Annotated in this window: 71 protein-coding genes (1 of these 71 cut by a window edge); 24 read left to right on the forward strand and 47 right to left on the reverse strand. The window is 62.5% G+C overall.

All coding sequences use genetic code 11. From position 1 onward, the window contains the following. The 8 genes from ASH04_RS05435 to ASH04_RS05470 form a co-directional block, all read right to left on the reverse strand. Positions 1–831, reverse strand: an 831-nt coding sequence (locus ASH04_RS05435; protein ID WP_057472956.1) for an HNH endonuclease family protein, incomplete at its 3' end; no start/stop codon positions are given. A gap of 363 nt (positions 832–1194) precedes the next feature. Beyond that, a complete protein-coding gene (locus ASH04_RS05440) occupies positions 1195–1515 on the reverse strand; it encodes a hypothetical protein (protein ID WP_057472957.1) in 321 nt (106 codons plus the stop codon). Beyond that, positions 1508–1954, reverse strand: a complete 447-nt coding sequence (locus ASH04_RS05445) for a hypothetical protein (protein ID WP_156394462.1) — start codon at positions 1952–1954, stop codon at positions 1508–1510. The genes ASH04_RS05440 and ASH04_RS05445 overlap by 8 nt, the downstream gene beginning before the upstream one ends. After that, entirely contained in the window at positions 1951–2241 is a 291-nt protein-coding gene (locus ASH04_RS05450) for a hypothetical protein (protein WP_057472959.1), read from the reverse strand. Before ASH04_RS05450 ends, ASH04_RS05445 begins: the two co-directional genes overlap by 4 nt. A gap of 144 nt (positions 2242–2385) precedes the next feature. Then, positions 2386–3021 (reverse strand): RES family NAD+ phosphorylase, encoded by a 636-nt coding sequence (locus ASH04_RS05455; RefSeq protein WP_156394463.1) that lies wholly within the window; start codon positions 3019–3021, stop codon positions 2386–2388. After that, positions 3018–3542 carry a hypothetical protein gene (locus ASH04_RS26415; protein WP_057472961.1) on the reverse strand — a complete coding sequence of 175 codons (525 nt, stop codon included), beginning with the start codon at positions 3540–3542 and terminating at the stop codon, positions 3018–3020. The genes ASH04_RS05455 and ASH04_RS26415 overlap by 4 nt, the downstream gene beginning before the upstream one ends. A 93-nt stretch (positions 3543–3635) precedes the next feature. Next, the gene (locus tag ASH04_RS05465; RefSeq protein ID WP_057472962.1) at positions 3636–4226 is read right to left on the reverse strand and encodes a TetR family transcriptional regulator; all 591 of its coding nucleotides are present in this window, start codon (positions 4224–4226) and stop codon (positions 3636–3638) included. Between the two features lie 492 nt (positions 4227–4718). Continuing rightward, a complete protein-coding gene (locus ASH04_RS05470) occupies positions 4719–5534 on the reverse strand; it encodes a CPBP family intramembrane glutamic endopeptidase (protein WP_057472963.1) in 816 nt (271 codons plus the stop codon). Between the two features lie 96 nt (positions 5535–5630). Here ASH04_RS05470 and ASH04_RS05475 point away from each other — a divergent pair, with 96 nt between their 5' ends. Both ASH04_RS05475 and ASH04_RS05480 read left to right on the forward strand, forming a co-directional pair. Beyond that, positions 5631–6065 carry a hypothetical protein gene (locus ASH04_RS05475; protein WP_057472964.1) on the forward strand — a complete coding sequence of 145 codons (435 nt, stop codon included), beginning with the start codon at positions 5631–5633 and terminating at the stop codon, positions 6063–6065. A 55-nt stretch (positions 6066–6120) separates the two neighbouring features. Then, positions 6121–6396: a hypothetical protein gene (locus tag ASH04_RS05480; RefSeq protein WP_162247514.1), complete on the forward strand. Its 276-nt coding sequence runs from the start codon at positions 6121–6123 to the stop codon at positions 6394–6396. A gap of 33 nt (positions 6397–6429) precedes the next feature. Here ASH04_RS05480 and ASH04_RS27490 read toward each other — a convergent pair whose 3' ends face one another. Beyond that, positions 6430–7002, reverse strand: a complete 573-nt coding sequence (locus ASH04_RS27490; RefSeq protein WP_057473067.1) for a MerR family transcriptional regulator — start codon at positions 7000–7002, stop codon at positions 6430–6432. Between the two features lie 569 nt (positions 7003–7571). Beyond that, entirely contained in the window at positions 7572–8219 is a 648-nt protein-coding gene (locus ASH04_RS05490; RefSeq protein WP_057472966.1) for a hypothetical protein, read from the reverse strand. A 117-nt stretch (positions 8220–8336) separates the two neighbouring features. Here ASH04_RS05490 and ASH04_RS05495 point away from each other — a divergent pair, with 117 nt between their 5' ends. Continuing rightward, a complete protein-coding gene (locus tag ASH04_RS05495; RefSeq protein ID WP_057472967.1) occupies positions 8337–8726 on the forward strand; it encodes a hypothetical protein in 390 nt (129 codons plus the stop codon). Positions 8727–8819: 93 nt separating this feature from the next. Here the strand turns inward: ASH04_RS05495 and ASH04_RS05500 are convergent, their stop codons facing one another. From ASH04_RS05500 to ASH04_RS05545, 10 genes are all read right to left on the reverse strand, one after another. Then, complete coding sequence (locus ASH04_RS05500; RefSeq protein ID WP_057472968.1) at positions 8820–9164, reverse strand: hypothetical protein; 345 nt, start codon at positions 9162–9164, stop codon at positions 8820–8822. Further along, positions 9161–9325, reverse strand: coding sequence for a hypothetical protein (locus ASH04_RS05505; protein WP_156394464.1), 165 nt, complete (start codon positions 9323–9325; stop codon positions 9161–9163). The genes ASH04_RS05500 and ASH04_RS05505 overlap by 4 nt, the downstream gene beginning before the upstream one ends. 59 nt (positions 9326–9384) lie before the next feature. After that, positions 9385–9969 carry a DnaB-like helicase N-terminal domain-containing protein gene (locus ASH04_RS05510; RefSeq protein WP_082519173.1) on the reverse strand — a complete coding sequence of 195 codons (585 nt, stop codon included), beginning with the start codon at positions 9967–9969 and terminating at the stop codon, positions 9385–9387. Positions 9970–10161: 192 nt separating this feature from the next. After that, positions 10162–10581 carry a hypothetical protein gene (locus tag ASH04_RS05515; RefSeq protein ID WP_156394465.1) on the reverse strand — a complete coding sequence of 140 codons (420 nt, stop codon included), beginning with the start codon at positions 10579–10581 and terminating at the stop codon, positions 10162–10164. 266 nt (positions 10582–10847) lie between these two features. Beyond that, positions 10848–11036, reverse strand: a complete 189-nt coding sequence (locus tag ASH04_RS05520) for a hypothetical protein (protein ID WP_057472971.1) — start codon at positions 11034–11036, stop codon at positions 10848–10850. Between the two features lie 78 nt (positions 11037–11114). After that, the gene (locus tag ASH04_RS26420; protein WP_156394466.1) at positions 11115–11348 is read right to left on the reverse strand and encodes a hypothetical protein; all 234 of its coding nucleotides are present in this window, start codon (positions 11346–11348) and stop codon (positions 11115–11117) included. Beyond that, on the reverse strand, positions 11345–11566 hold the full coding sequence (locus tag ASH04_RS05530) for a hypothetical protein (protein ID WP_057472972.1): 222 nt from the start codon (positions 11564–11566) through the stop codon (positions 11345–11347). The genes ASH04_RS26420 and ASH04_RS05530 overlap by 4 nt, the downstream gene beginning before the upstream one ends. Next, positions 11563–11946 carry a hypothetical protein gene (locus ASH04_RS05535; RefSeq protein WP_057472973.1) on the reverse strand — a complete coding sequence of 128 codons (384 nt, stop codon included), beginning with the start codon at positions 11944–11946 and terminating at the stop codon, positions 11563–11565. The genes ASH04_RS05530 and ASH04_RS05535 overlap by 4 nt, the downstream gene beginning before the upstream one ends. Positions 11947–12041: 95 nt before the next feature. After that, positions 12042–12767, reverse strand: a complete 726-nt coding sequence (locus ASH04_RS05540) for a hypothetical protein (protein WP_057472974.1) — start codon at positions 12765–12767, stop codon at positions 12042–12044. Next, positions 12757–14034 carry a hypothetical protein gene (locus tag ASH04_RS05545; RefSeq protein WP_200937287.1) on the reverse strand — a complete coding sequence of 426 codons (1278 nt, stop codon included), beginning with the start codon at positions 14032–14034 and terminating at the stop codon, positions 12757–12759. The genes ASH04_RS05540 and ASH04_RS05545 overlap by 11 nt, the downstream gene beginning before the upstream one ends. A 683-nt stretch (positions 14035–14717) precedes the next feature. Between ASH04_RS05545 and ASH04_RS05550 the strand changes: the two genes are divergently transcribed. From ASH04_RS05550 to ASH04_RS05565, 4 genes are all read left to right on the forward strand, one after another. Beyond that, complete coding sequence (locus ASH04_RS05550; RefSeq protein ID WP_307848892.1) at positions 14718–15635, forward strand: ParA family protein; 918 nt, start codon at positions 14718–14720, stop codon at positions 15633–15635. Positions 15636–15937: 302 nt separating this feature from the next. Then, the gene (locus ASH04_RS26425; protein WP_156394468.1) at positions 15938–16177 is read left to right on the forward strand and encodes a hypothetical protein; all 240 of its coding nucleotides are present in this window, start codon (positions 15938–15940) and stop codon (positions 16175–16177) included. Between the two features lie 336 nt (positions 16178–16513). Continuing rightward, positions 16514–16933, forward strand: coding sequence for a hypothetical protein (locus ASH04_RS05560; protein WP_156394469.1), 420 nt, complete (start codon positions 16514–16516; stop codon positions 16931–16933). A gap of 68 nt (positions 16934–17001) precedes the next feature. Then, the gene (locus tag ASH04_RS05565) at positions 17002–18381 is read left to right on the forward strand and encodes a hypothetical protein (protein ID WP_057472977.1); all 1380 of its coding nucleotides are present in this window, start codon (positions 17002–17004) and stop codon (positions 18379–18381) included. Positions 18382–18501: 120 nt separating this feature from the next. Here the strand turns inward: ASH04_RS05565 and ASH04_RS05570 are convergent, their stop codons facing one another. Both ASH04_RS05570 and ASH04_RS26050 read right to left on the reverse strand, forming a co-directional pair. Continuing rightward, positions 18502–20355, reverse strand: a complete 1854-nt coding sequence (locus ASH04_RS05570) for a hypothetical protein (RefSeq protein WP_235579940.1) — start codon at positions 20353–20355, stop codon at positions 18502–18504. 289 nt (positions 20356–20644) lie between these two features. Continuing rightward, complete coding sequence (locus ASH04_RS26050; protein ID WP_032373290.1) at positions 20645–20851, reverse strand: hypothetical protein; 207 nt, start codon at positions 20849–20851, stop codon at positions 20645–20647. Positions 20852–21146: 295 nt separating this feature from the next. On the opposite strand from ASH04_RS26050, the gene ASH04_RS05580 reads away from it, so the two are divergent. Then, on the forward strand, positions 21147–21623 hold the full coding sequence (locus ASH04_RS05580; protein WP_162247515.1) for an ImmA/IrrE family metallo-endopeptidase: 477 nt from the start codon (positions 21147–21149) through the stop codon (positions 21621–21623). Further along, entirely contained in the window at positions 21620–24148 is a 2529-nt protein-coding gene (locus tag ASH04_RS27120) for a cytochrome P450 (RefSeq protein ID WP_235579941.1), read from the forward strand. The genes ASH04_RS05580 and ASH04_RS27120 overlap by 4 nt, the downstream gene beginning before the upstream one ends. On the opposite strand, the gene ASH04_RS05590 is transcribed toward ASH04_RS27120, so the two are convergent. Both ASH04_RS05590 and ASH04_RS05595 read right to left on the reverse strand, forming a co-directional pair. Next, a complete protein-coding gene (locus tag ASH04_RS05590) occupies positions 24127–24558 on the reverse strand; it encodes a hypothetical protein (protein WP_155289493.1) in 432 nt (143 codons plus the stop codon). The two genes, ASH04_RS27120 and ASH04_RS05590, sit on opposite strands and share 22 nt — an antisense overlap. Further along, on the reverse strand, positions 24531–25205 hold the full coding sequence (locus ASH04_RS05595) for a helix-turn-helix domain-containing protein (protein ID WP_156394470.1): 675 nt from the start codon (positions 25203–25205) through the stop codon (positions 24531–24533). The genes ASH04_RS05590 and ASH04_RS05595 overlap by 28 nt, the downstream gene beginning before the upstream one ends. Positions 25206–25552: 347 nt before the next feature. Between ASH04_RS05595 and ASH04_RS05600 the strand changes: the two genes are divergently transcribed. Then, entirely contained in the window at positions 25553–25864 is a 312-nt protein-coding gene (locus tag ASH04_RS05600) for a hypothetical protein (protein ID WP_156394471.1), read from the forward strand. Positions 25865–26241: 377 nt separating this feature from the next. On the opposite strand, the gene ASH04_RS05605 is transcribed toward ASH04_RS05600, so the two are convergent. The 21 genes from ASH04_RS05605 to ASH04_RS05710 form a co-directional block, all read right to left on the reverse strand. Next, positions 26242–26979: a hypothetical protein gene (locus ASH04_RS05605; protein WP_057472983.1), complete on the reverse strand. Its 738-nt coding sequence runs from the start codon at positions 26977–26979 to the stop codon at positions 26242–26244. A gap of 221 nt (positions 26980–27200) precedes the next feature. Next, positions 27201–27533 carry a hypothetical protein gene (locus ASH04_RS05610; RefSeq protein WP_156394472.1) on the reverse strand — a complete coding sequence of 111 codons (333 nt, stop codon included), beginning with the start codon at positions 27531–27533 and terminating at the stop codon, positions 27201–27203. An 837-nt stretch (positions 27534–28370) separates the two neighbouring features. Continuing rightward, a complete protein-coding gene (locus ASH04_RS05625; RefSeq protein WP_032373240.1) occupies positions 28371–28613 on the reverse strand; it encodes a hypothetical protein in 243 nt (80 codons plus the stop codon). 71 nt (positions 28614–28684) lie between these two features. Continuing rightward, positions 28685–29170: a hypothetical protein gene (locus tag ASH04_RS05630; protein WP_052062910.1), complete on the reverse strand. Its 486-nt coding sequence runs from the start codon at positions 29168–29170 to the stop codon at positions 28685–28687. A gap of 142 nt (positions 29171–29312) precedes the next feature. Then, complete coding sequence (locus ASH04_RS05635) at positions 29313–29711, reverse strand: hypothetical protein (protein ID WP_057472986.1); 399 nt, start codon at positions 29709–29711, stop codon at positions 29313–29315. 92 nt (positions 29712–29803) lie between these two features. After that, positions 29804–30148, reverse strand: coding sequence for a hypothetical protein (locus ASH04_RS05640; protein WP_057472987.1), 345 nt, complete (start codon positions 30146–30148; stop codon positions 29804–29806). Further along, a complete protein-coding gene (locus ASH04_RS05645; protein ID WP_057472988.1) occupies positions 30148–30369 on the reverse strand; it encodes a hypothetical protein in 222 nt (73 codons plus the stop codon). Before ASH04_RS05645 ends, ASH04_RS05640 begins: the two co-directional genes overlap by 1 nt. Before the next feature lie 95 nt (positions 30370–30464). Further along, positions 30465–30920 carry a hypothetical protein gene (locus ASH04_RS05650; RefSeq protein WP_057472989.1) on the reverse strand — a complete coding sequence of 152 codons (456 nt, stop codon included), beginning with the start codon at positions 30918–30920 and terminating at the stop codon, positions 30465–30467. 64 nt (positions 30921–30984) lie between these two features. Next, positions 30985–31230 carry a hypothetical protein gene (locus ASH04_RS26430; RefSeq protein WP_156394473.1) on the reverse strand — a complete coding sequence of 82 codons (246 nt, stop codon included), beginning with the start codon at positions 31228–31230 and terminating at the stop codon, positions 30985–30987. Positions 31231–31288: 58 nt separating this feature from the next. Then, the gene (locus tag ASH04_RS05655) at positions 31289–31732 is read right to left on the reverse strand and encodes a hypothetical protein (RefSeq protein WP_057472990.1); all 444 of its coding nucleotides are present in this window, start codon (positions 31730–31732) and stop codon (positions 31289–31291) included. A gap of 98 nt (positions 31733–31830) precedes the next feature. Then, positions 31831–32886 carry an ATP-grasp domain-containing protein gene (locus ASH04_RS05660; protein ID WP_057472991.1) on the reverse strand — a complete coding sequence of 352 codons (1056 nt, stop codon included), beginning with the start codon at positions 32884–32886 and terminating at the stop codon, positions 31831–31833. Between the two features lie 15 nt (positions 32887–32901). Then, on the reverse strand, positions 32902–33399 hold the full coding sequence (locus ASH04_RS05665) for a hypothetical protein (RefSeq protein WP_057472992.1): 498 nt from the start codon (positions 33397–33399) through the stop codon (positions 32902–32904). A gap of 98 nt (positions 33400–33497) precedes the next feature. Next, positions 33498–34487: a DNA cytosine methyltransferase gene (locus ASH04_RS05670; RefSeq protein WP_057472993.1), complete on the reverse strand. Its 990-nt coding sequence runs from the start codon at positions 34485–34487 to the stop codon at positions 33498–33500. A gap of 525 nt (positions 34488–35012) precedes the next feature. Then, positions 35013–35417, reverse strand: coding sequence for a hypothetical protein (locus ASH04_RS05675; RefSeq protein ID WP_057472994.1), 405 nt, complete (start codon positions 35415–35417; stop codon positions 35013–35015). Positions 35418–35450: 33 nt separating this feature from the next. Continuing rightward, positions 35451–35735 (reverse strand): hypothetical protein, encoded by a 285-nt coding sequence (locus ASH04_RS05680; protein WP_057472995.1) that lies wholly within the window; start codon positions 35733–35735, stop codon positions 35451–35453. 256 nt (positions 35736–35991) lie between these two features. Continuing rightward, on the reverse strand, positions 35992–36411 hold the full coding sequence (locus tag ASH04_RS05685) for a hypothetical protein (protein ID WP_057472996.1): 420 nt from the start codon (positions 36409–36411) through the stop codon (positions 35992–35994). After that, positions 36408–37001 carry a DUF262 domain-containing protein gene (locus ASH04_RS05690; RefSeq protein ID WP_057472997.1) on the reverse strand — a complete coding sequence of 198 codons (594 nt, stop codon included), beginning with the start codon at positions 36999–37001 and terminating at the stop codon, positions 36408–36410. Before ASH04_RS05690 ends, ASH04_RS05685 begins: the two co-directional genes overlap by 4 nt. Before the next feature lie 48 nt (positions 37002–37049). After that, on the reverse strand, positions 37050–37601 hold the full coding sequence (locus tag ASH04_RS05695; protein ID WP_057472998.1) for a hypothetical protein: 552 nt from the start codon (positions 37599–37601) through the stop codon (positions 37050–37052). Positions 37602–37703: 102 nt separating this feature from the next. Beyond that, a complete protein-coding gene (locus ASH04_RS05700) occupies positions 37704–38435 on the reverse strand; it encodes a hypothetical protein (protein WP_057472999.1) in 732 nt (243 codons plus the stop codon). 206 nt (positions 38436–38641) lie between these two features. Then, entirely contained in the window at positions 38642–38947 is a 306-nt protein-coding gene (locus ASH04_RS05705) for a hypothetical protein (protein WP_057473000.1), read from the reverse strand. Between the two features lie 248 nt (positions 38948–39195). Then, positions 39196–39657, reverse strand: a complete 462-nt coding sequence (locus ASH04_RS05710) for a single-stranded DNA-binding protein (RefSeq protein ID WP_032373222.1) — start codon at positions 39655–39657, stop codon at positions 39196–39198. A 351-nt stretch (positions 39658–40008) separates the two neighbouring features. Between ASH04_RS05710 and ASH04_RS05715 the strand changes: the two genes are divergently transcribed. Both ASH04_RS05715 and ASH04_RS05720 read left to right on the forward strand, forming a co-directional pair. Beyond that, positions 40009–41223, forward strand: coding sequence for a hypothetical protein (locus ASH04_RS05715; protein WP_032373221.1), 1215 nt, complete (start codon positions 40009–40011; stop codon positions 41221–41223). A gap of 119 nt (positions 41224–41342) precedes the next feature. Next, positions 41343–42191 carry a hypothetical protein gene (locus ASH04_RS05720; protein ID WP_156394474.1) on the forward strand — a complete coding sequence of 283 codons (849 nt, stop codon included), beginning with the start codon at positions 41343–41345 and terminating at the stop codon, positions 42189–42191. A gap of 95 nt (positions 42192–42286) precedes the next feature. On the opposite strand, the gene ASH04_RS26435 is transcribed toward ASH04_RS05720, so the two are convergent. Continuing rightward, positions 42287–42460: a hypothetical protein gene (locus tag ASH04_RS26435; RefSeq protein WP_155288619.1), complete on the reverse strand. Its 174-nt coding sequence runs from the start codon at positions 42458–42460 to the stop codon at positions 42287–42289. A gap of 248 nt (positions 42461–42708) precedes the next feature. Between ASH04_RS26435 and ASH04_RS05725 the strand changes: the two genes are divergently transcribed. The 5 genes from ASH04_RS05725 to ASH04_RS05745 all read left to right on the forward strand — a co-directional run bounded on the left by ASH04_RS05725 (position 42709) and on the right by ASH04_RS05745 (position 46473). Further along, a complete protein-coding gene (locus ASH04_RS05725) occupies positions 42709–43092 on the forward strand; it encodes a hypothetical protein (protein WP_032373219.1) in 384 nt (127 codons plus the stop codon). Further along, positions 43089–44231: a hypothetical protein gene (locus ASH04_RS05730; protein WP_057473002.1), complete on the forward strand. Its 1143-nt coding sequence runs from the start codon at positions 43089–43091 to the stop codon at positions 44229–44231. Before ASH04_RS05725 ends, ASH04_RS05730 begins: the two co-directional genes overlap by 4 nt. A 14-nt stretch (positions 44232–44245) precedes the next feature. After that, the gene (locus ASH04_RS05735) at positions 44246–45349 is read left to right on the forward strand and encodes a hypothetical protein (protein WP_057473003.1); all 1104 of its coding nucleotides are present in this window, start codon (positions 44246–44248) and stop codon (positions 45347–45349) included. Positions 45350–45538: 189 nt separating this feature from the next. Continuing rightward, the gene (locus ASH04_RS05740; RefSeq protein WP_032373216.1) at positions 45539–45958 is read left to right on the forward strand and encodes a hypothetical protein; all 420 of its coding nucleotides are present in this window, start codon (positions 45539–45541) and stop codon (positions 45956–45958) included. 137 nt (positions 45959–46095) lie between these two features. Next, complete coding sequence (locus tag ASH04_RS05745) at positions 46096–46473, forward strand: hypothetical protein (protein WP_155289486.1); 378 nt, start codon at positions 46096–46098, stop codon at positions 46471–46473. On the opposite strand, the gene ASH04_RS27125 is transcribed toward ASH04_RS05745, so the two are convergent. Then, the gene (locus ASH04_RS27125; protein ID WP_052061389.1) at positions 46452–46772 is read right to left on the reverse strand and encodes a hypothetical protein; all 321 of its coding nucleotides are present in this window, start codon (positions 46770–46772) and stop codon (positions 46452–46454) included. The genes ASH04_RS05745 and ASH04_RS27125 overlap by 22 nt on opposite strands. A 33-nt stretch (positions 46773–46805) precedes the next feature. On the opposite strand from ASH04_RS27125, the gene ASH04_RS27415 reads away from it, so the two are divergent. The 7 genes from ASH04_RS27415 to ASH04_RS05780 all read left to right on the forward strand — a co-directional run. Then, on the forward strand, positions 46806–46934 hold the full coding sequence (locus tag ASH04_RS27415; RefSeq protein WP_268793667.1) for a hypothetical protein: 129 nt from the start codon (positions 46806–46808) through the stop codon (positions 46932–46934). A 53-nt stretch (positions 46935–46987) separates the two neighbouring features. After that, positions 46988–47536: a 6-carboxytetrahydropterin synthase gene (locus tag ASH04_RS05755; RefSeq protein WP_162247517.1), complete on the forward strand. Its 549-nt coding sequence runs from the start codon at positions 46988–46990 to the stop codon at positions 47534–47536. Between the two features lie 16 nt (positions 47537–47552). Then, a complete protein-coding gene (locus ASH04_RS05760) occupies positions 47553–49538 on the forward strand; it encodes an RNB domain-containing ribonuclease (protein WP_057473004.1) in 1986 nt (661 codons plus the stop codon). A gap of 651 nt (positions 49539–50189) precedes the next feature. Next, positions 50190–50681, forward strand: coding sequence for a hypothetical protein (locus tag ASH04_RS05765; protein WP_156394475.1), 492 nt, complete (start codon positions 50190–50192; stop codon positions 50679–50681). 19 nt (positions 50682–50700) lie between these two features. Continuing rightward, positions 50701–53070, forward strand: a complete 2370-nt coding sequence (locus ASH04_RS05770) for a DNA topoisomerase (protein WP_235579942.1) — start codon at positions 50701–50703, stop codon at positions 53068–53070. A gap of 106 nt (positions 53071–53176) precedes the next feature. Further along, on the forward strand, positions 53177–53722 hold the full coding sequence (locus ASH04_RS05775) for a hypothetical protein (protein ID WP_057473007.1): 546 nt from the start codon (positions 53177–53179) through the stop codon (positions 53720–53722). A 51-nt stretch (positions 53723–53773) separates the two neighbouring features. Next, positions 53774–53947 carry the start of a hypothetical protein gene (locus tag ASH04_RS05780; RefSeq protein WP_057473008.1) on the forward strand. The gene runs 717 nt beyond the window's last position, so only the first 174 of its 891 coding nucleotides appear in the window; it begins with the start codon at positions 53774–53776; its stop codon lies off the right edge, out of view.

Consider the following 53947-nt stretch of genomic DNA (forward strand, 5'->3'; position numbering starts at 1 on the left):
AGCCGGCGCAGGAGCCACCGGTGTCGGCTCAGTGGACGGGGCCGCTTCCGCGACTGCGGCGGCATTGCCGCCGCAGTCGCCGAGAACCCGAACGATGGCATCGTGTTCGGGCGGGGTGACCCACAGCCCGTAGGCGGCTTTGACCTCGACCCGCCGCGACACGTAGGTGCACCGGTACGACTTGTTGCTCGGCAGCCAGGTAGCGGCGTCGCCGTCACCCTTCTGTTGATTCGCGGGGCCGTCGACGGCCTGCAGATTACGGGGATCGTTGGCGAAGTTCTGCCGTGTGACAGAATCGAGTTGCTGCGCACCGGTTTGCCACGAATTGCTAAGCGCGACAACATGATCGACCTGCACGTCCATCGAAGTATCGGCACCGCGAACGAAGTCGATGGTTGTGCCGGTGTACGCGTCGGCCAAGGTGCCGGTCAGCACCACACACCCATTGGATCCTGGCTTGAGGGTGACGTCGGCGAGATCACGACGAAGCAGATCGTTTCGCTGGTCACAGCCATTTCTCCCAAATTCGACGTCGACATCGTCGGTCCAGGCCTGGCCGAACAAGTCACGGTCGTAGCCAGTCTTTGGGGCTCGACCTTTGATCGGCAGGGTCGCAAGCATGTCGAGAGCGGCTTGAGCATCGGGCGAGCTGTCAGCTGCCGATGCGGGTGTGGGCTCAGGGGCCACAGTTACCGAATCGGTGGTGGACGCAGGAGGTGGGGAGCTGATCGCCGTGTCGGTTGCCGAGGAAGCACTCTGGGCGGCCGACGTGGCATCGCTGGCCATTGTGGGGTCTGCACAGCCGGCGATGAGCAGACCGGACAGGGCCATCCCGGTGATCCATGGCCACCGGTGACGACTCCTCGATACGGGTGGTGCAAGCGGCAGGTAGCCGGAATCAGACACAGTGAATCTCCAAGATCGTGAATCGACGAGTCGGTCGACATGGTAGTTGGGCAGTTGTTCAGCAACCGGCACGGTGGAATGGCCTGCGATGCCTACTTTTTCGGAGTTTCGAGTTGGCAGCGAAAAAACCCGCACCTGCCGTGGCAGGTGCGGGTTCCGTGATGGACCGAGGTCGAAAGCTCAGCAGGCTGGTGCGCGCTGTTCTGGAGCTATTCGACATTGCAGAGCCGAAGGCTGTTGTATCGGTACATCTTTGCCCCCTTGGCAGGCCTCAGTTTGCCGTGTCGGTCACAATGACCTCCCCTCGACGGCTGCGGTGGCGGCGAGGAGACGGGCCGCGAGAGAGCGTGCCCCTTCGGCGTTCGTGACGACTTCGCCGCTGTGCCGGATCGGGTAGCGCTCCACGTCAATCAGCTCGACGGGGTTACGGAAACCGGGCGGCGCGGGCCACACGCCGGGTTCGGCCGGTGTCGGCAGTTCGACGATGCGGTAGCCGAGATGCGCCAGTCGGCCCACGACGATATTTGCTACGACGTCGTGGCTCCGAACTGCCGATGTGTCGCGTAGTGCCTGGGCTACGACCGATTCGATTCGTGCCCGCTCAGACATCGGCGTTCTGCTCCGTCGACGCAGCGGAATGCGGAATCGGGTGGGAGTCCAGGTGGATCGTGTAGCCGTCATTCCGAAGTGATTGGACGGGATCGTCCCGATCGACGGGATCGAAGTTCAAGACCAGGCAGTCGATGGCCGATTGCTCGCTCGTATGGAGACTGGATGTGGTCGGGGAGGTTCGGTCGTCGACAACCAAGACCCAGATGTCTCCGGCGCGGTCACGATCCTGCGAAGCTCCGAGCGGGAGCGTTTCGACGTGTCGAGCCAGCTGCTCGGCAGCATCGAGCGCGCGACTGGCGTACATCCCGTAGTCGTTGATCTCTGTTGCGCTGCCGGCGAGTTCGGCGTTGGTTCGTACGGTGACGATCAGGGCCGCCGTGCCCAGCACAGATTCCTCACCCCGAGTTACCGGTGGAAGGGAGTTCGACGAGTTCACGATTGCCGGACCTCTCGGTTGTCATCGGTCTCGCGCTCGGGATGCTCTTTGCGGAGAAGCGATGCAAGGGCGTTTCCGTACTCACCGAGGGCGTTTTCGACAGCGGCCTGTTCCATGAACGTGTGCCGTTCGTCGGACAGGTGCGCATCGTCGAGAGCGATGATCGCGCTCGCCAGTCTCAACCGAGCCTGAGCTTCGGCTCGCTTGAGTTCGGGGCATGACTTGCTGTGCATGGCCAGGCGAAAGGTGGCCTGGATCAGGCCTTCGCCCTCGGGTTGTGAGCTCACGGGTTACTCCTTGTTGTGTAGGTCCTCACGGCCGGCGTGCGAGGTAGCCGATCCCCGAACCTTCGACGTTGGCTTCGCCAACGAAAAGATCCCCGCCAGCAGAGCTGGCGGGGATCGAGGGCGATCAGGTCGGGGATCGCAATGTCACGACGGTTTCGTGGCACCGCCGGGTGTCGGCACGATGCGAACCGATCGCGGCGGGGTCGCCACGGTGAAGCCGTGTCGACGCGCCGCAGTGGTGAATGGCTCCGGATCCGGATCGACCGGCCAGGGCTGCTCCCCCGCGTCGGCGAACAGGGCTACGGCGTTCGGGTTCGGTCCGGTGGTGAACCGTGTCTGGTACTGGATTCCATCGAAGGCGGCATCGAAGGTCGAGGCCCACTCGTGCGGAACCGAGTACGGGGTCATGGACACCAGTTCCCTGGTCAGGCCGTAGTTCGCGGCGTCGTCCGAGCACGTGTCGGCCAGGTGATGATCGTGGGGCACAGTCAGGGCGGACAGGTGCCGCTTCGAGGCGAACTCGGCGCTGATCACTCCGGTTGCGGCCAGTGGAGCACCGACGGTCTCCCGGATCGCAGTGAGCTCGTCGTAGGCGAGATAGCAGGTGCCGCGCGGTGGGGTGAGGTCGAAGCGTCCACCTCCCGAGGACGCGAACCACCATGGCCCGTTGTCGACGCTGTGCCCGCGGTGCAGTGATTGCGCTGCGGTGAGCTCACGGATGGGGAATCCGTCGAGTGGCCTCGACGGCGGACCGAGTGCGACGTGGTCGCGGCCGCTCACGCCGCCCACCGTCGGGCGTCGGCGCGTGCGAGCTCGAGCACTGGCTCGATGGGGCGCCCTTCGGCGACCCACTGTGCTGCGCTGCGGTCGTCGAGGTCGGCGAGGGGACTGCGCAGCCAGGTTGCGCAGGTCCAGGCATCGGCTGCAGCACGCAACGTCGACCATAAGGTGAGCAGGTCCGGGTACACCGTGCCCGAGTCGGTGAACTGCCAGGTCGGATAGACCCATCCGCCGCCGTCGAGCCGGCAGGCGATCAGCGTGCCGGTGGACGATGCCTTCGCGACGGCCTGCCGGCTCACCCCCCACCACTGGGTCAGGCCCGAGGTGTCGTAGAACGGGCCGACGAGCTGGTCGTAGATATGGCTTGTCGGTAGTGCCGAGGTCATTGATCGGACGATGGACTCGACATCGGCGAAGACATCAGCGGGGACACCGGAGGCGCGGGCATCGGCAAATGTCCGGTGGACCGAGTGGGTGAGCAGGTCGAGCAGCTTGCGTTCCTGTTCGGCGAGAGTGCTCATGAGAAGTCCTTTCACGGTCAACCAAGTCAACCCAATTGTTATCATATGCGTCAATGCTGTCAACCCGCATAGGGTTGGCCAGGGCAGACGCTGTCAGATTTGCGACACGTCCTTCATTGTCGCTGCGGCGAGAATGGCTTCCAGCGCCTCGGCGTATCCGCTTCGGATGTCGACATCGACCGCCAAGTGCGCAGTAAGGCGGTGACCGGCGAGAGATGCGGTGAGGAGGCGAAGGAATTTGTCCGTGGCGAACCCCTCATGAAAGTCGCCTGCGGCAACTGCCTCTTTCGCCAGGTGGAGTGCAGTTGCGTTCCAGACCGCGAGGGTACGACCAGTGTTGAGTTCCGGTTCGACAGCCAAACGGGCCTCGGCACGTAGTGACACGTCGTCGATGAAGGCTCGTGCGGTGTCGTCGACCAACCCCCTGAGGGCATCGAGCGGGCGAGTGCCGTCTGAGGTCATCCAGCGTTCTGCGACTCCCCCGTAGCCAGCGGCGGCCGTATCGAGGACTGCATCCGCCATTTCTCGTTTGGAAGAGAAGTGGAAATACATCGCACCTTTGGTGGACGCGGTGTTCTCCAGGATCCGGATGACCGACGACGCCGCGTAGCCGTGGCGAGCGAATTCTGTCGCGGCCCCCGTCAGCAGAGCTGCCCGGGTCCGAAGCGCGCGCTGCTGGGTCATCGGACCGCACCGTCGATCAGAAGTGTGTGATCGACGTCGGTGCTGGTGCGCATATCGGCTTTGTTCATTGGTGTGGATTCCTTTTCGCTCGGCGGCTGATCCCGGTGTAGGTCAACCGCGCGGTAGCGCGGCCCGGGTTGCTTCGAGTTGTCCCGATGTTGGCTCCGCCAACTGGTCGGGCAACCTCCACTCGAATTGCGCGTGGCCCGTTACAGGTCTTCGGTCGCTGCAACCTTGGCTGCGCCGACAACACCGCAGATCGCGCAGGGAACGGGGTTCGGTGCTGTTCCACCGTCCACCAGCAGGCTTTGTAGATGAGCTGAGCAGGTTGGTGTCGCGGTCGGATGCACTGCGTGCCCGCACGGCCATGCAGTGGTTACGCCGACGGTGACTGGGCCGTGACATTCGCCGCGCCAGCCACATTCGACGATCCGCGACCGCCGGGTGAACAACTTGAACCGCATTTGTCTCGTTCCCTTCATTCTCGACGCTTCACCAGCCGCCCGCGAGGACGTTGTTGACGCTGTGCCCCACGACGCCAGGTAGCAAGGATCTGGTCCAGATGGCGAGCGCACCCCATACGATCCCGTCGAGGAACGTCGTGGCGAAGTTCAGTGCCGAGAACTGCTCGTGACCGGATGCGAAGCCGTACACGGAGATTCCGGCCCACACGCAGATGACGGCTGCGATGAGGAGCACTTGCTCCCATCGAGGGACCACGACTCCCGGTCGACGTAGTCGTCGCAGCGCGATGGTCGACGCCACGATGACCGGTGTTCTGAAGATCAGCTCTTCGACGATGACGTTGGCTGTCATCGTCACTCCGGTGATGTGCCCGGGGAAGGGCAGATCGTGCATCGCTTCGCGGGCATCCCAGGCTTGTTGCTGCGCACCGGCTTCGGAGGTCGGAAAGTACTCCACCAGCATGCGGAGGACGGGGCCGCTTGCGCGGACGAAGGTGTAGACGAGAACAACGACGATCGCGGCAGCCAGACACCACCAGCGGCGACGGGAAGTGCCGGCGCACCATCGGACTCCGATAAGAGCCAGTGGTTCTCGGAGCATCGACAAGTGTGGTCGGGGACGATCGGGGCCAGAATGACTGAACCACATCAGAAATGCGGCGTACGCGGCTGCGAACAGGGCCACTACCGACAGGCCGCAGACTGTCGCTATCTGGATGATGGCCGACTTGCCGTTCGCCACAGTGGAGGTCAGAAGGCTGGGGATCGCGAACAAGATGAACAGCGCCACCCAGAGAGAGAGGCCTGCGAAGAAGGTTTCCGAGGTGAACGTGCGCTCTGGCATGACTACCTTTCTGTATCAGGGAGATTCGGAATGTGAGGGGGTCGACTCTCGATGGCAGTGGGCGGGCCGAGGGAGCGAGGAATACGATCCCGGGATATGGGCTATTTCAGAGATGCCACTGCAGACGAGATCGAACGCGGAGAAGCGACGAACTGGAGCCTGAAGACTCCAGAGGACGCCATCGATCTCCCCATCGATGAGCGCTTCCGTAGAACAACCGAGGCGGATCTGCGATACAACCACCAAGTGTGGGTCGGCGAACCTGCGGACGATTGGGTCACCGCCGAGGAACTGGTCGCTCAGGGGTTCAGGCCCGAGGCGCTCACGACGCTGTTCGGGCCCGTCTCCGACGGGCCTGACGGCATCAGAGGCTGGTTGGTCGAACACGTCGACACCGTCGAGGAAACGGTCATCGAGACGGCAGCCAAGCTGCTCAAAGACAATGTGGACATGGAATACATCGAAGCCTTGTTTCAACGGATCCCGGATCGCGACCTAACCCCTGACGAGAAGCCGCCGGCCCGAAACTAGCCACGTGATCAGCCGTGACGTCGCCGATCACGGCTTACGATGAGTGATGCAATTCATGGACAAGATCATCAGAGCAATAGAGTTCCTCGAGCAACGTCGCGACCAGCCGGACGAGGGTATGGCCATGGCCGGCGGTCCAGGTTCCGCGCAGGAGACTCCGCCGTCCCGCAGTGAGCGCGATCGGATCGAGAGCGATCTGGACGAGTTGTTCGCGATCAAGGTTGCTGTCGAGCCGCCCAATTCGGTCATGCCAGAGAAGGCGTTACGTCAGAGACTGTGGGACGTTCAGGATCATTGGGGCCTACATGATCCGGCCGAGCTCAGACCGTGAAATAGAGGCCGTGATCAGTGGAGCGGAGGGTAGTCATGCGCTGCGACGCGCACGGCGCACGCTCAGATCATCAAGGAAGTCCTCGGCGGCATCGTTGCTGTGACGGCGGGTTACGTCGTCAGCGACGGTGTCAGCGGCCTTTACGGAGGGTAGGTGGCGAACGACGGCCGCCACATCGGTCGCGGTGTGCCCGATAGCGATCCCGAACACGCCCTGTCCCCCACGCAACAGGTCGACGATCTCTTCATCGGTCGTGCATTCGTAGACGGACACTCCGTCGCAGACCAGCGTGAGTGTCGCGAGGTCGTCCTGACCGCGAGCGCGTAAGTGGTCGACCGCGATCCGGACGTTCTGCAGGCTCACCCCGGTGTCGAGTAGCCGTTTGATCACTCGAACCGTCACGACGTCGGTGAACGAGTACAGGCGCTGAGATCCGCTACCGGCTGCGCTGCGGATGGACGGCTCTATCAGTCCCGTTCGCGCCCAATAGTCGAGCTGGCGGTAGGTCACACCGGCTGCCTGCTGCACCGCCGGGGCACGGTAACCGAGGCCGGCGTCGACGCCGGCGTAGCTGGTGGTTATTGGAACGGTGAACGCCTCGGGCATCCACTCGTCGAACGAGGTCTGTCCATCTGCCGAGTCTGCCGTCACGATCTCTCCCCCGTTGTCACCTGGCTGCACAGTCGATGATCGTAACGCCCGGAATCGTGGGAGCGGAGGTGCTCAGTGTCGAGGTGCGCTGGGCTGGTGCCCTGAGCTGCTGCTCAGGTCGAAGTTGCCGGTCTGCGGGCGCGGAGCTGGCCTAGAAGCAAGAGCGTCTGCGACGAGCTTTTCCAGGCGCGGATTCGGGCGGCCCGGGCTGTACGCTGCGGTGTCGCACGAGCTGGCCACGCTCATGACGTTTTGGTCCGGACGATGCGGTTTACCGGTCTCCTCGGTACGGGCGAGCGCGTCGGCGGTTGCGTGCTCACGCAGGCGCCGTGCATGGGCGGCCCAGTCGATACCAGCCACGCAGGACCCCTCTTTTTGATCTGACACGATTCCGTCGCAGCCGGCAAACGTCCCGGCCGAAGCCCATCGGAGCCTCCGGCGTCCAGAATAGCAATAATCGAACATGCGTTCTATTGCCGTTGCCTCAACTCACGCTCGATCGGCTGATTGCCGGGCTGACGAGATCACCGGCCGGGTCGGTGGTCTTTGTCCCAGGCGTAGTGGAGGAAGGGGCGCACTTGAGCGAAGGTGTCGATGACTTGGTGGACTATTCGCTCGATCGCGGCTGCGCCGTGCAGCGGGGATCCATCCGAATTACCAAGCTCTCCTGCTTCGATCGTGCCGGCGGCAGCGCGGATCTCCAGCACTGAACTGTCCGCGACTGCCAGTCCGTAGCCCGCGGCAGTTTCGTCCTCGGAAATGGGGTCTCGAAGCACATACGATCTGGCCAGTCTCCCCGGCACGGGAAGAGTCACGATGCCGTCTTCGACTGCTGTGGCTATCACAACCTCCTCCAGCCCAACGCCGGGCGTGAACGGCATCCTCGGGATCTCACCGCGTACGTACGCAGCTTCAAACTCCCTCGGCGACGCGTCGCCGAGGTCGCCTGGGAGCCAAGTACGCGCCCACTGCGACACATCTCCCACGATCCGGAAAGGCCCTTCGCAGGACTCGAACTCGGCCCTCGCCTTCTCCCACGCTATGCGTTGACGCTCGTAGAACTGTGTGCGCGCGGTCGGGGCTTCGGGCGTCTCGACTTGTTCCTGCTCGGACAGCGGCGGTTCCGCCGGCCGCTGTCGCCGTTGAAACCATCCCCGCACCGACCAGCTCATGCGTCGAGTAAAGCACCGACTGTCCGTGCGCGCAGACCCTGAAATTCTGGGGACGCGATGCCACACTGGTCGACATCGAGAGCCTGCAACAGTCTCTATCGACCGAAGGGGCAGCCGATGAACGTCCTCAACCTCGCGAACACAGCAAACGCCAAGACTGACATGCGTCGGCTACGAAGCCAACTCATCTCCAACTACACCCGAGAAGACGCGGAACGGTTTCTACACGCAGTCCGCAACTTCCGAATCCAACGGGCCATCACTCTCAAATACGTCCTAGCGTTCAGCTGCGGCATTTTTGCTGCCGCAGCCGTCGCCAACGCCAACAAGCTACTGACGGGGCGACACCCGTCGATCCTTCTGGTGCTCGCCCTGGGTGTAGCCGCACTCGCAGTCGCTGTCAGCGCCCACACTATGTGGCGGAACCGCAGGGACGGGAGATTCGAGAACACTCTCATCGCAGGAGACAGGGAACTCCGAACAACAGATGACGAGGGCAACCCATAGCCCCTTCTCTGCTGGGACATGCTTGGCCGGGCGGGCGCGCTGCGATGTTGGTCGAGGACGCGGCGCTGGTATGGAGATACCTCGACTGTGAAGTTAAAAAATGGACAGTTGCGCCGGATCGGACTGCGCTCGCCGACGCGTCCGCACAGTGCTGGTGGCGCGGTGACGCTCCGGGGCAGCGGGATCCGCAACCCCCGCGCGTTTGGCGATGAGCGCCCGAAGTTCGGCGCGGCGAGCGCTGCGGAGAACGCGGGTGAGCTCGTCGGGATTGTGAAAGCGACTGCGCCACTGGGGTGTGCCTGGGGCAGGTATCCCCAGCACAGTGTCGGTGACGCGATCGAGGAGCAGATCGAGTTTTTCGCGCACCATCTCCGCAGCCTGTGCGATCGCGGCTTCTTCACCGGTCGCTGCGAGGTCGCGGGTGGTGTGGCCGGTCATGGCAGCAGACCGTCGTCCGCTGCAGGAGCAAAGGTGGAGTGTTCGCGTTGCTCCGCCTCGGCGGCGCCGGTACACGTCATGTGCGCGAGCAGGATCGCACGCACCGTGTCGCGCGCGATCTCGTGCGGGAGCGGTGGGCCGTCGACTGTGCGTATTCGCATATCACGCATCGTGCACGGACCTACCGACAGAGAGTTCCGGTGGACCTGTTCGACGACGCTCACACCTGCGACCCTCCTGCTCGAAAAGTGTTGAGCCGCTTCCATGCTGCCCGCTGAGCAGTACCGAGCTGAACCATGTAGTCGAACAATTCGTCCTCGGGCCCCTGCTCGGCCGCCTGCATGAGTCGCTGCCCAGCGATGTGGAAACTCCGGCGGTAGGCCTGGGACAGGACGATGTCGGCGTAGTGCACTGCGGACACGGCTGGTGCGTCGGCGGTGACTACGTTCGCAAGCGCGCGGCGCAGTGGAGCGTCCTTCTGCCCACCTCCGCCGGATCGGTGCATGACTGCAGCGACCGAAGCCGGGTCGTGCGGTTGACCATCGGTGACCAGCGCGGCGATGAGTGTGAACAGTTCGGCGTAGGCCGGCTCCGTGAAGTCTCCAGGCACCAGCGCCTCGGTGACGCGCGCATCGGCGGCGGGATCGGTGCTCCACATGAGTGCGCAGAGTGTCAGAGACTCGGGATCTGTTCTCGGATGCAAACTGATGACATCGGCGACGGGATCGTCGCCGACTGGATCGGGTACCAAGTCGACGCCGTAGGGCGTTTGATCATCACCGGGGACGGCTCTCAACACGGTCATACCTCCCCACCTTGCCCGCTGATGATCTGGCTGGTGTTCGCCACACGTGCCATAACAGTGCCCCTTCGTGGTGCAAGCAGTCCGCTGCCTGCGGACTCGATGCTCTCTCGCGATGTTCCGACCAGTATTGCGCTGAAGATGGAAAGACCGCACCCCGCCGATGAAGGCAGGGTGCGGTCTTGATCGTCGGTCTCAGCAGTTGGTGGCGATCAGAACCTCGCCCCGGTGGTCGAGAACCACCAGTTCTGCGGCGATCGCCGCTTCGATCAAAGCTTCACTGAGACCGACAGCGAACGCGATCGCACATGCCACTGCGGCCTCCTCGACCGTACCGAGCACTTTCACAAAATGGGACTGCTCGATCATGCCAACACCGGGCACGGTGGCGATCAGGTGGATTGCTCCGGCGAACTCGTCGTCCGGGCCCACCCCGATCAGTGCACGCACGTGGGCGCGCCTCTCGCCCGCGACATCGACGGCGATGGCCGCTTCGTCGGCGACGAACAACGCCGTGGGCAAACTGGTGAGGTTTGCCAGGTCAGAACAGAGTGTGTCCGGGCGGGGGCTGTTGCGGCGGCGGCCGGGCAGAGTCGGTTGCACGGTGATCTTCACGGTCTTCTCCATCGATGGGTGTCGGGTCGAGTCGACGCCGCTCCGCCGTTGGCTCCGCCAATCGCTGCATGCTCACCGCAGTCGGCGGGAGCCATGCCTAAAAGAAGAACCCGGACCCTGCCCTATCGAGGCCGAGTGCGGGTTCTGGCGCATTACTGCGTGCATTACGACATGCATCACAGTGTGCAGTACGAGCAGTGTTAATTTGAGGAGGTCGCAAACAAGAGTGGTCGGGAATCGGTGGTGGCTGACGCGTTGTCATGCGCCTAGCCTCGGTCGATCGATGCACGGCGGCCGCCGGATCGGCCACCCTTCCCCACACCCTTGCGAGCGTCACGATGCCGATTGCGGTGCGGCCGAGCCGCATTGGACTGCCGAAGTTCGAGTCGACGCCGCAGAACCTCGGGAGCTGCCGGCGACGATGTGGTCCCGGTGGTGAGTCGAGAGTTCTGCATGGTGTGTCTCCTCAAGAAAGGCCGGTCATTGTCCTGTCTCTGCCGCAGTCGGCTCCGTCGATCGCAGGGCTGGCTCGCTCAACGACCGTCAGGTGCGTCGTGATCCTCCGCGGAGTTCACCACGTCGTCAGTGCGGCGGATCCCCGAGAACGTTGCCGTACCAGTGTTCAGGTCCACGGTCAGGTGATCCGTAACGTCGGAGTCATCGTGGTGGTGGATGTGGTGACTGTGTCCGGCCTCGGTCACCTGGTCGAGGTTGTGGGTTGCGCCGAGGCCGGTCCCCAGGCTTCCGTCTCCGCCTGATTCGGTCATGATGTGTCGCCTTTCTGGGGAGTTGTGTAGGGCTGCGTTCCACGCAGTGCAGGTGCAACCTTGATCGCTCGAACGGTAAACGACGACCGACTGCGATCGTGCCAGACGCCGCCGGGCGCAGTCCGGTGATCTAGTTCGTACTCGGCGGCGAACCGGGATCCGTAGGCATCCGACACCAGGTTGTCGCCCTCGTGGATGCCGTACTCGGTGTTGGTCACCGCGCCTTCACCAGCTCGGCTCTGGCGACGACGAGCAGCTTTCTCGCGGCGGCGACTGTGAAGTCCTCCATGCTCGGATGGATTTGATGGAGAACCAAGAGTTCGTCGAACAACGCAAGGAACGCGTCCCGCTTCAGATCGGTCAAGCGATGCTCGTTCAGAACCATGCTCTGGCCGCGGTACTCCGAACCGCCGACTGCGTTTTCGTCGGAAGTGTCCAGAGTGTAGGACGCGAGCAATTCCTGATCTGCGGCCAGATCGAGCGCAATGATCGGCCGGCCGACAACACAGATCAGTCTCACTTCGATCGAGGCTCTGTCGTCGACGTAGGTCGAGATCTTTCGGGTGAGGTACTTGGTCGAGCTTGGAGTAGCCGACATCGGAGGCTCCGTTCATGGGAGATGTTGGGTGGGGCGTGTCTGTTGCTTCGGCCGCCGGAGCTCCGCTCTCGGATCACTGTCGTGCACTCACCACGTCACAACACCCACTCCCCGGCGGCGTTGTCGAAGTAGGCGACCGGGGCATGCCACGGAGGCGTCTGCCCTACCGCGGCAACGATGTGCATGGGGTCAGTTTTCTCAGCACCCCGCAGACCGTAGTTCCAAGGCGAGCCCCGATCGCTGGTCCCCAGTGCGAAGCTCAACGACAGGTCATCACTGGTGTCACAGTGACGTTTCTCGGCCATGTCGGCGTATGCGTAGTTGTGGGCGGTGAATCGGTAGCTGACCGCTGCAGGGATGTCTGGAAGCGCCTGTCCTGAAGCACTATGGAAGCCGTACCTGTTGATCTGTTGCGTCACGCTCCACCCGATCTTCGCTGCTCCGATCGCCATCTCGACGTGGTCGCTCGGGATACTGACTTGAGAACCGGCGGATTGAACGTCGCGTGGTGCTTCGATCCACGCTGCGATCTCTTCGGCGTTCCAGTACCGCGGTTCACCGCCGAGTGGATCGGTCCCGAGATAGGCGGTCGGTTCAGGACTGTTCACCTGGGCGCAGACGAGAAGGATCGAAGGGTCGTCGTCGATCGCATTCGGCGGTGTGGTGGCGAACTTCAGTTCCGGTGCGACCTTGGTGATGTACAGAAACCAGCCGATCGGGGCATAGAAGTCGTACCCCATACCCTCGAATACGAGGCTGACGTCGTCGATGTTTCCACCAGCCAGAGCGGCCGTCATAAGCTCGACCAGTTCAGCTGGCATGTCTCTGTTGATGGTCATTGAAATGCAGTCCTCTCGATGTGTTGCGCTTCAATACTGTTGCAGTTGTACCGAGTTCGGCCCAGCGTTCGTCGAAGCGTGCTCTTTCTTTGTTGGGAGCCAACGCTGGTGCGACAACGAAGAACCGCTCGAGTGTGGGGAACACGGAGCCGCGTTGGCGTTGGTAGAGACGCATGATTCCGTCCTCACCGACGACGGTTGTGGTGAGTCCCTTCGCAGCACCGTCCGCTGCGAGGTGATCGAGATGCGATTGGAGCACCTCGCGGGTTCCCCTGCTGCGAACTCGAAGCGAACGCTCGACATTGCCGGACACCAAGCTGTCGCCCTTCCGTGCCGAGATGATGCGGCGTACGTCGTAGATGGCGTGCGTCTGCTCCCTCAGGAGCTCGTCGAACGCCTCCAGGACATGAACCGTGTTCTCGCTTCGGACCAGGTCGATCAGCCGCTTACCGCCGATCAGGCCCTGCTTGGGGTTGAGTGTGAGGGCGAGGTGCTCCATGAGCAAGGCGTGGGCGGCCGTCACCGGTTCGGTGGAGTACCGCTCCAACATGTGCGCGCGGCCCGCTTTGCTGCCAAAACTGAAGGGACAGAACGTGCAAGCGGACTTTCCAACGCTCGTCCCGATGACGGAAGTTGTGTACTCGATGGCGTCGTTGCGGAACCAGCCCCACTCGATCAGCGGGTACTCCCCCGTTCGCAGCGCTGTGTTGTAGTTCTGGTCCTTGAGTGCGCGTCGTGCCTCGCCGGCCTCGAAGCCAATGACGTGCCGGTATGGCTGTCCGCGGGTGATCGCAGCGATCACCGGATCCAGAACGTCTCCCTTCGCGTGTACGGAGCACATTCGTGCGCCGCCGCTTTGCGGAATCGTGCCCGCTTCGGTCATCTCGTCCCAGAGTGTGTACGAGCCGTCGAGATGCAGCGTGGTTGGAGCGCGGGAGTCGTCGAGGATGACGACGCCGGCACCGGCCTTGGTGACGTGCCGACGCGAGCGCGCGGCCTGGATGAAGCGGACGCCAGCGGTTGCCATCCGCGGCAGAATCAAGGCCTCGACTGCGGTTCGAGTGCTCTCCCACTCGTTGCCGGTCATCGCCGTGATGACGGCGAGATCCGACAGATCGAAGTCCCGAGAGGATGAATCTTCGAGCCAGCGCAGAAGAACGGCGGTGCTATCGGTGCCAAGTCCGAAGCTCATGACGACCTTCGGAGTAGGTTCGGCAGCGTTCAGATTCATGAATTTCGAGGTCGTCACGGGGCTGTCTCCGGTCTGTGGGATGGATGCTTCAACCGCAGTCCGGCGGTGGCTACGCCAGCGAATCTCACTATGGTCGCGCGGTGCGAGGTTGCCTCGATTGTGGGTGCCGAGCAGAATCGTTGGTAACCCATTTGGGTGTCGCAAGGCTCTGACCTGCGGTGACATTGCTCGAGACATCACTACATACTTTAGATTTGGTAGTGACGCCAAGAGTCAAACGGCGGGTACGGTGTGTAGTACGGCAGGGTGTGCCGCATCGTGCAATGTGTGCACTAGCGAGATAGTCACTTCTGTGCGTGCGGTCTGATGTAACACCACCTGTAGTGCACTAGGTAATGCATGCAGTAGTGCACACTGTAGAAGTAGGATCACTGCGTGATGTAGTACAGAACGTAGTGTCGACATTGACCATTTGGTTACGGTTAACGTCACGCCATACACTGCTATCTGTTGTGCGAGTGTCAGTGCCACAGACAGCACTGCACCACGTACGAACTGCGGCACGACGACCACCAATACGCGCCGTAGCAACTGCAATGCGGCACGCACTACAGTTGGCGTCGTAACATTCATTAACACACCACGCACGCCGCCAATCAACGCATGCACTGAGGAACACAGTGCGCCTGCTCGTACTGCATACAGTGCGCGACCAAGTAATGACGAGAGGAGACCCTGTAGTGAGTGAAGCAGTAGCAGACGCATTGACCCGGGTAGTCACGTTCGCCAACGGCAAGGGGGGTGCAGGCAAGACCTCCACGGCAGTCAACGTCGCGGGCCTCGCAGCGGCGGGCGGCTGGCGAACCCTGCTGATCGACCTCGACCCACAGGGCAACGCAGGGCACGATCTCGGCTACTACTGGGACGGACGAGGCGACTCCGGTCAACTTCTATGCAACGCGCTGGGTACCGGCTCCGCGCTCACACCTGTCGTAGCCGACATTCGCCCCGGCCTCGACGTCATCAGCGGCGGCGACGCGTTGGACGATCTCGAGTCCATCATCACTGGCCGCGCGCAACGATCGCGGCCGTTTCGATCCATGCTCGCCGAGGCGCTGGCACCCATAGCCCCCGATTACGACCTGATAGTGCTGGACACTCCACCTACTAGGCCGAATCTGCTGCAGCTCGCCTTGTGCGCAACACGATGGATCGTGGTGCCCACCCGCGCAGACCGCGCAAGCATCGAAGGCCTGCGCGTACTCGCTCATCAGATCGAGACCGCACGCGATGTCAATCCAGCAGTGGAACTACTCGGTGCCGTGTTGTTCGATGTCTCGACCTCAGCAAAAGTTGTTCGACGCAACGCATCTGCCGACATCGAGTCGGCGCTCAACGGTGCGGCCCCCCTCTTGGAGTCGATCATCAGACACGGAGAGAGTTCGGCCGTCAACGCACGCGAAAGGGGAGTGCTGGTGCACGAGCTTGCGGAAAAGGCCGAGTCCGCAGAGCCGTTCTGGAAGGCGCTGCGAGAGGGCCGTAAGCCCGACCGGATACCGGGTAGCGCCTCGGCGCTGGCCGAGGACTACCTCATGCTCTGCCAGGAGGTTCTGGAGCGAATTCAGACCGCCGAGCAAGCTGCCGAGGTGCTGGCATGAGTGAACGTCCAGGTTTCCCTCCGGTCGACGGACTCGCGAAGCGCACCGGCTCGATCCCCCCACCTCCACCGCGGCCGGCGCGAGCTGTGCCTTCACCTGCAGCAAAGGCCCCCACTGCGCAGCCGGTACGCACAGCACCCGCCGCGACGAAGAAAGTCCGAACAGTGGCCCCGGCTGACACGACAGAGCGCGCCGAAACCGCACCTGTGACCTTGTCCCTGCCAACCGCACTGGCAGAGGCGACAACGACCTTCGCGAAGAAAAACTCGGTCTCGTACCCCGATCTCGTGATGGACGCGATCGTGGCGTCGCACGATGAGCTGCCTGCGCTCATTGCTCAGGCCAACAACAAGGCCGAATCCGATGGGCTGTTCGTGCGCACGCACCGCAGTGCCGCCGGTCCGAGGTCGACGAGGTCCTTTCGAATGCGGCGGGACAACCTCGAGGTGATCGATCAGCTTGCAGAGAAGGTCGAAGCCGAGTCCCGATCACAGCTGTGCAGGGTGGCTCTAGAACGGTTCCTCGAGTCCAGCTCCAACTGACATCTCGGTCGCGGCGGGAGTGAGGCCCGGGGCCTCTCCGATATCGGAACGCCCCGGTCACTCCATCGCGCCGCACTCCCGCCGCACTCCCCGCCGCACTCCCGCCGCACTCCCGCCGCAAAGACGCCGCGCCACATCCGCTATATATCCGCACAGGGTCCGCGCATTGCCGCAAAGAGAGACATTTCACCTCCTGGCATATATAGTTGCCATAGTTCTGACATAGAACGGATATACAGCGGACACAGGACGGACTGGCTGTGGCGGTTCGCCAGTCGGGTGTCCTCACACTGAAGTTCGTATGGCGTGACGGGGCACGGAGAGGCCGAAATCGAGATGAGTTCGAAAACCAGTGACAACGAGTCGTTGTCGCCCAAGAAGCATCCATTGCGTCTGCAGTTACCTGCCGACGATGCGATCGTCGACGCCTTCATGGCCGCACAGGGAGCGCGTTTTCAGTCACAGGCGATCGTCATGTTGATCCGAATGTGGGTCAACGAGTTCGGTGCGGCCAATGTCATGGAACAGACCATGGGTGCTCTGACTACCAGCTCACTCAAGGAGCGCGTTTCGGCGACCCAGGCGACCGCCGCGCAGCTTGTGACCGCGCCGAAGCAGCCCGAGGTACCCGAGCCCCGTGTCCCGGCGAAACCGACACCGCCACCGACTCGCCCAGCCTCGTCTCCGCCCACCCCTCCGACATCCGCGTCACCGAGCGACGATTTCGAAGACTTGTTTCGCAAGAGGAACAGCTAGATGAACACCGCCGCAACGGGTTTCGCACCAAGACCACTTACGACTGACACAAGAAACGGGATTACATCATGAGCAGTGACCCTCAGGCCGGACTCTTCGAGTACACCGCAGGTCTCGACATCGGCAACGGATACGTCAAGGGCGTCATCGAAGATCGCGGCAGCGACACCGCCGCGAAAGAGTCGGACGTGGCGGTCGACATCATCGACATGCCCAGCGTCGCGGCGACTCTGATCCGCCCGAACCTCCTCCAGACCCCGGACGCCGACGCTCCGCAGGTGTTGGCTGGCGGCCAGGAGTGGTTCGACAACGCTGACATGGTGTTCAGCTCCAATCTGGTGCCGGACACTTATCGGCGCGTCATCGGCCGTCGCGCCCTCGCGACCAAGGCATCGAGCGTGGACGCGTTCGACCTGGTCGGTCACAAGTCCAAGGCCGAACAGCCACTGTCGAAGGTACTGGTTTTGGGCATTCTCGCTGCGAAGGCGCTTCGTGACTACGTCGCCGTCTCCGGCATGCTTCCGAGCCCCAACAACGCCGACAGCTCAGTCACCTCACTCACTGTTCGCGCAGTACTTGCTCTCGCGCTACCCATCAGCGAGTACGAGTCGCATCGCGGTAGCTACTCCGCAGGCTTCGTCGGCACCGCCGCCGAACCCCTCGTACACCAGGTTCGAATCAACAACTTCGTCACGCCGATCACCGTCAGCATCGTCTTCGACAACGTGCTGGTTGTACCGGAGGGGGCGAGTGCGCAGTACGCGATCAACTTCTTCGGTGAGCCACTGATGGAACGACTGCTCTCCGACGTGCGCAGCCATGGCGTAGTGCTCGAGGGTGTGGAGGCGAAGCACCTGCTGGCCGCGACGGACACCATTGGAGTCGATGTGGGGGAGGGGACCGTGAACTTCCCTGTATTCACCGGCGGCCGCTTCAATGCAGACGCATCGCGCACTCTCACCTCGGGTTACGGAACGGTGCTCGAAAATGCCATCGAGTCGATGACGGAGAAGGGCGATGCGCACGGTTTCGCCGGCCGCAAGCAGTTGGCGGACTTCCTCCAGCTCGACGTCAACCCACTCAAAGCCAAGTTCCACGGCCGTGTCGTGGAAGAGACCGAGGTGGCCTCGGAGTTCTTCGTCCGCGAAGTGGCCATGGAGCTCTCGCGAGTCCTCGATCTGGTCGGTGCAGCAACGCAGGCGATCTACGTCTACGGCGGGGGATCAGGTCCACTGCGCGAATTCCTGCACAAGGCACTGCTCGAGAAAGTGGTCGAGATGAACGGTGAAGACGCCGCGCCGGTGCTCTACCTCGATTCGACATATTCGCGAGGCCTCAACCGTGAAGGCCTCATCATCGCGGCACGCAACCGCGCGGCCTCGCTTGCGGAGGCAACCACGCCGCCGTCCGTCACGAAGACCTCACGCAAAGCAGCAGCCGCAAAGTAACCCGATCTCGACGTCAGGCCCGGACCTCAATGCGAGCTCCGGGCCTGACGTGCACCTCGGGTCGACCATGACGGCCGAGATCGATCTCGCGCCACCATGAATGATCGCCAGCGCCCACCCCTATCGCTGTGGTTCTCGGACGATCACAGCGCCCAACTCATGCGCGAGTAGGTCGAGGGCGTCCAGCATCGGATCCGTAGGCGGTGGGCCTGTCGCCATCAGAGCAGCCCACAGTTGTTCGGAATCTCGCTCACCCGGCCCGGAGGGCACCAGGGTCGGGTACTCGGGGGCGTCCATGTCGGGAGCTGCCGGCGTTGCAAACCTGTTGTCGAGCCAGAGTTGCCACAGCAACCGTTCTGCACGATGTCGCACGATACGGTCGGCAGCCACGATTTCGAGCCCGTGTGAGGCCGCTACGTCGTCGAGAGAGCGGGTTCCTACCCGCAAGGTCGATCCGTGTCGCTCGATCAGTCCAGCGATCGTCAGGTCGGCGATGATGTCGTATCCGTTGGAGGGTCGCAGCCGCGCACCTGCGAGAACGTCCTCGATGTTCGTGGCATGCCCGGCGGAGACAAGTTCGTAAGCGGTGCGGCCGCGCAGTCCGAGAACACTCCACGCTGGATGGACAGGTTCGACGCGGGCTCGCTCGATGCGCGTTCTGTTCGGTTTGTCGATCGCGCGGGTGGTCAAGGCGTATCGGTCGGCGTCGCGCCCGGCCCCACGGGCCACGAGCAACACTGGCGATCCGGGGGTGTCCCTGAGAACGCGCAGAGCAGTCCACACAGAGTCTTCTGACATCAGGCCTGCAGCGTGGGACAAACTGCGTCCTCCGACGGCCACCACGGGCACACCCTCGACCAGTTCTCCCGCTAAGGCCGAGCTGTACGCCAGAGCCTGGACTACGGCGAGTAGGACAGGCCGATGTCGGGTACCAACGAATTCTCGATCGATCCACAGCTGGGCGTGTGCCAGCCAGTCGCGACGAACACGGTCTTTCAGGTAGGAGCTATTGCCCCCTGTGTGCTTGTTCTTGTGCTGTGGTTCGCGGAATTGGTGGGCAACCCCAGCTGCCCACGTCAGGGCGTTGGCGACATCACGTTGCAAGGCCGTCGTGGCATGCCTGCCGTACTTGTCGAGGTACGAGTGGCGGATCCCTACCCACTCTTTGGTGGCCATGGCCGTCTCGATGTCTGCGGCGCTGCAACCCCGTAGGACTGCATGGCTGATAACGGACTGACGTGCTTCCGAGGGCGATTCCCACAGAGCTTTGAGGGGTTTGGTCAATTTCCCGGTGGCCGCGTATGTCACGACGGCCTCCGGGACGCGTGAGCTGCGGTGAAAACGAGGATCCAAGCGTCTATGCCGACCGACGCCGACAAGGCGCTCGTCCTGCGTGAGGGACGCGGCCACCGCGGCCACTGGTGTGCGGTGCCGAGTCGGAGACATGCCGCCGAGCAGCGCCATCAGACGTGCAGCAGCACCACGGTCGGATCGAGTAACGAACGTGTCGATCGCGACGTCCAGAGCGCCATCGAGACGGCGGTAGCCGCCTTCGCGAGTTGGTGAGCCCGGGGGAGTGATGCAGCCCTGAGCTGCATTGAGCATGGGATCGCAGTCGAGGGTGATCAGGCGTGCAGCGAGGAGCTTCATCAGAACTCTGACGTCGTCGACTCGCATAGGACTGTCGGTCGCCAAAGGAACCAGGACGTGGCGGCCGCCGCTTGTCGAACGATCGGTCACGACGCGTGCGCCGCACTCGTGAAGCCACTCGAGCGCGCGCTCGACGTCAGCGTCGACTTGCTCGGGCGTGTGGTGCTTTGCGTCGAAATCGAGCGCTAGCAGGGTCGTGCGGCCGCGCGCATATATCGGCACTGCGGCCGGTACCCGCGGCAGACGCTTTGTCCAGTTCTGCGCTTCGTCGTTGAACAGCCCGGTGTCGGGATTCCACAGCCGCATGGAGCGCCGCGCACGCACGAATGGTGACAGACGTCTCCATACGAGGTCGGGTGTCGACATCGACGACGCGACACGAGCATCAAATCTTGAACCTTCATCAGGGCAGGATGTACCCTGAGACCTGTCTGGCACGACAGTCCCTTTCATTGGGAAACCGCAGAATCGAGAATCGAGTTGGTACCTCGCTTCTCACCAACCTCGAAAACCCTCGTTCTTCGCTACAAGAGCGGGGGTTTTTCGATGGCTGGGGCCGACTCTGCGTGAGTTACAACCGTGGTCGGGTTCCGTCACGACCAGGCGTTCACGCCTATGCAGTCAGAGGCAAGACCTCCTGTGAATTGTTGAGCTCGCGCGCGAGGTCAGGCCGCCCGACATGAATAGCCAGCACGTCGGAGACGTACTGGCTGAAAGACGATGTGCCGGCTTCCATGCGGCCTTGCTGCAGCTTCTCAATGACCTCCTCGGGCAACCGGATGGTGGGTGCTCGACGTGAACCCTTGCTTTGTGGAGCCATCACGATTCCTTTCCTGGCGAGCTCAACGGTCAACCGCGGTGCATGCGGTCGGTGCTCATGGTGACTCAGAATCACCTCGAACAGTGCGCGACACGCGGTGCGGCATAGAATCAGCACAGTTAACACGAAGAAACGTATCAAATCATTCGAAGCTGACTCTGCATTGTGATGTGGCTCCTCGTCAGCAGGGCCATTCACCGGTAGGTTGTCGGGGTCACAAGACACGGGGGTCTTACTGACGGGTAACCGGGAAGGTGTCATGCATCTACGACGTCGGGTAGCGAAGCGAACGTCCTTGGCAACCATCATGGATTCGATACCGTTGACTCCACCCTGGACGGTTGAGGAGTTCGTCCTGTGGTTGTCGGACTTCAAGGGCAAGCCGGTCACGCTCAAGGAACGTTCGTCGATAGCGTCTCGGATCCTGACGTGCGGGACTTTGTACGTGATGGATGACGGTCTGACCATCATGTACAGCCCAGAGCACTCGAAGCGGCACCAGCGCCAACAGATTTTCCACGAAATCGCGCACATTCTCTGCGATCACCGGGGAAGCGACGTCTATGACGTTCCGGCCTCTGTCCTCACCGACGGCATCGACGAGGCGAAGGTACGCGAGATTCTTTATCGCGGATCCTTCGGCACTGCTACGGAAGCTGAGGCCGAGCTGGTGGGCACGCAGCTCGCGGTCCTCAGCCGTGGCAGCATCACCAACGACATGGACGGCAGCCTGCATCGAAGCGCGTCGCTGATCGAGTTCCCGCATAGATGACGTCGAGTGAACTACTGACCCGGGAGGCGACCAGCAGTCTTCCGGTGGCGGTGAGTTGGGCACTGATCATCTGGATCGCAGCTGTCATAACAGTCCGGCAGTTCGTCCTGGTGGACAAACGACCGGTCGACACAGCCGCGCACGCGCTCATCGGGTTTCTATTGATCAGCGCGCTGCTACGTCAGGCTTCGGTGCAGTCCGTACTGGGAGAGTTGGGACTCTCCCTCGGAACGATAAGGGTCTTGACGCACACCTCGGCAATAGGTTCTGCGGCCTGCGTATTGGTGGTTGGCCTTCTGTGGAAGCGGAAGGAAACCATGAACTTGCGGAAGGCCATTCCGCTGTTGTCCGCGGGAGTCCTGGCATGCGGCAGCGCTCTTTACGTCATCGCGTGGCCGGCTACGTCGAGCGGTCTGGCTGTCGAGGAATTACTGTCCTGGCGAACCGGAATGTACATGGTGGTCTACAGCCTTCCGACCCCTCTAGCAGCCCTTGTGACCGGGCAAACGGCGCTTGCACATGTACGCCGGCATGTGTCGTGGAACAGGACGATGTTCGGTCTTGTGGTGCTGTTGTGCATCACGGGTAGTTTCCTCGACCACGGCACACGGATGGTGTCGGGCCTGATGCTGTCGACAGGTGTACAGAACGCGTTCACCGAAGCGCGCACACACTCCAACGACCTGTTCTTTCTTCCTGTCGTGGCGGTAATGGTGTGCATAGCAATTCCGTCGATCGTCTCCTCGATCCGCGTACGGCGGGGCCGTGACTCCGCGGCGCATCACGCTCGAACCCTCGAACCCATATGGACCAACCTCAGCGAGACCGTCAGTGAAGTCGGAGTGCCGGCGAGTCACGATATTCCGGTCGATTCGTCGTTCACCGAGTGGCGAATGCTCATCGATATCGAGGACGCCATTCATGCTCTCCTGCCTCACTTTCCCCGTGAACAGGGCGACTCGCCGCAGGATCACGCTCGCGACATCCGTATAGCGGTCCAGAGATACCAGAGCAACCAGGACCCTCTTCACCACAGAGCGTTTGCACCGTCCTGGCTGAACGAAAGACCACGATTGCTCGCGGTCGCCGCGGCATGGAACGAACAAGACGAACAACCAGATTGGGATAGGACTATGACCGAAAGCAGTTCGGCTGTCACCGCTCGTCCATCGAAGAAGATGCCGCACCCCCCGCGTCGGGTCCCTATTCTGGGAGACATCCTCGGAATGGATTCCGAGCGACCAAATCAGCGGACGTTGGAGCAGATGGACAGGCTCGGTCCGCTGTACCGCCGTAGTTTCATCGGTGGGGCGAAGCTGACGTTCGTCGGTTCGGCAGCGTTGCTGCGCGAGGTAGCCGACGAAGCACGCTGGGAGCGGTTCGCGGGTCGGCCCATCCAGCGACTGAAGGTATTGGGCGGTGAGGGCCTGTTCACGACGGCGAACGACTCGGCCGAGTGGGCGGTGGGGCACGAAGCCCTCATGCCCGGGTTCACCAAAGAGGCGATGGTCCGCTACCACGCGGCTATGCAGTCGGTCGCTGACGAAGCCTCATCGACGTTGGCCCAGCGGTCGGAGATCGACGACGTAGCGGCGTTCATGGGAAACGTCGCACTCGAGGTCATCGGGCTCTGCGGGTTCGGGTACTCATTCGAACCCTTCACCAGAACCGATCGTCACCCATTCGCAGAAGCACTCACCCGAACCCTGGCCTACACCCAGCAGTCGGCAATTCCAGTGATCGGCGCGTTGACCGGGCGCGCCCGCGCGAAGCAAGCTGCTGCCGACAGGGAGTTCCTGCGCGCAACCGTTCGTGAGGTGGTCGAAGATCGGCAACGTTCGGGCGAACGGAAGCCTGATCTTCTCGACCTCATGCTGCACAGCGACGGAACGCCGATGGACAGCACGCTGATCGCCGATCAAGTCATCACTTTTCTGGTTGCCGGCCACGAAACGACTGGAAATGTTCTCGCGTTCGCTGCGCACTACATTGCTCAGGATCGGGAGATCTCCCGGCGGATACGCGAAGAAGTCTCTGCCGTCTCCGGCGATGGGTCGATCGCCCACGGCGACGTGAGCAAGTTGCGATACACGCGCGCTGTCGTCTCGGAGGCCTTGAGGCTATGGCCGACCGCTCCGGGATTCTTCCGAGCAGCTCGGGTCGACACAACGCTGGGCGGCTACGCGATCGAGAAGGGGGAGTGGGTATTCACCTTGCTGCTGGGCGTACACCGCGATCCAAGCGTGTGGGGAGACAATGCTGACGATTTCGACCCCGAACGCTTCATGGGTCGAGCCCCCGACGCGAGCCAATACAAGCCCTTCGGTACGGGGCCACGAGCCTGCATCGGACGGGCATTCGCTCTTCACGAGGCAGTGCTCGTGATCGCCACACTTGTCCAGGCACTCGACTTCGAGACCGACTCCAGTTCGCTCGACGTCGAAGAAAACCTGACCCTGCGTCCACGCGGACTACGGATGCGCTTCAACCGTCATGAGCACGCTCACGCAGCCGGCAGCGCCTGAACTTCCGCGATAAGGGCCTCGAACTCGACTCGCGTGAGTCCGTTCGCACGAGCTGCGAAGTAGTCGAGGCCCTTATCGCGGACGATGATCCACAGCCTCAGTCGCTGGTCGATATCGATGTCTCGACCGGAGGTTTCGGTCAGGTATGCCTGGTCGACGCCAAAGAACGCGCAGAGGGCATTCCGAAGCTGTTGGTCGACCTCGTTTTGCGAGATCGAGCCCTTACGCATCTCCGACAGGTAGTCGGGATCGATCTGTCGGTCGAGCTTCTGACCGAGCACCACAGCCACCGACTGCACATCGACCTGGGGCTCGCCTCGGCGATGGTAGAAATCGAAAAGCCTGTTCACCTTGTGAGCCAGGCTGATCTTGAGGTAGTCCATCAGTACTCCGATCTGATCGCGTTCCAACGCTGCTCGTAAGTGTGTACCCGGTCCGGCGACAAGTCGTCGGCCCTGCCTAGTAACCATTGCAGGTAACTGAGTTCGGTTTCGTCCTCGGCGGTAGCCGGTGTCGACGCCCGACTCAGATAGTCCTTCAAGAACATGTCGATCATAAAGTCGTTTTGCAGGTCGTCACCGCCGCACAGCCGCGTCTCGACCTGGACGATGATCCATGCTCGCATGACTCGATCCACATGCAGATCGAGTTCGGCCGATGCATCCTTCAATTCGGCCGACGCGGTCTTCGAGCTCGCGATTCGCTCGATTCTTTGTGCAGCCGTGAGCAGATCCCCCACTGTCCGCATCGACACTGTGACGGAGTCAGGATTCGGTCCACGTGATTGCGACGGTCGATGTCTGTTGCGGACCTCTTCGAGCGCCTCGGGCTCCTGGCCGTCGAAAGCGCGAGCTGCGGACCCCGACTTCCATTTGAGAACTTCGTCGAGCTTCGTGAAGGTCGCGAAGTGGGGTCGGTTCGTCGTCCCCTGCTCGATGTTGCTGACCGTCACCTGGCTCGGGCCGCCGCTTGCTGCCACGTCATCGAGTGATAGGCCCAGTTCGCGCCGCCGCTTGTTGACGATGGCCCCGAAGCGGGCCATATCAGGTCTACTCACGCAGGTCACCTTAGTTGTGACCACGGGGAGAACTGACGACCGGACCGTCAAGTCCGATAAACCGGGTCGGTTGGTGGATGATTTCTGGAACTTTCTATGTGTCTACTGAGTCGCATCGCTGCAGAACTGCAGCTCCGGCCGGTTGAAACTATGGCAACTCTATGTCTATTCTGAGGGTGAGCAGTTTCACCGGGCAGCGTCGCCCGGGAAACGTCCTGTGCAGCGTCAAACAGAGGCACACCCTCAGTACCGCCGTTCGATTTGAGGTCTTCGACGGCACTGAGGTCGCTCTTTCGCGATCCAACGACCAATTACCGATCTAGGCGAAGACGGGCTGCAACCCGCTCATGCCGCAAGACGAACTGCACTCGGTTCGGAGGACGACCATGACATCTTCTTATCCAGGCACAGTGTTACATCGCGAGTCCGACCGTAAACCCCTGCTGTGCCAGGCGGTGAACATCTCGGTCCCTGGTTTTGCTGTCTGTTCGTTGCGTGAGGGCACGCACGATCTGCATCAACTTCGGTGCGAGGCGACCGGCGAGCTCCTCGGTGAATGGACCGACGCGGACACGACGTTCCGCGAGCCCACCAACGAAATTCAGCGCTATATCGAGTTCAGCAGCACACCGATGCATGAGATCGGCGACGTCGCCTGACTCCCCAATCTCGACTGGTGTCACCCAGTGACCCCGGTCGTGAGTTGCAGGACCCCCTACTTCCTGCAACTCGACGATGGACCGGCGCGAGGATCGCCCAGTGACGCTTCACTCATCATGTGCCGAACTGCGCGATCCCGCCGGGACATCAATCATTCAGTCAAAGTTGAACTGATAGAGAGGAATTCACCCATGCCCTGGATCTTCACGCAGCTGTGGTTCTGGCTCAGCCTCCTGGGCTGACATCTGAAATGCGATGCGCCCGCCGGGTCGGCGGGCGCATCGCACAGATAGTGCACAACCGGCAACATGTCTTCGCCCGTCAAGGGTCGAGACATGTTGCCGAACTCGTTTCGGCAGCGGTCGCAGAGTTGGCTTCAGCTGCTCCGAACTGAGCCCGCCATACGCGCCCGCAGCTCCTCCAGGTCGGCGGCGAGCGCAGTGATGTGTTCGGCGTCCGCGACCGGGTCGAGGACCGAGATGTTCGCACGCAGGTTTCGTACCTGAACGGACCGCTCGGCGGCCATGCGGTCGGTGTCGGAGATGTCCGCTGCATGGGTCACACGCAGCACCGTAGCGTTCCGCATCGGCTCGATCGTTCCGCGGAGATCGGCCGCGAGCTGCTCGGCAATGCGGTGTGCATCCTCGGGTGAGTATGCGCCGACCTCGGTGTGCGAGTTGGGGATCGGGCCGGGCCGGGTGGAGTACACCTCCACATCGAGAACCTCGACCGCGGCAGGACCGTCGACCGCCGAATCGGGTAGCGGCGGTGACGCTTCGACGATGGCGGCTACTGCGGCGGTGACATCTTGGGGTGCGGAGATGACGGTACCCAGCACACCGTTCTTGTATGCAGGCAGTGCCGCCAGCGCGGCCGCGAATTCGCCAGGAGTGCCGATGAAGTCGACATCACGGTGTGAGCTGCCTTCGGACACGGCGTCGATGACGACGGAGACGGTGTCGACTTCGCGTGTATCCGACAATGCAGCCGCTTGCGTGAGTGCGAACTGCCCGGCTGAGCGGGAGGTGTAGAACGCGCCGCGGAAAAGGACGAGACCGGGATCGCCGTGCTCGTTGATGAAGGCGACTTCGACGTTGAATTTGGGCTGAGCCATCAGAGGTGTCCTTCGAAGGTTGTGGGCGTGGGGGGTCCCCGGGATCGGGGAGAGATCGGTGACTGTGAGCCTACGAGGTCAGCAGTATCGATGCTGGTCGGTCGAAGTGACCATCCCGCCGACCAGCCACAGCAGGAAAGAGGCCCCGCTGCAGAAACGAGTTGTCGCGAAAATAGAAGGCCCCGACTCCCTGCGGGAGGATTCGGGGCCAGCGGTGAGCTCTACTTGCGTTCGTAGATCAGAAAGCCTGTCTGCGCGCCGAGCCCAACGAACCTGAACTCGTCGGATCCGAACGCCGCTCGGGCAACTGAGCTACCCAGAGCAGGTGGCACGGTCCCGTCGACGTGCACGCGATCGTCGCGCAGCAGTACTCGGGGCAATTCCCGAGCGACCTGCTCGAGGGTGACGCCGCACGCTATCTCGGTGTCGGTCAACTTGTGTTTGTAGATGTTCATGATGCCTTCCGATTGGGAGCCGGGATTGTCTATGCGCTTACGCCGCCTGTTCGAGACGAATCTCCTGGCGTGCTCGTCGTCGATCACGCCGGTTGGCACCGGTCTTCAGGTTCTTGACTTCGCCGGCGCGCCAGTTGTGTGCGCGACGATTGCCCGCAAAGGCGTCAAACTCGCTTCCGCCGACTGTCTTTCGCTTGGCCATAATGTCCACCTTTGCTATCGCAGTGATCGGTGTTGCTCGTGGGCGTTCTCGATGGCAGCTCCGCTGCCGCCTTCCGGGAGCTCGGCCGGCGGGGTCGGATCAAGTTCGAGAAAGCGACACCCCGAACCTCGCGGGGAGGTTTCGGGGTGTGGGCGGCGAGCAGGGAGACTCAGGCAGCGCAGAGATCGACCAGCAGGTCGCGGTATCCGCAAGCGGGGCAGATGCAAGCAGGCTTGTGGTTCTGGTCGAAACCGGTTTCCAGCTCGAAGGAAACGTCGGAGCCGTCGACACAACCATTGGGGCAGATAGGCATGATGTTTCCTTCGTTCGGAGTGATCTGATTTCTTCGAGGTGGCTTCCGACAGCAGCTCCGCTGATGTCTCTTGTCCCGAAAACACCCCTGCCGCAGGTCGATCGATCCTCGATAATCGACCAGAGTCAGTTCTGCAGTCGACGTTTTCCGTCACGGTTTACAGCCCCGGGGGGATCGACCTCCCCGACGATTGCGGCACTGCAGTAACACCTGAGTCCGCACGAAGCCCTGCGGATGCGCCAGGTGCGTCCCGTGTTGACATCGGTCATCACCGCGCTTTCGGCGCTTTTCCGTTCGATCGTGTCGTACCGAGCGACATCGTCGAACGACACCGCCAGCTGGACGCGACCCTGCGAGTCGCGTTCGAGCCCGGTGAGGTGGTGATCGTCGTACGGGCTGAAATTCAAGACGTTCGGCGCGGTCACCATGTGTTGACGCCGTTCTCGAGCACCGCTGCGGTTTCGCCGTTGTAGTCGACGTCGATCACGACGCCGTCCCGGTGGTGGCCATCTACCTCGATCACGAGTCGGCCGGTCTGACGATCGACCCACACCTCGACGGTCGCCAGGGGGTCGCCGTCTGCGGTGGAGGTGGTGAACGCGCGGTGTTGCAGTTTGCGACTGTCGTGGGGGACGACATCGACGGTGGACTGTTGACCAGCCATGGGCTGATTCCTTTCTAGGAGTGTGGCTTTGAGATGCTGCGGATGTGTGTGGTGCAGCCGCGCAACGGGGGCTATCCGGCTTCGATTCCGGAAGCCACGTCGTGCTCCAGGGGTTGCTGACAGGTCGGCGACCACGAAATAGTGGGATCGAGAGCACGAGCAATATCGATGATGCGCCCGCGCCGCAGTTCGGACTCAGAGCAACAGATGTCCTGGCCACCAACGGGGTAGCTGGGGTGATCACTGGCCACGATGCGGCAATCCCAGCTGCTGTCGTGGCAGCTGGGCACGCAGGAGTCGGTAGGTCCGGGGTGCCGCGTCACTGGCAAGACCACGATGCGGTAATCGGCTGCCCAGTCGGGATGCCCTCCACCGTTCCGACCAGGAGCTTTGTCGACTTTGCGCGCGGGTAGCTCGATGAGGTGGTGTCGCGCAGGGTACGGAAGGGTGACAGGAAGCAGCGAAAGGCCGTGATCGATGGAACCGATCGGTGCTTGAGCGAGCCTCGATGCCTCTTCGGCATCGGATTCGAACAATTGGATGCCTTGGAAGATCATGGTGTGCTCCGCTCGGTGGGGATCTCGATTGTGATCGGGCCGGTCTCGGCGCGGCGATGTCGCTGTTGTCATCGGCGCTGCAGATGTTGTGTCTTGCAGCGCTGGACGCCGTCGACACGACCGATCGACGAACAGCGCTGCGTCACACCTCCAGAACCCGACCGCGACGCAGCTCGGACTCCGAGATGGAAAGGTCATGACCCCCGACCGAGTAACTGGGATGATCGCTGGCCATGACGCGGCAACCCCAGTAGTCGTCGTAACGGCGGGGCAAACTCTCGTCGGTGCTGCCTCTACTGCGTTTGAGCGGAATCACCACCAGACGGTGACCGCCGTCGCACTCGTGACCGAGGCCGCCGGTCGTACCCGAGCAAGGATGAATCTCCCTCCAGGGCAGTTCGATCAGTTGATACTCATTGGGATGGGAGTTGGTGACCGGCAGCAGCGACAAACTGTGGCTTGTGGAGCCGACGGGAGCCTGCGCGAGCCGGGCGGATTCCTCATCGTCGGTCTCGAAGAACTGAATACCTTTGAAGGTCATGATTACTCCGATGTCGGGTGTGAGTGATTGCTCGTCGTGTCGAGGGGTCTTCTGTCAGCGGCTACGCCGCCGATCAGTAGTTGAGTGAGGGGTCACCGATCGTCGATTCGAGGTTCACACCGTGGGGACCCGGGCTCGGGTAGGGCATGTTCGGTATCGCCGAAGAACCAACCTTGATCAGCAGAGGACGCAGATGGACCCCGGTAATCCAACGGTCGGCCGGCCACCGTCCAGCACGCGTAATGCCAGACGGTGGCGTCGAGTCCGACTGCGTCGGCGCCGTCGAGCGCGCCGTAGCCGTCGTACGAGCCGGCGTGGATGCTTCCCTGGGGTCCGATCGCAACACCGTTGTTCATCCATCGATTGACCGGTGAGGTTGCGGCCAAGGACAGCAACGGGTGCCCGCAGTCGACACAGTCCTCACTGAAGAATCCCATTACCGATCACCCTCGATCGTCGAAAGGCGAACCTGCGCAGGGTCAGTTGGGGATAGAGAGGCAACGCCGGCATCGCTCACGCGGTAGCTCAGGCCTGCGAGAGCGGAGAGATTGTCGATGATCGTTGCGATCGTGTCGACATTTTCGTCACCGCGGTGGTGGTCGGTCAGCAGCGCCTCGGTTTCCGAGACGACCTCGGATCGCGTTGTGCGTATGGGCATTACGAATCTCCTTCGGTCATGGACAATCGGGTTCGGATCGAAAGAAAAGGCCGCAACAACCCAAGTGGGGATGTCGCGGCCTTCTTGATGAGAGGTCAGCTCTTGAGCGCGATGGCGAGAGACTTCGCCGTGCGGTCGGTCACTCCCGAGTACACGCGCGCGGATCCTTCGCCGCCGGTGATTCCCCAGCGGATCTTGGTGCGTGCGGAGCCGGCAGCCCGACGGACGATGCCTTCGCCGCCGGCGCGGACCACGTTCTCGTTCAGGTTGCGCAGGTTGCGCAGCTCAGCGAGGAGATCACGGGCCGTGTAGCTGGGGAGTCCGGTGACGGCCGGATTCTCCAGTGCGTCGAGGTGTACGGCGAGATCTTCGACGTAGGCACCGAAGGAGGTGACGGTGGCGGAGTCATTGGCGGCCACGAACGCGTTGTAGCGGTCACCGCGAGCGTTCCATTCGGTGACGATGGTGCGCTGCTCGGCGACCCAGGCGTTGAGGTTCAGGCCCAGGGCCAGAGTGAGCTGTTCCGGTGCGGTGGCGGTGAGTGTGGTCATGATGTACCCCTGTCGTGAAAGTCTGGAGGACGGTGGTTCGACCGGGTGTGGTCGCCGATCCTGTTCAGGCATTTCTCCGCAGGGCTGCTCTGCTGCCCCGTAGTTGCTCGTCCTGTCCGTAATGGAATCCACCGGACAGCCGCGTTGTTGGTGAAGCCGTCGACGACGTTGGCACGTTCTGTTGGGCATTGCTGACGGCATGGATGACGTCGAGAGCTGAGGTGGCGACCGGATCGAGCCGAAGGCTCTCGCACAACAGAACCCAGTTGAGAGCGTTCCTTTCGAGCGGAGTGAGAGCGCTGGCGGTCATGGATGTGCTCCGTTGTGTCGGCGGGCGTGCGGGTAGCGGTGTGAGGAAGAGCCCTGGGTTACTCGAATCGGTCGTGTACCGAAATGATGTTCTGGGGGTAGCCGGTGAGATGTTCGAGCAGTTCGGGTAGCCGGCTGTCGGTGGTGCCCGCGTAGTTGCCGCTGGCCATACCTCGGCGTATGCCCGCTTCGACGGGAGCAAGGTGCATCTTCCGTGGTCTGCGGGAATCCAGGGACGCGCTGTAGCGCAGAACGACGGCCGGGGCGCTAGAGGTGGGTGCGAATACTCGGGACTGTTCGGGTAGTGCGGTGACGCGCATTCCGACGAGTGGGTAGAACAGCATGTTGTCGTCTTCGTCGGCGTCGGTCTCGATCCCGACGAGAGTGACCCGCTCGTGGCGGCCGGTGAGCCCTCCGAGTGTGAAGTCGGTGGCCAGCTGCGCATCCCGATACACGGAGAGGATCAAACCCTTTCCTTCGTTGGCGATAGCGTTTTTCGACATGATTCGTCTTTCTGTATGGAACTGGAATGGAATCAGGGCGTTTCGAGCGAAACGGCCTCCTGTGCAACAGGCTTCGGGACATCTGCGTCGAGGTGCGGTCAGGCCGGCGATGCGTAGTCGTAGTAGCCCTTGTCATCGCTCCGGATGAGCGCATCGGCCAATCTCTGTGCGTCGCAGGCATAGAGGCCGGAGTTGGGAAGAGTGTTGAATTCGATCACGACCGAGCGCCCCTGGTCGGGCACGTGAGCCAGGTCCACGACGTACGTTCGCAGTCCGATGGACGCGAGGTGCTCGATAACGGGCCCAGCTGCGACGAGATGAGCCGCGACGGTGGCCGGATCGTCGGTCACGGGACTGTCGGCCGCGGCCGCGATGTGGTTGCCTCGCCGGACCCGCATTGCGGTGTCGAATGGAGTCGGGCCGCTGTGATCGAGCGGTGTGTACTCCTCGATACACGCGGCGCCGGTGATGGGCCGGCCGTCCACGACGAAGATCCTGTACTCGCAGGTCATGTCGATCCACGGGCTGACAAGGAAGGCGTCGGCCTGGCCGTCGAGACGGACCATCGACCAGTCGAATGCCTCGTGGAGACGGTCTTCGACGGTGCGGTGATCCGCGTCGAGTTCGATGCGAGCAATACCCAGTTTGTGGCCGGCGATCTTGACCACTGCTGCGACGTGACCGGCGGCGTGCAAGGCAAGGAGATGCGGGATCAGGTGACTCGCGGGCGGATCGGCGATTTCGCTGTCGTGCATGCACGACGCGAAAGAGCGGCCGGTCATGCTGTGAGGCAGTGCCGCGAGCACCCGTTCGAAGTCATCGACGGTGTGCGATCCGCCTTGCTCTCGTCGCGTGAGCGGGCCGGTCCGGTGTGCGAGATCTGCCCGTGACCAGTCCGACGTGCCGGATCGGCGTTCGGTCTTCAGACCGGCGGCCATAGCGGCGCGGCGAATGGTTGCGATTCGTATGGCGTCTTCCCAGAAGTCTTCGACGTCACCCTGCTCGTCGACGGGCCCGATGTCGATGCCGGCGGCCTGGACGTCGGCGAGGATCGCGTTCATCAGTTCGAGGCGAGAGCCTTGGGCGGGTAGACCGTCTCTGGTGATCAGACCGGGGAAGGGTCGGAGCCCATGACTCATGAACAGGGTGGACATACGTGATCGATCCCTTCAGTCGGTGAGCGATGTCGAGGCGTCTGTATCGGCCTGATCGGTGTCGTCTTCTCGCGCGACGATCTGTCCGGTTGCCCACATCCAGTAGCCGAGATCGGTGTCGCCGTTCTTGACCTCGGAAACCCAGTCGATGCGTGGGAAGTCGACCACGTCGCCGTGATAGCCGTGATCGGCGATCAGTTCGACCATCCGCTCGGCAGCGGCCACGGGGTGGCGTTGATCGTCGATCCCGGAGCGGTTGGCCTCGCGCACCCGGTCGTCGAAGAAGTCGCTCCGAAGAAAATCCTCGTCCACGTGCGCCTTCCTCGGCCAGCCCACGACCTCGAAATATGGTGCAGCGGTGACGTCGTCCTCGCAGTTGCGGACGCCGCCGGTCAGATCATCCCCGTCCTGCGTGAGGTACGAGATATAGGCCTCGGCCTCTGCGGCCGAGCGAGCGTTGATGAGGGTTGTTGTGGTGGTGGTTTGAACGTGGGTGATGTTGTAGGTCTTCATGATTGGCCTCTCTCGATGGGGGGTTACGAAGCAGTAGCGATCCGTCGGGTGCGTCGCGGTAGGGGAACACCCCACAGGACCCGGTAGGACGTGATGTCCTACAACAGTGCAGCTTTGACTCGACCACCGATCCATCGCGCGGCATCGACGGACACTGCGTTACCGATCTGCTTCTTCACTTCGTCGACCTTCCCGGTGAACTCGTAGGTATCCGAGAACCCCTGTCCGCGTGCACATTCACGGTTGCTCAGCATGCGGAATCGGGGCCCTTCATCGGTCAATGTGGCGACGCCGTGATGGTTGCCGCCAGCGGTGATGGTGGCCAGCGGGTGCGCGTCTGCGCGGCGAGCCTTCGCATTGCGGCGGTAGGTCACCAGGTGTGGGGTGTCGAAGTGGGTGATCTGATCGATCTGGTCGGAGACGTACAGCTTCCGTGTCACGAGCTTGCCCGGGTCGGGGTCCAGAATGCTCAGTGCGGTGGTCCGTTTCGGCTCCCTGAGAGTGAGGTCGACGTTCCCGTCACGTGTGAAGATGGCGAAGTACCGGATCCGGCGCTGGGCCGCTCCGACGTCTGCCGCATCGAGGATGATGACCTGATGGCAGTACCCAAGAGCTCGCATCCCGGCAAGCCACCATGAGTACAGCGACCAGGCTTGGAATTCGACCACGTTCTCCACGATCACCGCGTCGTAGCTATGTACTTCCGTCGCAGCGATGACAGCGAACGCCGTAGCTCGATCGACGGATCCGGCGTCGGCACGGCGCATCTCCTCCAGGACGGGAGGCTGTGTGCGGCCACCCGAGCGGGCGTGCCAGACGCAGGAGGGTGACGCCCAGAGAACGTTGGTCGACGGGAAGGCCCGCCAGTCCACCTCCGAGAGATTCGCCAGGATGTGCTCGGTGCCAGGGTGGTTCTTCTGATGCGTAGCGATGGCGACAGGGGAATGATTCGCGGCCGCGGCGACGTGGAATCCGGCTTGGGTCATCCCTTCCGAGCTGCCTCCGGCTCCGCTGAACGCGTCCGTCATGGTGAGTGTGACGCCGCGCGTAGTGTGCTTTCGGCGCGGTTGGGCGCGTGTGCTGATCATCGGTGAGCTCCTGGGTGGGATTGCGGCGCGGCGGTCCCAAACCGCTCGACGACGAGGTGCGAGCCGAATCGAGGGTGTGTTCGGGTCATATCTGTCGCCGCAGGGCTGCTTCGCTGCCCGTACTGCTCAACTGATCAAGACGCGCCATCAGGGCCGCTCGCGAGAAAAAGAAGGGACCGCAACGCGGTGTAGCACGCGTTGCGGTCCCGATTCCGGATCGACGAGGTCCGGGGTGAAGTTCTTCCGCAGCGCACCCCCGGTAGCGAGGGAGGGTGCGCTGCGGAGTAGGAGGGCGCGTGTCAGGTCGCGCTTGCACGCGGTGCCTGAACGCACCCTCTTCGCATGACGGCGCTCAGGCCGTCCGGTTCTTGGTGGCGGAATCGGTCTGCGTGACTGCTTGTTTCACGCTGACCATTCCACTCACTGCTTTTCCGGTGGGCGCTGTGCGCCCATCCGCGTGTTGCGAGCAAAGCTCGTGCCCGACAGGGCCCTTCCTGTACTGCTCAGGTTTGTGGTCGCACGCAGTTACGGGCTCGGAGTGGGTCGACGCTGCGCACCATCGAGCTGGTCGAGTCGGACTTGTGCCGCGGCGGCAGCCGCCTGGGAGGCCTCCAGTTCCTTCAGAGCCACCACCCGTGCTTCTGCGAGTTCTGTCTCGGTCAGCTCCTCGACCAGGGTCGACAGTGCCGGGTTCTCGCTCTCGTCGATCTCCAGGACGACGGTGATCCGAGTCTTCATGTCGCCGTAGCCTGCCGCGTTGGGGTCTATGAACGTCGTGGCGTTTCGATAGCCCTTCCGGTTGTACGTTCGCGCGACCTCGAATGTGTCGAAGGAATGCCACGCCGTGTTGAGCTCGGCAAGGATGTCGAGCACCCGTGCTCGGGCTTCGATGCCGTGATGGTCGTCCGATGTGAAGGCAGCTGGTTTCATGGTGTGTCCTATCGAAAGCTCGAGGTGTCGAATCTAGCTGGCGTGACGAGATACGTCAGCGACCAACCGGATTGCTGGAATCCTGTGCGGCGTGGACGTGCGGACGATGTCGATCGGTTCCGTCTCGGCCGGGGTTGCGATGGGGTTCAGTAGCCGGCGGACGACGGAGACCAGTCTGAATGCAGCCCACAGGCTTGATCCGACCGCGATCAGGGTCGCTGAGTTCACCACGCCAGGTATGTGGCCGACGCCGAAGACGAGAGCCGCGACGATCAAGGCGAGGTTGATGGCGACGAGGTCGCGGCGCAGGGTGGGCATGGTTGTACGCGAAGTGTGTGTCATGAGGGACCTGTTCGTAGGCGAAGGGTCGGCCGGCGTGAGGACCAGAGCAGCTGCCGGTCAGGTGAGGTTGAGCTGGTACTGCCGAGAGCGTTCCTGGCAGCGGCTGTGCCGCTGAACCTCTGGAGTCGGCCTTGCGTGCCAGTGAGAGGGTTCGAAAGCAGAAAAGACCCTGTTCGCCGCCGACAAGGGGGAGCGAACAGGGTCTTTTGCAGGGTGCTGTCAGCTGGTGGGGCTACTCGATGGTCGAGATCAGACCGAGTACCAGTTCCGCCGCGGCGATCGCTTCTCGTTTTCGGTCCTGCCAGCCGGCGGGATCGCCAGCGTCGACTGTGACGAGCTGCCGCAGCGGTACCTCGTAGGGGAGCGTTCCTGCACCGGCCGAGATCCACAGGTGGAACGTCCCACCGGTCTTCCAACCGCCGTCGGACTTGAGAATCGCGGCACAGTCGTGGGTAGCGTTGAGCCACTGAACTTCGCCGATACCGCCGTCGTCGTAGTCGCAGATCGGACTGATCCGTTTATCGGGTCCGCGGCCACCGTGAGAGGCCTCCTCGGGAGTCACCGCGGTGGGGAAACCGTCGAGCCAAAACCTGTCGATGCTCTCGATCTCGTGGTCCAGCATCTGTACCCAGCCGTTCGCGTAAACCTTCATGAGGTCCTTTCCTCGGGTGTTCTGTTGACTTCTATCGGTATTGATTCGTCGAAGGCTCGGCCGCTGGCGACCAGATCGAGATCCACCTCGCCCTGTGCGAGACCTCCGAAGTTTACGAGCTCGAACAGCTCGCGCTCGGCGTCCATCGAACTCAGCTGACCCTCGCACACGCCGATTGTGAGGTGCTTGAGCCGACGCTGCGTAGGAAGGTCGAGATCGGAGTGAAAGGTCCACCCCTTCATGGGATTTCCGGTCTCGAAGTCGGAGAACCATGCGCCGTCGAGGGAGAACTCCCCAAGGAGAAAGCCGGTGATCGCGCTGATGCGTTGTTTGCCGTCGACGATCGAAAACCACCGGTCGGAATCGTCGCCTGTATCGGGGAATTCGGCTGTCAGACGGTCGTTGATGACCAGTGCGGGGATGGGGATCCCTGATAGGAGTGAGAACCAAAGCGCTCGCTTCCTCTCGACTCCCCAGACGACGCCCCGCTGGTAGGGCGGATTGATGTCAAGTTGGGGGAGATAGTGCAACAGGAATTCGAGGGGACGGTTCGTCGTCGTCAGAGAAGCGCGGGGCAGGGCGATCGGCATTCGGAGGGCCTTTCTGTGCGCAGTGACATGGTATCGATCGAAGGCAGATCAACCGGTTGCGGAATCAAGTTGCCCGGAGCACAGATCCGGCTCCCACTCGGTGGATCGGATCAGCCGCTGGCGCGCGGTCGGGCCGTCCACTGCCCTCACAGCGGCGATGTACTCGAGCAGCGCCTCGAACCCGGACACAACCTTGCCGCTGCAGTAATCGAGTCCGTCGACGGCGAGCTCGGAGAGCAGAGCCAGCGCCTCGGCCTGGCCGACACTTTGATCGGAACCGCTTACGACCGCGACAGATTGCACCAGCGAACGCCATTGTGCGGTGAGGGCATCTGTGGCGCCGCCCGCGGTCGCGGTCCGTCGGCTCAGACGAGCTGCCGTCTCGCAGAGTGCTGCGAGCGCGGGCACTTCGGTGGCGAGTCCCCAGCCATGATGGTCGAGTAGGTCGGCGAACCACGCCCATCGGCGGGTCGGGCTCGCTAGGACGTCTGGCAGATCGAGATGCCCGAGACCGAGTTCGACGACGATGTCGTCGAACGGGCACAGGGGGTTTCGCAGTTTCTCGGCGAAGGTGGCGTGGGGGGTATCGGCGATTGCCATGGTGGGCCCTTTCGGAACTCATGAGGGGTGTGCGCGCGCGAAACCTGGCCCTGAGCTCATCGGGAGCGGGCCGGATTCGTGCGAGGGAAGAGGGCGAACAGGTCAGAACGGGACTTCGACGGCGGCGTCCGCGAGGCTGATGGAGCGGGCAGCCAGCCGAGAGTTGGCTGTTGAACCGGCGCTCTCGCGTGCGTGAAGAAAGCGCAACGACCAGTGGGTGGTGACCATCCGCGCTGTTGTGTCGTCGGACCAGAAGAGCCGGAACGGTGTTCTCTGGCCGCCGTCCGGGCTCCACACGATGAGGGTGGGGATCCCCGCGCGGACCGCTGAGTCGACGCAATCCCAGGTGCCTTTCGACCGGCCGAGCTGCGGGGCTTGATTCCTGGACACGGTCGGCATTGCCAATAGCAGTTTGGGTGCGAGAGCGATCATTGCCGCGTTGCGGCGATGTCCAGCCATAACGCACACGTCGGTGCCGACGTGCCGAGGTGGACACAAGCTGACGCGCTGCTCCGGATCATCGGCAGCGAAGTTCGGCATGGTGAAGATGTGGGTGCCCCACTGGGCAGGGTGGCAGACGGTCTCCCACCCCGGCGTAGCGTCGCCGGCTGCTTTCCACACGGCGGTATCCGCTCCACCGGCACCGCCGTGATCGAGCAGTAGCGGTTGGGGGTCGGAGACGGTGTCATCGTCGAGCAGGATCCGAGCAGCGATCAGTGCTTGTGCGCCGGCGGCAGCCTGGGCTTCGCTGGTGGCGTGTCTACATCCCGAGGTCAGTACACGCCGCCGGCCGGCATGTTCCGGGGGAATCGAGTAGATCCGATAGTCGGACATGGGGGCGCTCACTTTCGTCAGGGACGGGTCCTGGCACGTGCGTTGCTTCGTGCTCCTGTGCGTCCTGTCAGCGGCTCTGCCGCTGCGTCGCCGACGGTGAACTGATCTCGTGCTGTCGGAACAGAAACGCCCGGCTCGTCTCACCAGAGATGAGACGAGCCGGGCAACAATCGGCTCAGTCGACTGTCTTCAGGGGGCGGTGAGTGTCAGAGTCCGCCCAGCACAATGGTGAGATCAATGACGGTGTAGCAGACGACCACCGTGAGCAGAATGAGTACCGCGCAGCAACCGACCAGAATCTGGCGTTCACGGCTCGTGGCCCTCAACCGTCGAACTTCTTCGAGCAACAGATGCTCGGCGACGCCAGGCTCATACTTCTGATCGTGCTCGAGCACAAGGGTTTCCACGGCACTCTCTCGCCGGTTGCGTAGCAGCAGGCCGAGGAGAAGCCAGCCACCGAGAACACCCACCACGACGAGCGCAAGCATCAGTGTCAATGTGGTCGGATTCATCACCAGGGAATTTCCGCTTTCTTCTCGAATGGTTTGGTTTGCAGCGCTTGCGTGTCGGGGGCGTCGATTATGATGGCGAACAGACCGGCTCACCCGTCCCCCCGGGGGAAGTCGGTCGAGTGGCGCAAGCCCTCGAAATTGGCCGCCCTGAGCCCCCCGCACAGGGCGGCCACTTTCGTCCTCCACGATGAAATCTCAGAGCCGGACACCCGTTAAGGGTGTCCGGCTCTGAGGTATCGAGATCGTTGTCAGGCGAAGGGCCCGTCGGCGTTCTCAGCGGAGGCCTGCTCGACGGGACCGGTTGCTGCCGCGGCAGCATCGGTGCCACCCTCGGTCTCGGCGTTGCGCTTGCGCCGCGCTGCGGTCTCGGCCTTGCTCTCCTCGAGCACCACGTTCTTGATCTCGTTGGTCGCCTCGTAGACGGGCTTGCCACCACGGGTGAAGGACTGCGTGTAGGGCTCGTAGAAGATGCCCACCTTGGATCCGCGCGTGACGTAGCTGTAGACGCCCTCGCCCTTGCCCTGGGGGATGAACCCGGTCAGGTCGACGTAGCGCGGCTTGGCCTCGTCCTCGCTCTTGCGCACGAACTCTTCGGAGTACGCGAGCGTGATCTTGACGGTCTTCGAGCCGTCCTGGTTGTCGAAGAAGACCGGGTCACGGGTCAGGCGGCCGGTGACCTTGGCGAAGTTGTTGGCGTTGATCTGCGTCATGATTTTCTCCTGAGGTGTGTCCAGGGTGGCCCTGGTTCGATTCGGATGGTCGACCCCTGCGACTGGTGTGTCAGTGGGGGCTCACGGTTTCTCCGGCGAAGGCTCTGCCTGTCGCGGTTTGTAGCTCGTGATTGTCCGTGCACTTTCTCTCGAAGTGCATCGGTGCTATCGCATTTTTCTCGCCAGCGGCTTCGCTGCTGGATTTTTGTGAACTGCTCACTTTCCACACCGAGAAACTCTGACTGATACTCTTTCGGCAAGGACACTACGCGCCATCACCGATCTGCACTAGCTCTGACCAGTGTTGATGACCGCGATCGAAGCGCAACCAATGCAGACTGGAGTTTCTCGGTGACTAAATCGACACGCACGATCGCGGCGGTCGCGATGGTCTGTACCGCGATCCTTGCGTCGTCGGGATGCTCGCTTGTGACCACCAGCGGTATCGACTACTCGTCGGCGAGCGCCGAGCAACCCGCGGGCGCGCCCAGGATCGTGGAAATGACGGTGACCACGTCGTGGCCAATGAGGAACGCGAGCAGGATCCGAGGCATGGATACGCTGGCCGACGGGAAGCTAGTGGCGATCGCGGCACCCGACGTTCCGAATGGTGCAGCGGGGGCATTGTTGTCGATCGACACGGAAGTGAGCACCGATGTCGATCCGGCGACCTCGCTTCACCCGATCGCCTTCGGTACCGATTACGCAGCAGCTCAGGCGGCGATGATTCAGATCGCCAGAGGGTGGGCCGTTGCGGTGGGGCCGGACGGACACACGGTCATCAGTGCGGGCACTCGCTACGGCGTTCTGGGAGACCTGGGGTTGTCACCAGACGAACCGGGGAACTTCTTCGGGATCGCCACCGACAAACCCGGATCGCCGATAACACCTGTCACGGGAGCATGCTGGTTCCCCGGCATCGGTGACGAGGCCGCCGGCACATTGACCGCAGACGGGTCGAACACGCTGGAGCGTCGTATCGCTTCACCAGCCGGTCCTGGGGACGGGCGACCCTCGCGAGTACTCATGCAGACAGGGCCGCGGCTCGGCCTCCGTGAGGATCAACAATCCATCACCGATCAGAAGGGGCCAGCGGCACCGCCGAGACTGGCTCCCGCGCAGGAACTCCTCGTCGGTGGACTCGCCGATATGGCCTGCTTGGACAGCACGCAGGTCGAGGACCTGCGCAGTGCAGGTGTGACGGAGGGACTGCGGCCCGGGCGCGGTGCTTCGGTGTTGGCGGTCATCGACCGTCAGCTCGCAGACTCGTGGTTCGACAGCGGCGTCGACCTTGCGAAGAAGACGGTCGAGTGGCACCCCGAGGGAACACACAGCAGTGGTGGGTTGGTCGGTGAGGCAACGGCTGCCGGGCCGGATCGGCTCGACGCGGTGGCGATCGACACCGGAACCGGTGTCGCAGTGGCCGGGTTTCACCTTCAGGGCGAGGGTGTTGCCGACGACGCGCAAATCACGAGCCTGACACTCGACAAAAATGATGGTGCCCGAGGTTGGGTGACGATCCAGGGCCAGGACAGACTGTATGAATTCGTTATTGGTGTGAGATAGTCAGCTTGAAACTAGAGAAAGAAACTCCGCATATAGGACATGAGCAGACACACCACCTGCAGTGGCCAACACTTCCGAGCGCTCATGTTGCGGCGGGGGATATACGGAAAGACGAACTGATGACGACGCCGAACGGACCCGATCAGCCGGGCGCACGCCCTGGCCCGCCCTCGCCTGAGCCGCCGTACAACCCTCGGCCCAGCGTGCCTCGGTCCGTGATTCTCGGCGGGGCTGCGGCAGTCGTCGCAGTGATCGTCGTGGTCATCCTGGTGGTGTCGCTCAGCGGCGGTGGAGACGAGAGCCCGAACGGGGCCTCGGACGGGGCCGAAACCAGCATCAGCTCCAATACCGAGACGCCGAGGTTCGCGCCCGTCCTGAGTAACGCAGCATTCACCCGGTCCGGTTGGTACGACAAGGCGACACAGGAGCCTGTCGCCCCGCCTCAACGGATCACGATCACCGGCAGCATCGACCTTCGGGCAGACGTCGAGTCGATCGGCTACGGCCCTGTCGAGCAGAGCATGCCCAAGATCGCGAAGTATGCGGACACCGATTCGAGCTTCCCTCGAAACCCGGCAGTCACACTTCTCGTCGACGACAAAGGGGCACTTCGGATGTTCTGGTCGTGCGAAACCATGTACGACAAGCCCGTCGGGGCCAACTGTGGCACGCCCTACAACCTGACACTGGACATCTCGGGCACCGAGCCGGTCGTCGTTTCCAAAGCGACCGGCTCCGTGGACTACGGCAGTGAGTCGACCACTTCGTCGCGGGAAGAAGACGGGAACATGTCGGTATCGAATCCCGACCGGCTTCCGTCGTCCACACTGGCCAGTGACGAGAGGACCGGCGCGACAACAGCAATGGTGCTCGGGGCAGTGCAACCGAACGAGAGCCGCAGCAAGGTCTACTTCGTAGTTCCGGATTCGCTCGAACTCTTTATCGGAGAGCTCGAAAGCAGCCGATAGGACCCGGCTGGAAACAGAACCCCGCATCGGATGCCGACGCGGGGTTCTGTTCTTGGCGGTGAAATGAGCGAGCAGGCAGGTCTGCTGAACTTTGTTCAGCCGGCGGTCGGCGCGACGAGATAGTCGGGGTCGCCGGGTTCGAGAGCGTGCGCGCCGTTGTGCTGATCTGCCGCGTCCTCGGGGGTCATTCCCCGTGCTCCGGGGCTCAGCGTTCCGGCTGCGATCTGACGCTCGGTCCAGGAACTGATGGCGTCCTTCATGTCGGTCATGGTTGTCCTCTCTCGATGCTGTGTCGAGGGCGCATCCGCCACCGGCTCCGCCGGAGGGCCAGGGTCGACTGGAAGACGATGCCGTGCGCACACAGCCGAGGCCGGCGCACCTGAATGAGAAGTCCAGAAGTTATTGTCGACCGACCCGAGCGAGCGACTATGCGCAGGTGAAGTGCTGTACCGTAAGACGTCATAGCGCGTCGTAGGAAAACTGCGCCGACATATACGAGAAGGTGGAGCGATCTCAAGTGGCAACCGAAGGCAAAGAGAAGGTGTCCGTCGCTCGCCCTACGATCAGGATGAATCTCCAGACCTACGAACGTGCGAAGTTCTGGGCGAGTCGAGAGGCCGAAGCGGCCGGAACGACGCCGAATTTCAATGACTTCGTGAGCGCGGCGGTGGAAAACGAGATTGCTCGCCGATCGGGCGTCGAGATCGATGCTGACAACATCTTGACCGGCCGTATCAACCAGATGGCCGATGCTGTGAAGTCCATGGAGACACAACTCGATGCCATGAGCTCGATGGTGAGGACGACGTTCTCGACGTTGATCGAGCTCGCTCGCGGCGACAGCATCCTCACCGATGCCACCGACGAGGAGGACGGCGAACTGGACGGGGTGCGGAAATGAGCGCCAGCGAAAGCCAGAACGACGCAACCGCCGACCCGCTGGTGAGCTGGGAGTCCATTCCTGGGGCAGGAGGATCGCGAGCGGAGCAGGACGGAGCCGACACCGAGCATGCAGGCAGCGCGTACGAGCAAGTGCGCGGACTACTCGCCGAGCCAGGACCACGGGTTGGTACCAGCCGACTCAGCGAGAAGATGGCCGAAGAGATGGAGTCGTTCGACCAGCGATGGAGCGAACGACCTGTGTCCTCACTGGTCGCAGCCGGCAAGAAAATGGTCGACACCGGACACACCGCCGGCCTCGATCGCTTGCTGGGGCTGGCCTCACCCCCAGCAAGCGTGCCGGACGGCGTCGACGAGATGGCAGTCGCGACACCCGATGACGAGGACACCGCGGCTGAGCCGTCCACAACGTCAGCGCTCGACGTCGAGGTACCCGATCAGTCGACCCCGCCTCCGGTCGAGCAGGTCGCGAGCCAGGAGCGTTCGACGGTGGCGACTGCGAACCATCGGTTGGCGGCCGCGCAGGAGGCGTACCGATCGCTCAACCCGGTGGAAGTCGAGATCTTTCTCGACGAGGCCGAGTTGCTGCATCGTCAACAAGCGGCGGCCGCAGCCTCACGCTCACAACGACTGGCGCTCGACAGCCTCAACGAGCAGGAGGGTCGCATCCTCGCCCTTCAGCGAGACCTCGAGACAGAGCGTGCCCGAGCCGATGTTGCGACACAGGAGGCAGCGGCCGTCAACGAAGCCCTCGCTGCTCAGGTGGCGATGCTCGAGGGGCGACTCGAACTTGCGGCAGCCGAAATCGAATCGCTGCGTCGTATAGAAGGAGACGATTCCGAGGGCGGCGCGGGACGGCAGTTGATCAAGGGTTCGGACGATCTGCGCCCGGCGGACGCCGACGAGCCGCACAGCTCTGCAGAGACACGCGAGAACGCCGACGCCGACGCTGACGAGACAGTGGACGACGCGTACACCGCGCTGCCGATTGAGGTTGCTTCGGAACAGCCCGATGACGTGCTCGCAGCGGACGTGTCGGTCGACATCCCGGACGAGAGCAGCAGTGTCATGCGCGAGGCCCTGCAGCGCCTCGCCAACGGCGAGCACGAGCACTCAACGCAAGAGGCTTTCGGTGAGTAGAGAGACGACAGAACATGAATGAAGCCCAGACTTCCGCTGATCGTCAGCTGCTGCTCGATCGCGCCGGGAAATTGTGGGATCAGTTCGTCAAGGCCGAGCGCATTCTGTTCGACACCGGTTTCAGCGGGTGGAGCGCACCCGAGAACGGTCGGGTGTGGCAGTCGGTCTCCGCCTCTCGGGGACCGCGTTTGATGAAACTGATCAAGGACGTCGATCCCGACCAGCTAGAGAAGGCGATCGATACCTACCTGATGGGAATCGACGAGCTCCACGCGTTGCGCGACCAGATAAAGGCGATCGACGCCGGCGCTGCAGATGCGGACACCAGTCCGGACGGTAACCACGCCGGGGCGCTGGCGACGGAGCTGAGCAAGCGGAGTCAGGAGCGGCTGTCGGGGTCGAAGCCCGGTCTACTGGTCAGCAAGTTCACCGGCCGGAAGGTGTCCCTCAGTCCGAAGGTTCTTGCGGTCGGGCCGGAAGCGGGAGCCTGCATAGGCGTCAGCGCACCGCGGGCGCAGGCCTTGAGCGCACTGGCAGGGTCGGTGAAGAAGGTCGACCGAGTCGACGAAGCCCTGCTGGAGTTGCTGCGTGAGCGAGCCAGCGTCTCGATGCGGGCTGCCGGCATCGAGCCCTCCGGCGTCGGAACGGAATTGGGTACGGTCTCGCGCACCGCTGTGGTCACCGCAGCTCTGGCAATGGTCGTACGGGCAGCAGGTGTAACAGGCATTCGCCTCAACGAAGAAGGCGAACTACTGGTCGAACTACTCGGTGACACTGGGGATCTCGCGCGAACGGCGAGCATCGATGCGCGCCTGGCACTGCTCGGGGACCAGCTCGACAGAGTGGAGGCCACAGGCAGAGCCACACACGCCAAAGCGGTCCAGATCGAGAAGCAGGGGTTCCTCACCAACTTAATCGCGAATTTCTCACTGGCCGAACGTCTGCGAGTGGTCCGACCCGGTACCGACAGGCCCGAGACGGAGGTCGACGTTGCGGATCCGAAGGCACTCGGCCTGCTCGACACGATTACAGGTCAGGCGCGACGAGAGTTGACGCGCCGCACTGACGCCAAGGGCCGTCCTGGTCCGAACCGGCCTGGCCACCCGGCCGAGTTGTAATACTTTCAAAACTACTCGACCTATATTATTGGAGCCTCGACGCATGGCGTATCCCCAGGTCCAGTGTGTATAGTCTCAAATTAGGGAAACAATTACCGGGTCGGGCGGTTATTCGTCGAGTTTCTTCGGCATACCGTGTGACCTTTACGATCCGGGCACGCGTTCCGGGGAAGACACGAGGAGTGGCACATGAGTTCGGATGACAAGCTCAACGTCAAGCAGTTGCTGGCGGACATCCTGAAGAAGCTCGGGTCTCTTGAGGAGAAGATCGACGCCGAGATCGAGGCCCGCCGTGACCTCTCCGAGAGCGCGACCGAGACACTCACGAACTACGGCGCGGCCATCGCAGGGGTTCAACAGGGAACGTTCGCGATGCTGAGCATGCACATCGACATCGTCGGGCCGCGGCGCAAGCATTCCGACCCCGAGGTGGCAGCGGAAGCGGAGACTCACGCGCAGATGGCGATGGAAGCACAGGCATGGGTCGCACCCACCTTGTTCGAGAACCTCTATGGTGTCAGCGCTGAGACGGGCGAGCCGCTTCCCGGCCGCGTGCCCGGCGTCGCTCTCAAGAGCGCTGATGCTGGCGTCGCCCTCGAAAACGTTTGAGCCATGCGGAGTTGCGAGGAATCCAGGGTAGCTGGTAACCTCATTCTTACAACCGCAGGTATTCGTACCTGAGAGAAGCCCCCCGGGAAACTGGGGGGCTTTCTTGCGTTCTGGGGTCCACTGGCGTCGGAAGGGCAGTGAGTGAGATGTTGGTTGTGGTGGGGTTGGTCCTGTGGGTAGGTATCGGCGCGGCCTTGGGTCTGGTCGCTGCCTCTGAGGCCTTCGCAGAGGGATGGTCCGAGGCCTCCACGCAAGACCAAGAGGCCGTACAGCAAAAAGGAGTGGCCGACGATCACAAGGATCGCCGGCCACTGGTGGCGGGGACAGTTGCCGCGGTGGTTGCCGGCGCGATCTCGATGGTGGCGATCACAGGCGAAAGCGTTGTAGGACTGATGGTTTCGATACCCGTTGCGGGCATCGGTGCCGCAGTGGTGCTGGTGATCGTGTCGGCGATGAAGCTCGTGCCGAACGACGAGTCCGGTCAGGACCGCAATCAGACACCCTTCGACCAGTAGGCGATCCCGGCGCGCTCATGAAGGGCGGCCATCACTGTCTCGTCCGGCATCTCGGCAACGGCGTAACGGAAATCTCGGTCCGCGTCGTACAACACGATCGAGGTCCGCACATCGAGGTTGCACCGATTGATCAAGTCGGCGTTGATGAACGCGACCATCTGCCCGCGGTTGATCTCCCGGCACATCGGACTCTGTTCGGTGAGCTCGGAGACGATGCGGTCGAGGTCGGCCGAATTCGACTGGGGTGACTTCTGTTCGGGCTTCTGCGCAATCCCGCTTTCCTGATTCTGGATCGTCACGGTGGTTTCCTTTCGAAAGGGAGGAGGTGGTGGTTGACGGTCGTGAACGTGGATCTCGGACGATTCGGTGGCGGCTTCGCTGCCGCATGTGCCAGGCGACCGAGCCGGCAGGTCGCGACGGAGATTGCAGCGAAGATGGCGCTGTCCGGCGGTGATCGATGAGGCTCAGTCGTCGGCTGGGACCCGCGAGGCATCAGCCGTCTAGAGTGAGTTGTGTGACCGGCGTGGAAGCATTCAGGGAAACAGATGGTGTCGCCGCGAGCGGAATCGTCCAGTGGGGGCCCAGGACACGCACGATCAGCGCCGCAATGCAGTTCCGCGGTGGATGCGTACGTCGGCATCCGCAGGTGTATGACTTCACGATCACAGCGGTGATCAACACTCCGATTTCAGCGCAGGGCGACGAGGGAACGTGCAGTCCCGAAACCCTCGAGAACCTGCTCAGACAAATCGCACAGGCGCTGGGGCATCGCATGCTGTGGTGGCCCGAAGACGAAGACACCGAAGCACTGGGCCGAACGATCCAATGGCCTGCCGGTGTATGTGGACCGATGCTGCCGTTGCTGCAGTGGCAGATTCGACCGAGCGCCGAGAACATAGCGATGTGGGTCGCCGGTCGGCTCAGCTCGCAAATCGAATCGTTCTCGCTGGACACTAAACTGGTGGCCCTGGAGTTGCGTGAGTCACCGCATCTCGCCGCGGTGGTTCGTGGGGTGGACATCGCAGACTGCAAGGGGTTCCCCGGGCCGATTGCTCGGATGTGAGGAACGGATCTCGCCGATGACCGGTCGACAGCATGGCACCATCGCTCGGCACGCCCAGGTCGATGTGACCCCGCACAGCCCGGCCGTCGGGTCGGACCCCGCCCGCCGGGCATCGGCATCCGTGTCCGCTGATGTAGCTCCGCTGCTGATGATCGACGGCGCAGGATCACGCGATCGCGACGACGCTGTCACTGCGGTCGCGCTCCCCGGTGGCGGTTGGGCCATCGAGGTACACATCGCAGCGGTAGCCGATGTCGTACGAATGGGTTCTCGCGCGGACGAGCAGGCCTTCTTGCGCGGCGAAACGCGCTACCTGAGAACTCGTACGATCCCGATGCTTGGGCCGACAGCAGAGGCCGCGGCGACACTCACCGGCGACGAGAACCGCACCACCATGTGTGTCAACGCCGTGTGCGGAGCGGATGGGACATGGCGAGAAGTCGACATAGCCCGAGCGTCCGTGCCGGCAGGTCGTTGCGTGGCCATCGACCACGAGTCGGTGAAGGCCGCCCTCGACGCCCCTCGGCATCCGCTGCACGCCACAGTGATCGCGGTACAGGATGCGGCGCACGCCATGCTCGCCGCCAGGCGTGACGCTGGAGCGCTCGCGATCTACGACTTGAGTCGGGGCTGGGCCACAAGCGAGGAGGGTGCTCCCGTGGCAGTGGCGGCCGCAGAGCGCACCGTCGGGTATCTCATCGTCCAGGAGTTCATGATTGCAGCGAACCGGGCCATCGCCTATTGGGCTGCCGGACGGGGCGTGCAGATCCTGTTCCGCACCCACCGACGAAACCCTGTCGAAGACAGCGCATCCGCCGTAGTTCGCGAGTTCATGGCCGCAGCCGGCGATCCGGGATTGTCCTCGCAGCTGCGCGAACGACTGTCGGCCACGGCGCTACCTGCTCGCTACGAAGGAGTTGTGGCAGCCCATCACGGGTTGCGACTCGCCTGCTACACGCACGCCACCTCGCCGCTGCGTCGACTCGCAGATCTGATCAGCCAGCGGGCGGTGTTCGCATATCTCGATCGCGACAAACCTCCCTACACCTCGGAGCAGCTCACGCTCATCGGAGACGAGCTCGATCGTCGCGCACGCCAGCGGCGTGAAAATACCGCCGCTCACCACAAGGCAGTCGCTCGCGCGGGCATCGAGTCGGACGCTACCGGTGACCTCGCAGCTCTCGACCCCGCTGCGTTTACCAAGGTGCTTGCGGTTGTGTGCACTCGGCCGCCCCAGGACACTCTCGCTGAGGAGGTCACCGCTCGGGCGAAGACCGAGCGGCTGACCATCGTCGATGTCGTCGCGCTGTTGTCCGCGGATCACACCGAGTGGCGCCCCGTGGCCGCCGACGTCGTACGGATCGTTGCGGAGACACACCCGCACTGGTCACCGAGCGTCACTTCCGGATGGAATCAGTCCGTCCCGGACGGAGTCGCAGTCGAGCTCGAGGACGATCAGTCCGGACCCGCGCACGCTCCCGAGTTCGCGGCTCGCGGTCGGATCGCAGGCACCTCAGGTGCCTGGACCCTGGCAGCAACGAAAAAACGCGCTAGGCAGGACGCGCTGTGGTCCGCGCTCGAGGCGTACCTGGATGGCATCGAGCGCCCTGACGATGCGCCGACCTGGTCGCATGCGGTACCCGTAGCGAGCGCCGTCGCGTCGACCGGCACGCCGCTCACTCCTGCGCACCCCCCTCACGTACATGACGGCGACGCCGCCCGGGTCGCTGACGCCGTCGCCGCCATGAGCGAGTCCAGACGAGCAAGGGCGTTCGGCAACCCAGTGGCATGGCTGATGTCGTTCGCCGCGAACATCGGTGTGCCGGCACCTGTTTACGACACCACTGCCGAGGGACCCTCGCACGCTCGGCAGTTCGTCACAGCAGCAACCTTCGTCGACCATCACGTCACCGCTACCGCCCCAGCCAAGAGCGTGTCGCGGACTGCTGCTGCTGAAGCCCTTCTGGCCGCGCTACTCGAATCGATACCGCGCCCGTCCTGAGCATTGCTCTCCCTATACGCGAGCGGCCGGTCCGAAACGGTCGTGATTCCGTCGCGGCACGGACCATGAAGACACCGCGATCTCGATCTCCCTTGCCTCACGATGCTCCGGCACGTGGATGCTCGCCTCTGAAGCGGCAGATCCATGACCTCTGCTGTTATGCTGGTTTTTAATACGAGAATAAGGCAGCATTGCTCTCCATGCCGTCCTACCTGCATAAATGGACCCGCATTCAAGTTGGAGTAGATACTATGAAAAAAGTCGCGCGTCATACTGAAGAGGCACCGGCGGGCCACCCCCACCATTTCCCGCAGACCGACCTCCCTAAGTCTTCGAGGTAGGAGCGACTGCCATGGTCGGCATCTCAATTCCCGATCTCGACGACGCTTGCAACTTCAGGGGCACAGTGTCGCTACCTATTCGATTGGAGCTGTTCAGATGAGTCCCGGAGACCTGTTACCTGACACTGCAAACACGCGGCCAGCAGCAAGGTTCGTCCGTGAACTTCGGCCGTACCTGCGACCCACATGCTTTTTCGCTATCCGTGTCGCGGGGGTGACGTTGCTGCTCGGTCTCTCGCGGTGGGTCGATTTCAATTCGGTACGCGCTGATATTGCAGCCTCAGACACCTTGCGGCCAACGATGCTGGCGGTGTTCGACGCTTTCGATTCCGTACTGAGGGCAGCGGAAGAGGTCGGCTCCAGCAGCGTGGCTGCCGGATTCGCGCTTGCTCTGACGTGGTTGATTGCCGTCGTCGCTGTTGCTCTCTGTCTCGTCTCGATATGGGTATCCCCGTCGTCGCTGCGCTCGCCGCGGCTTCGACGATCCTTGGCTGTGCTGCCGCGCCGGATGGTGCGGGAGATCTTCGCAGTTCTGATTGCCTGCGGGATCCTCGCTCGCGTCGCAGGACGGCCTGAATATCTCTTGAATCCGTACATGTGGATGAACGCGGCACTCATTGCGCTGGTGATGGGGATGACGGTCCTCGCCGAACAGTGGTGGATGTGCGCTGGCATATCGCTCGCCGCCGCTGGGCCGCCTGCGACGGGTGCAGTGGTGGCAGGGCTCGGATCGACCGGCATCGTCTGCGCGGCCGCAGGTTCCGCACGTGGCGGATCAATTGACTTGAAAAAGGGTGGATAGCATGGGAAAAGTTGGAATTTTGACTGAGAAGCCCTCGGCGGCACGCAATTTCGCGGCAGCGCTGGGTGGGATGAGCGGCACGTTCGACGGGACGGAGTACGTCATCGTCAATGCTCGCGGTCACCTGCTCGAACTGAAGGATCCCTCAGCGATGGTGCCGTCGTCTCTCGCCGAGAAGTACCGGAGCTGGGAGCTCGAACATCTGCCATGGAATGCCAGCGACTTCCGATGGGAACGCGAGGTCCGACGCAAACTGACCAGCGGCAAGCTGGTCACCGATTCCGACGCGAAAAGCTTGCTGCAGGACCTCAACAAGGTGCTTTCAGGCTGCGAGACGGTCTGCAACGCAGCCGATCTCGACCCAACCGGTGAAGGCTCACTCCTGGGCTGGGAGATCGTGGAATACCTGGGTCTGGAGAACAAGAAGCTCGAGCGGATGGAGTTCCTCGACGAGACGCCGGCGTCGCTGCAGAAGGCCTTCAGGACACGTCGAGCGGTCACCGCGATCCAGGCAGAGGGCGACTACCGCAAAGCCGACTTCAGGTCGAAGTGGGACATGCTCTCGATGCAATTCACCAGGCTCGCGACCAAAACTGCGGGCGCGAGCACCGTACTGCGCAATGGGCGGCTCAAGTCTGCGATGGTCGTGATCGTGGGTGACGGTCTCGATGCGCACAACGGATACGTCAAGAAAGCGTTCTACGAGAACCGCTTTCGAGACGAAAACGGCGTGACGTATTCCGACCCAGAGGTAGATCGATTCGAGAAGAAGGACGATGTGCCCGGCGGCTTGCAGTCGTCAGCGGTGGTCCACGACGAGACAACCCGAAAGAAGACCGGGCCGCCGAAACTGATGGACCTCGCCGGACTGTCATCTCTGTTGTCCAAGAAGAGTTTCGGGGCGAAGAGCGTACTGGACACGTATCAGAAGATGTACGAGGCACAGGTTGTCTCCTACCCGCGGACCGAGGACAAATTCATCTCGATCGAGCAGTTCAACGAGCTGCTCCCACTGGTCGACAAGATCGCAAGGGTGGTCGGCGTAGATCCGGCGGCTCTCAGTCACCGCGGCCCGCGTAAGAGCCACATCAAGTCCGGCGGTGCCCACGGTGCCAACCGCCCGGGGCCCACGGTGCCGGCGAGTCTCGATGCAGTGGAGAAGACCTACGGTGAGCTCGGTAGGGAAATCTACGAACTCCTGGCAAAGAACTATCTGACGATGCTCGCTCCCGACTACGAGTACGACCAACATCGTGGTCATGTCGAGAAGTACCCGAGCTTCGTCGGTTCGCTGAACGTGCCGGCAGTGCTCGGATGGAAAGGCGTCTTTGTCGTCGAGGAAGAGGACGGCGGCGAGCGCGACGAGCAGCCCGCGGATGCAACAGCGCTGGGTACTGTCGCGAACCCGTTCGTTCACGAAGGCTTCCCCGCACGGCCGCCGCATCCGACCATGGGGTGGCTGATGAAACAGCTGGAGAAGCGGAGCGTGGGCACCGGTGCCACCAGGACGAGCACCTACGCCGAGGTGACGAACAACCGCAACGGCAAGGCCCTGATGGTCGAAAAGCGGGGCAAGATCACCCTGAGTGTGATCGGCGAGCTCAACCACCGGATCCTGCCCGGCACCCACATCGGAGATCTGACGATCACGGAGCAGGTGTTCGAGCAGATGGCTCAGATCGAGGCGGGGACCGGCGCGGCTCCCGACTATCTGTCTTTGGTGGCAGACCTGGTTCGCCACGACCTCGAGAAGATGAAGGCGAACGCCAGCAGGCTGCCCCGCGAGCTCAAGGAGCGGATGGGCAACGCCGGGGTCACCCGCGAGCCGGTGGAGACCTTCGATCTGCCTGCGGCACTGCAATTCAGCCATGCCGGAACAGTGGTGACACGCGCGAAACGCGTGTTCGGTGGCCATCGATTCACCGAGGCCGAGGTAGCGAAGCTGCTCGCCGGTGAGGTCATCGAGATCGTTGCCACCAGTGCAGCGGGAAAACAGTTCGACTGCAAGGGAAAGCTCGAATCGGGCGTGATGGAGAAGAACGGTAAGCAGTATCCGTACGTGAGCTTCAAGCCGCAGTTCGAGGAGCGTGTTCCCCGGACCGATCTGGTCAGCGGAGTGTGGAAGGGGAAGCCGGTTTCGTTCAAGGGTCGGGGGTGGGGTGCCAACGAACACTGGCCGGGTAAGGACTTCACCGAACAGGAGCTCGTGAAGTTACTGGCAGGGGAGACCATCGAATTCGATGCCAAGAGCAAGACAGGCAAGACGTATCGAGCCAAGGGTGCGCTGGCCGCAGGGACCTATCAGGGCAGTAAGACGTTCGGCTTCCAGTTGAAGTTCGAGGATCGAAAGACACCGCCCGGCAACAAGAAACGCGCCGTTCGCAAGTAGGAGGACAGCCACCGGACCACTCCTGGTCCGGTGGCTGTATTCGTGGTTCAATGGTGTCAGACTGTCGGATCATCCGACACGCAAAGAGAGAGGGACCCCGGTTGCCATGACCGAATCGAGCACGCTCACCGAGCGCGAATTCGTCGATCTACCCGATGATCTGCACTACTGCACCGAGTACGGGACCGCGACGAGGTTCAACCGGACATGGGCCGGCCACCGATTCACCGACGACGAGGTGACTGCCCTGTGCGCGGGGAAAAGCGTCTCGTTCGTGCTGACTCGCAACGATGGGAGCAGCGAGAGCGTGGTCGGGCATCTCGAAGGAAAGATGTTCGACCCCGACGACGATCCCGATCGGGGACCGATCCCATACGTGGGCTTTACCAAGGAGGCCAACAGCGCCACTCATGCCGAAGGCGTGTGGGCGCGCACCGGAACGAAGGTGAAATTCAGGCGCTCTTTCGGAACCCACACCTTCAGCGAGGGCGAGGTAAGGGCGCTGCTGGCCGACGAATTCGTTGGGTTCACTGCAATATCGAGGGCAGGTAACGAATACGAGGCCGTCGGTCGACTCCAGCCCCAGACGTTCGAGGCAGGAGACGGCAGGGTCGTGCCGTTCGTGGGATTCAAACCGGATTTCGGAAACTGATGTTGCCACGGCCATCTCGGTCGAGTGCAGCGACGAGAAAGGAGCGGGGAATTGGCAAAGAGTTCGTACAAGATTCCGGTCAGCATTGATCGAAGTCGACTCGATCACAAGATCACGCTTCAGGCATGGCAACTCAAGAGCAAACCGATCTCGATCAAAATCATCCTGTACTGGGTACTGTTCATATTCGTCACCGCGTGGGTCGTGACTCAGAGCCCATTGTCC

This window comes from Rhodococcus sp. Leaf233, from assembly GCF_001426165.1.
GTDB lineage: Bacteria > Actinomycetota > Actinomycetes > Mycobacteriales > Mycobacteriaceae > Rhodococcoides > Rhodococcoides fascians.

Coding starts and splice junctions, on each gene's coding strand:
- ASH04_RS05440 (WP_057472957.1), bottom strand. CDS start 1,515: ATGTCTGAGCGGGCACGAATCGAATCGGTCGTAGCCCAGGCACTACGC.
- ASH04_RS26415 (WP_057472961.1), bottom strand. CDS start 3,542: ATGAGCACTCTCGCCGAACAGGAACGCAAGCTGCTCGACCTGCTCACC.
- ASH04_RS05465 (WP_057472962.1), bottom strand. CDS start 4,226: ATGACCCAGCAGCGCGCGCTTCGGACCCGGGCAGCTCTGCTGACGGGG.
- ASH04_RS05470 (WP_057472963.1), bottom strand. CDS start 5,534: ATGCCAGAGCGCACGTTCACCTCGGAAACCTTCTTCGCAGGCCTCTCT.
- ASH04_RS05475 (WP_057472964.1), top strand. CDS start 5,631: ATGGGCTATTTCAGAGATGCCACTGCAGACGAGATCGAACGCGGAGAA.
- ASH04_RS05480 (WP_162247514.1), top strand. CDS start 6,121: ATGGACAAGATCATCAGAGCAATAGAGTTCCTCGAGCAACGTCGCGAC.
- ASH04_RS27490 (WP_057473067.1), bottom strand. CDS start 7,002: ATGCCCGAGGCGTTCACCGTTCCAATAACCACCAGCTACGCCGGCGTC.
- ASH04_RS05490 (WP_057472966.1), bottom strand. CDS start 8,219: ATGAGCTGGTCGGTGCGGGGATGGTTTCAACGGCGACAGCGGCCGGCG.
- ASH04_RS05495 (WP_057472967.1), top strand. CDS start 8,337: ATGAACGTCCTCAACCTCGCGAACACAGCAAACGCCAAGACTGACATG.
- ASH04_RS05500 (WP_057472968.1), bottom strand. CDS start 9,164: ATGACCGGCCACACCACCCGCGACCTCGCAGCGACCGGTGAAGAAGCC.
- ASH04_RS05505 (WP_156394464.1), bottom strand. CDS start 9,325: ATGCGAATACGCACAGTCGACGGCCCACCGCTCCCGCACGAGATCGCG.
- ASH04_RS05510 (WP_082519173.1), bottom strand. CDS start 9,969: ATGACCGTGTTGAGAGCCGTCCCCGGTGATGATCAAACGCCCTACGGC.
- ASH04_RS05520 (WP_057472971.1), bottom strand. CDS start 11,036: ATGCAGAACTCTCGACTCACCACCGGGACCACATCGTCGCCGGCAGCT.
- ASH04_RS26420 (WP_156394466.1), bottom strand. CDS start 11,348: ATGACCGAATCAGGCGGAGACGGAAGCCTGGGGACCGGCCTCGGCGCA.
- ASH04_RS05535 (WP_057472973.1), bottom strand. CDS start 11,946: ATGTCGGCTACTCCAAGCTCGACCAAGTACCTCACCCGAAAGATCTCG.
- ASH04_RS05540 (WP_057472974.1), bottom strand. CDS start 12,767: ATGCCAGCTGAACTGGTCGAGCTTATGACGGCCGCTCTGGCTGGTGGA.
- ASH04_RS05560 (WP_156394469.1), top strand. CDS start 16,514: ATGAGTTCGAAAACCAGTGACAACGAGTCGTTGTCGCCCAAGAAGCAT.
- ASH04_RS05565 (WP_057472977.1), top strand. CDS start 17,002: ATGAGCAGTGACCCTCAGGCCGGACTCTTCGAGTACACCGCAGGTCTC.
- ASH04_RS26050 (WP_032373290.1), bottom strand. CDS start 20,851: ATGGCTCCACAAAGCAAGGGTTCACGTCGAGCACCCACCATCCGGTTG.
- ASH04_RS27120 (WP_235579941.1), top strand. CDS start 21,620: ATGACGTCGAGTGAACTACTGACCCGGGAGGCGACCAGCAGTCTTCCG.
- ASH04_RS05600 (WP_156394471.1), top strand. CDS start 25,553: ATGCCGCAAGACGAACTGCACTCGGTTCGGAGGACGACCATGACATCT.
- ASH04_RS05605 (WP_057472983.1), bottom strand. CDS start 26,979: ATGGCTCAGCCCAAATTCAACGTCGAAGTCGCCTTCATCAACGAGCAC.
- ASH04_RS05625 (WP_032373240.1), bottom strand. CDS start 28,613: ATGGCTGGTCAACAGTCCACCGTCGATGTCGTCCCCCACGACAGTCGC.
- ASH04_RS05630 (WP_052062910.1), bottom strand. CDS start 29,170: ATGATCTTCCAAGGCATCCAATTGTTCGAATCCGATGCCGAAGAGGCA.
- ASH04_RS05635 (WP_057472986.1), bottom strand. CDS start 29,711: ATGACCTTCAAAGGTATTCAGTTCTTCGAGACCGACGATGAGGAATCC.
- ASH04_RS05640 (WP_057472987.1), bottom strand. CDS start 30,148: ATGGGATTCTTCAGTGAGGACTGTGTCGACTGCGGGCACCCGTTGCTG.
- ASH04_RS05645 (WP_057472988.1), bottom strand. CDS start 30,369: ATGCCCATACGCACAACGCGATCCGAGGTCGTCTCGGAAACCGAGGCG.
- ASH04_RS05650 (WP_057472989.1), bottom strand. CDS start 30,920: ATGACCACACTCACCGCCACCGCACCGGAACAGCTCACTCTGGCCCTG.
- ASH04_RS26430 (WP_156394473.1), bottom strand. CDS start 31,230: ATGACCGCCAGCGCTCTCACTCCGCTCGAAAGGAACGCTCTCAACTGG.
- ASH04_RS05655 (WP_057472990.1), bottom strand. CDS start 31,732: ATGTCGAAAAACGCTATCGCCAACGAAGGAAAGGGTTTGATCCTCTCC.
- ASH04_RS05660 (WP_057472991.1), bottom strand. CDS start 32,886: ATGTCCACCCTGTTCATGAGTCATGGGCTCCGACCCTTCCCCGGTCTG.
- ASH04_RS05665 (WP_057472992.1), bottom strand. CDS start 33,399: ATGAAGACCTACAACATCACCCACGTTCAAACCACCACCACAACAACC.
- ASH04_RS05670 (WP_057472993.1), bottom strand. CDS start 34,487: ATGATCAGCACACGCGCCCAACCGCGCCGAAAGCACACTACGCGCGGC.
- ASH04_RS05675 (WP_057472994.1), bottom strand. CDS start 35,417: ATGAAACCAGCTGCCTTCACATCGGACGACCATCACGGCATCGAAGCC.
- ASH04_RS05680 (WP_057472995.1), bottom strand. CDS start 35,735: ATGCCCACCCTGCGCCGCGACCTCGTCGCCATCAACCTCGCCTTGATC.
- ASH04_RS05685 (WP_057472996.1), bottom strand. CDS start 36,411: ATGAAGGTTTACGCGAACGGCTGGGTACAGATGCTGGACCACGAGATC.
- ASH04_RS05690 (WP_057472997.1), bottom strand. CDS start 37,001: ATGCCGATCGCCCTGCCCCGCGCTTCTCTGACGACGACGAACCGTCCC.
- ASH04_RS05695 (WP_057472998.1), bottom strand. CDS start 37,601: ATGGCAATCGCCGATACCCCCCACGCCACCTTCGCCGAGAAACTGCGA.
- ASH04_RS05700 (WP_057472999.1), bottom strand. CDS start 38,435: ATGTCCGACTATCGGATCTACTCGATTCCCCCGGAACATGCCGGCCGG.
- ASH04_RS05705 (WP_057473000.1), bottom strand. CDS start 38,947: ATGAATCCGACCACATTGACACTGATGCTTGCGCTCGTCGTGGTGGGT.
- ASH04_RS05710 (WP_032373222.1), bottom strand. CDS start 39,657: ATGACGCAGATCAACGCCAACAACTTCGCCAAGGTCACCGGCCGCCTG.
- ASH04_RS05720 (WP_156394474.1), top strand. CDS start 41,343: ATGACGACGCCGAACGGACCCGATCAGCCGGGCGCACGCCCTGGCCCG.
- ASH04_RS26435 (WP_155288619.1), bottom strand. CDS start 42,460: ATGACCGACATGAAGGACGCCATCAGTTCCTGGACCGAGCGTCAGATC.
- ASH04_RS05730 (WP_057473002.1), top strand. CDS start 43,089: ATGAGCGCCAGCGAAAGCCAGAACGACGCAACCGCCGACCCGCTGGTG.
- ASH04_RS05735 (WP_057473003.1), top strand. CDS start 44,246: ATGAATGAAGCCCAGACTTCCGCTGATCGTCAGCTGCTGCTCGATCGC.
- ASH04_RS05740 (WP_032373216.1), top strand. CDS start 45,539: ATGAGTTCGGATGACAAGCTCAACGTCAAGCAGTTGCTGGCGGACATC.
- ASH04_RS05760 (WP_057473004.1), top strand. CDS start 47,553: ATGACCGGTCGACAGCATGGCACCATCGCTCGGCACGCCCAGGTCGAT.
- ASH04_RS05775 (WP_057473007.1), top strand. CDS start 53,177: ATGACCGAATCGAGCACGCTCACCGAGCGCGAATTCGTCGATCTACCC.